General features: G+C 74.7%; 47 protein-coding genes. 15 read left to right on the top strand and 32 right to left on the bottom strand.

Features of this window, described 5'->3' with window-relative positions; translation table 11 throughout:
* Positions 1-313: 313 nt before the first annotated feature.
* The 11 genes from tyrS to C5507_RS18370 form a co-directional block, all read right to left on the bottom strand.
* Positions 314-1,606 (bottom strand): tyrosine--tRNA ligase, encoded by a 1,293-nt coding sequence (gene tyrS / locus C5507_RS18420; protein WP_104529959.1) that lies wholly within the window; start codon positions 1,604-1,606, stop codon positions 314-316.
* The gene (locus C5507_RS18415; protein WP_242611011.1) at positions 1,603-2,229 is read right to left on the bottom strand and encodes a DNA-3-methyladenine glycosylase; all 627 of its coding nucleotides are present in this window, start codon (positions 2,227-2,229) and stop codon (positions 1,603-1,605) included. Before C5507_RS18415 ends, tyrS begins: the two co-directional genes overlap by 4 nt.
* Positions 2,230-2,267: 38 nt before the next feature.
* A complete protein-coding gene (gene argH / locus C5507_RS18410; protein WP_104529957.1) occupies positions 2,268-3,707 on the bottom strand; it encodes an argininosuccinate lyase in 1,440 nt (479 codons plus the stop codon).
* On the bottom strand, positions 3,704-4,243 hold the full coding sequence (locus tag C5507_RS18405; protein WP_104529956.1) for an arginine repressor: 540 nt from the start codon (positions 4,241-4,243) through the stop codon (positions 3,704-3,706). The genes argH and C5507_RS18405 overlap by 4 nt, the downstream gene beginning before the upstream one ends.
* A 46-nt stretch (positions 4,244-4,289) precedes the next feature.
* Complete coding sequence (gene argF / locus C5507_RS18400) at positions 4,290-5,237, bottom strand: ornithine carbamoyltransferase (RefSeq protein WP_104529955.1); 948 nt, start codon at positions 5,235-5,237, stop codon at positions 4,290-4,292.
* Positions 5,234-6,424, bottom strand: a complete 1,191-nt coding sequence (locus C5507_RS18395; RefSeq protein WP_104529954.1) for an acetylornithine transaminase — start codon at positions 6,422-6,424, stop codon at positions 5,234-5,236. Before C5507_RS18395 ends, argF begins: the two co-directional genes overlap by 4 nt.
* Entirely contained in the window at positions 6,421-7,422 is a 1,002-nt protein-coding gene (gene argB, locus C5507_RS18390; protein WP_207225690.1) for an acetylglutamate kinase, read from the bottom strand. The genes C5507_RS18395 and argB overlap by 4 nt, the downstream gene beginning before the upstream one ends.
* Complete coding sequence (gene argJ, locus C5507_RS18385) at positions 7,419-8,570, bottom strand: bifunctional glutamate N-acetyltransferase/amino-acid acetyltransferase ArgJ (protein ID WP_104529953.1); 1,152 nt, start codon at positions 8,568-8,570, stop codon at positions 7,419-7,421. The genes argB and argJ overlap by 4 nt, the downstream gene beginning before the upstream one ends.
* A complete protein-coding gene (gene argC, locus C5507_RS18380; RefSeq protein ID WP_242611010.1) occupies positions 8,567-9,607 on the bottom strand; it encodes an N-acetyl-gamma-glutamyl-phosphate reductase in 1,041 nt (346 codons plus the stop codon). The genes argJ and argC overlap by 4 nt, the downstream gene beginning before the upstream one ends.
* A 49-nt stretch (positions 9,608-9,656) precedes the next feature.
* Positions 9,657-11,336, bottom strand: coding sequence for a SpoIIE family protein phosphatase (locus C5507_RS18375; protein WP_130504187.1), 1,680 nt, complete (start codon positions 11,334-11,336; stop codon positions 9,657-9,659).
* Between the two features lie 182 nt (positions 11,337-11,518).
* Positions 11,519-12,310 carry an alpha/beta hydrolase gene (locus C5507_RS18370; protein ID WP_104529950.1) on the bottom strand — a complete coding sequence of 264 codons (792 nt, stop codon included), beginning with the start codon at positions 12,308-12,310 and terminating at the stop codon, positions 11,519-11,521.
* A gap of 63 nt (positions 12,311-12,373) precedes the next feature.
* On the opposite strand from C5507_RS18370, the gene C5507_RS18365 reads away from it, so the two are divergent.
* A complete protein-coding gene (locus C5507_RS18365) occupies positions 12,374-13,627 on the top strand; it encodes a kynureninase (protein ID WP_104529949.1) in 1,254 nt (417 codons plus the stop codon).
* A 132-nt stretch (positions 13,628-13,759) separates the two neighbouring features.
* On the top strand, positions 13,760-14,095 hold the full coding sequence (locus C5507_RS18360; RefSeq protein ID WP_104529948.1) for an STAS domain-containing protein: 336 nt from the start codon (positions 13,760-13,762) through the stop codon (positions 14,093-14,095).
* A gap of 16 nt (positions 14,096-14,111) precedes the next feature.
* On the opposite strand, the gene C5507_RS18355 is transcribed toward C5507_RS18360, so the two are convergent.
* The 4 genes from C5507_RS18355 to pheS all read right to left on the bottom strand — a co-directional run bounded on the left by C5507_RS18355 (position 14,112) and on the right by pheS (position 18,959).
* On the bottom strand, positions 14,112-14,465 hold the full coding sequence (locus C5507_RS18355) for a hypothetical protein (protein ID WP_104529947.1): 354 nt from the start codon (positions 14,463-14,465) through the stop codon (positions 14,112-14,114).
* Positions 14,466-14,505: 40 nt separating this feature from the next.
* Positions 14,506-15,291 carry an SDR family NAD(P)-dependent oxidoreductase gene (locus tag C5507_RS18350; protein WP_249027835.1) on the bottom strand — a complete coding sequence of 262 codons (786 nt, stop codon included), beginning with the start codon at positions 15,289-15,291 and terminating at the stop codon, positions 14,506-14,508.
* Positions 15,292-15,373: 82 nt separating this feature from the next.
* Positions 15,374-17,836: a phenylalanine--tRNA ligase subunit beta gene (gene pheT, locus C5507_RS18345; protein WP_104529946.1), complete on the bottom strand. Its 2,463-nt coding sequence runs from the start codon at positions 17,834-17,836 to the stop codon at positions 15,374-15,376.
* 55 nt (positions 17,837-17,891) lie between these two features.
* Positions 17,892-18,959, bottom strand: a complete 1,068-nt coding sequence (gene pheS / locus C5507_RS18340; protein ID WP_104529945.1) for a phenylalanine--tRNA ligase subunit alpha — start codon at positions 18,957-18,959, stop codon at positions 17,892-17,894.
* 276 nt (positions 18,960-19,235) lie between these two features.
* Between pheS and C5507_RS18335 the strand changes: the two genes are divergently transcribed.
* Positions 19,236-21,470 carry an EAL domain-containing protein gene (locus C5507_RS18335; protein ID WP_104529966.1) on the top strand — a complete coding sequence of 745 codons (2,235 nt, stop codon included), beginning with the start codon at positions 19,236-19,238 and terminating at the stop codon, positions 21,468-21,470.
* Positions 21,471-21,473: 3 nt separating this feature from the next.
* On the opposite strand, the gene C5507_RS18330 is transcribed toward C5507_RS18335, so the two are convergent.
* Together C5507_RS18330 and C5507_RS18325 are read right to left on the bottom strand one after the other, a co-directional pair.
* Positions 21,474-21,782 (bottom strand): DUF4873 domain-containing protein, encoded by a 309-nt coding sequence (locus tag C5507_RS18330; protein WP_104529944.1) that lies wholly within the window; start codon positions 21,780-21,782, stop codon positions 21,474-21,476.
* Between the two features lie 14 nt (positions 21,783-21,796).
* A complete protein-coding gene (locus C5507_RS18325; RefSeq protein ID WP_158657643.1) occupies positions 21,797-22,471 on the bottom strand; it encodes a TetR/AcrR family transcriptional regulator in 675 nt (224 codons plus the stop codon).
* Positions 22,472-22,532: 61 nt separating this feature from the next.
* Between C5507_RS18325 and C5507_RS18320 the strand changes: the two genes are divergently transcribed.
* Positions 22,533-23,459, top strand: a complete 927-nt coding sequence (locus tag C5507_RS18320; protein ID WP_104529942.1) for an AurF N-oxygenase family protein — start codon at positions 22,533-22,535, stop codon at positions 23,457-23,459.
* 68 nt (positions 23,460-23,527) lie between these two features.
* On the opposite strand, the gene C5507_RS18315 is transcribed toward C5507_RS18320, so the two are convergent.
* The 5 genes from C5507_RS18315 to C5507_RS18295 all read right to left on the bottom strand — a co-directional run bounded on the left by C5507_RS18315 (position 23,528) and on the right by C5507_RS18295 (position 26,699).
* A complete protein-coding gene (locus C5507_RS18315) occupies positions 23,528-24,322 on the bottom strand; it encodes a TrmH family RNA methyltransferase (protein WP_104529941.1) in 795 nt (264 codons plus the stop codon).
* Between the two features lie 145 nt (positions 24,323-24,467).
* Positions 24,468-24,857 carry a 50S ribosomal protein L20 gene (gene rplT / locus C5507_RS18310; RefSeq protein WP_104529940.1) on the bottom strand — a complete coding sequence of 130 codons (390 nt, stop codon included), beginning with the start codon at positions 24,855-24,857 and terminating at the stop codon, positions 24,468-24,470.
* 35 nt (positions 24,858-24,892) lie between these two features.
* Positions 24,893-25,087: a 50S ribosomal protein L35 gene (gene rpmI, locus C5507_RS18305; RefSeq protein WP_104525481.1), complete on the bottom strand. Its 195-nt coding sequence runs from the start codon at positions 25,085-25,087 to the stop codon at positions 24,893-24,895.
* A gap of 92 nt (positions 25,088-25,179) precedes the next feature.
* Positions 25,180-25,857, bottom strand: a complete 678-nt coding sequence (infC, locus tag C5507_RS18300; protein WP_242611008.1) for a translation initiation factor IF-3 — start codon at positions 25,855-25,857, stop codon at positions 25,180-25,182.
* Between the two features lie 353 nt (positions 25,858-26,210).
* Positions 26,211-26,699 (bottom strand): PH domain-containing protein, encoded by a 489-nt coding sequence (locus tag C5507_RS18295; protein ID WP_242611007.1) that lies wholly within the window; start codon positions 26,697-26,699, stop codon positions 26,211-26,213.
* A 52-nt stretch (positions 26,700-26,751) separates the two neighbouring features.
* On the opposite strand from C5507_RS18295, the gene C5507_RS18290 reads away from it, so the two are divergent.
* From C5507_RS18290 to C5507_RS18270, 5 genes are all read left to right on the top strand, one after another.
* Positions 26,752-27,807: an MBL fold metallo-hydrolase gene (locus tag C5507_RS18290; protein ID WP_104529939.1), complete on the top strand. Its 1,056-nt coding sequence runs from the start codon at positions 26,752-26,754 to the stop codon at positions 27,805-27,807.
* Positions 27,786-28,382: a uridine kinase family protein gene (locus C5507_RS18285; protein WP_104529938.1), complete on the top strand. Its 597-nt coding sequence runs from the start codon at positions 27,786-27,788 to the stop codon at positions 28,380-28,382. The genes C5507_RS18290 and C5507_RS18285 overlap by 22 nt, the downstream gene beginning before the upstream one ends.
* 110 nt (positions 28,383-28,492) lie before the next feature.
* A complete protein-coding gene (locus tag C5507_RS18280; protein WP_104529937.1) occupies positions 28,493-29,233 on the top strand; it encodes a GAF and ANTAR domain-containing protein in 741 nt (246 codons plus the stop codon).
* Positions 29,230-30,663: a PP2C family protein-serine/threonine phosphatase gene (locus C5507_RS18275; protein WP_207225689.1), complete on the top strand. Its 1,434-nt coding sequence runs from the start codon at positions 29,230-29,232 to the stop codon at positions 30,661-30,663. The genes C5507_RS18280 and C5507_RS18275 overlap by 4 nt, the downstream gene beginning before the upstream one ends.
* Positions 30,664-30,756: 93 nt before the next feature.
* On the top strand, positions 30,757-31,881 hold the full coding sequence (locus C5507_RS18270; protein WP_207225688.1) for a uroporphyrinogen-III synthase: 1,125 nt from the start codon (positions 30,757-30,759) through the stop codon (positions 31,879-31,881).
* 218 nt (positions 31,882-32,099) lie between these two features.
* Here C5507_RS18270 and C5507_RS18260 read toward each other — a convergent pair whose 3' ends face one another.
* A complete protein-coding gene (locus C5507_RS18260) occupies positions 32,100-33,497 on the bottom strand; it encodes a nitrate/nitrite transporter (RefSeq protein ID WP_104529936.1) in 1,398 nt (465 codons plus the stop codon).
* A gap of 146 nt (positions 33,498-33,643) precedes the next feature.
* Between C5507_RS18260 and C5507_RS18255 the strand changes: the two genes are divergently transcribed.
* A complete protein-coding gene (locus tag C5507_RS18255) occupies positions 33,644-34,462 on the top strand; it encodes a hypothetical protein (RefSeq protein WP_104529935.1) in 819 nt (272 codons plus the stop codon).
* Here the strand turns inward: C5507_RS18255 and C5507_RS18250 are convergent.
* Together C5507_RS18250 and C5507_RS18245 are read right to left on the bottom strand one after the other, a co-directional pair.
* Positions 34,448-35,116, bottom strand: a complete 669-nt coding sequence (locus tag C5507_RS18250; protein WP_104529934.1) for a class I SAM-dependent methyltransferase — start codon at positions 35,114-35,116, stop codon at positions 34,448-34,450. The genes C5507_RS18255 and C5507_RS18250 overlap by 15 nt on opposite strands.
* The gene (locus C5507_RS18245) at positions 35,113-36,060 is read right to left on the bottom strand and encodes an NAD(P)/FAD-dependent oxidoreductase (protein WP_104529961.1); all 948 of its coding nucleotides are present in this window, start codon (positions 36,058-36,060) and stop codon (positions 35,113-35,115) included. Before C5507_RS18245 ends, C5507_RS18250 begins: the two co-directional genes overlap by 4 nt.
* Positions 36,061-36,126: 66 nt before the next feature.
* Here C5507_RS18245 and C5507_RS18240 point away from each other — a divergent pair, with 66 nt between their 5' ends.
* Positions 36,127-36,702, top strand: coding sequence for a helix-turn-helix domain-containing protein (locus tag C5507_RS18240; RefSeq protein ID WP_104529933.1), 576 nt, complete (start codon positions 36,127-36,129; stop codon positions 36,700-36,702).
* A 47-nt stretch (positions 36,703-36,749) separates the two neighbouring features.
* Here the strand turns inward: C5507_RS18240 and C5507_RS18235 are convergent, their stop codons facing one another.
* The 3 genes from C5507_RS18235 to C5507_RS18225 are packed head-to-tail and all read right to left on the bottom strand — an operon-like array spanning position 36,750 to position 42,204.
* Complete coding sequence (locus tag C5507_RS18235) at positions 36,750-37,076, bottom strand: Rieske (2Fe-2S) protein (protein ID WP_104529932.1); 327 nt, start codon at positions 37,074-37,076, stop codon at positions 36,750-36,752.
* A complete protein-coding gene (nirB, locus tag C5507_RS18230; protein ID WP_104529931.1) occupies positions 37,073-39,598 on the bottom strand; it encodes a nitrite reductase large subunit NirB in 2,526 nt (841 codons plus the stop codon). Before nirB ends, C5507_RS18235 begins: the two co-directional genes overlap by 4 nt.
* Positions 39,598-42,204, bottom strand: a complete 2,607-nt coding sequence (locus C5507_RS18225; protein WP_104529930.1) for a molybdopterin oxidoreductase family protein — start codon at positions 42,202-42,204, stop codon at positions 39,598-39,600. Before C5507_RS18225 ends, nirB begins: the two co-directional genes overlap by 1 nt.
* Before the next feature lie 125 nt (positions 42,205-42,329).
* Here C5507_RS18225 and C5507_RS18220 point away from each other — a divergent pair, with 125 nt between their 5' ends.
* From C5507_RS18220 to C5507_RS18205, 4 genes are all read left to right on the top strand, one after another.
* A complete protein-coding gene (locus C5507_RS18220) occupies positions 42,330-42,983 on the top strand; it encodes a GNAT family N-acetyltransferase (RefSeq protein ID WP_242611364.1) in 654 nt (217 codons plus the stop codon).
* A 24-nt stretch (positions 42,984-43,007) separates the two neighbouring features.
* A complete protein-coding gene (locus tag C5507_RS18215; protein WP_104529928.1) occupies positions 43,008-43,904 on the top strand; it encodes an alpha/beta hydrolase fold domain-containing protein in 897 nt (298 codons plus the stop codon).
* Positions 43,905-43,977: 73 nt separating this feature from the next.
* Positions 43,978-44,253: a DUF1905 domain-containing protein gene (locus C5507_RS18210; protein ID WP_104529927.1), complete on the top strand. Its 276-nt coding sequence runs from the start codon at positions 43,978-43,980 to the stop codon at positions 44,251-44,253.
* 46 nt (positions 44,254-44,299) lie between these two features.
* A complete protein-coding gene (locus C5507_RS18205) occupies positions 44,300-44,596 on the top strand; it encodes a DUF1905 domain-containing protein (protein ID WP_104529926.1) in 297 nt (98 codons plus the stop codon).
* Positions 44,597-44,599: 3 nt separating this feature from the next.
* Here the strand turns inward: C5507_RS18205 and arfB are convergent, their stop codons facing one another.
* From arfB to yidD, 4 genes are all read right to left on the bottom strand, one after another.
* A complete protein-coding gene (gene arfB, locus C5507_RS18200) occupies positions 44,600-45,040 on the bottom strand; it encodes an alternative ribosome rescue aminoacyl-tRNA hydrolase ArfB (RefSeq protein ID WP_104529925.1) in 441 nt (146 codons plus the stop codon).
* A 5-nt stretch (positions 45,041-45,045) separates the two neighbouring features.
* On the bottom strand, positions 45,046-46,083 hold the full coding sequence (locus C5507_RS18195) for an aminoglycoside phosphotransferase family protein (protein ID WP_104529924.1): 1,038 nt from the start codon (positions 46,081-46,083) through the stop codon (positions 45,046-45,048).
* Positions 46,084-46,126: 43 nt separating this feature from the next.
* Positions 46,127-46,630, bottom strand: coding sequence for a hypothetical protein (locus C5507_RS18190; protein WP_104529923.1), 504 nt, complete (start codon positions 46,628-46,630; stop codon positions 46,127-46,129).
* 101 nt (positions 46,631-46,731) lie between these two features.
* Complete coding sequence (yidD, locus tag C5507_RS23210) at positions 46,732-47,229, bottom strand: membrane protein insertion efficiency factor YidD (protein WP_242611006.1); 498 nt, start codon at positions 47,227-47,229, stop codon at positions 46,732-46,734.
* Positions 47,230-47,423 lie beyond the last annotated feature (194 nt).

Genomic DNA, 47,423 nt, shown 5'->3' with positions numbered 1-47,423 from the left:
GCGATATCAATCAACCAAAGGAATCCCTGCCACGACTGCACGAGCCGCGGCACGGGGTATTACTTGGCACTGACTTTCGGCACGCTGTTGAGTTCTCAAGGAGCGGACGCGCAGAAACTCGACCCTTCCGGGCTCCGTCCCTGGCTGGATGTCCAACTCTACGCCGGTTTCCAGATGCCCGTCCAGCGGGGTCTGGTCCGGCGGCCCTTCCGGGCCGCGCGGCGCAAAGAGAAAGTTACACGGAGGTGTCGGCCGGGTCAAACCCGGGGGTCGGTGACGCCCGACACGCCCTCCGGGGCCGGGGTCGGAGGCCTCAGGAGCCCCTGCGGACCCCGGCGATGGAGCGCCGTCCACGGCGCAGGACGAGCCAGCCGCCGGGCAGCCAGGCGTCCTCCCCGGGGACCAGGTCGGCGTCCGTGACCCGCTCGTTGTTGAGGTAGGCGCCGCCCTCCTTCACCGTGCGCCGCGCGTCCGACAGCGAACCCACCAGGCCGGTCTGCTGCAGCAGCTGCGCCACCGTGGGGACGTCGCCGTCGACGGTGATGCTGCCGGCCTCCTGGAGCGCGGAGCCGAGGGTGCCGGCGTCCAGCGTCGCGAGGTCCTCCCGACCGAACAGCGCCCGGCCGGCCGCCTCGGCCTGGCGGAGCTGGTCGGGACCGTGCACGAGCAGGGTGAGCTCCTCGGCGAGCGCCCGCTGGGCGGTCCGCGCCGCCGGGCGCTCGAGGCTCTCCGTGATCAGGGCCGCCAGCTCCTCGGCCGGGCGCTCGGAGTACAGCGGCAGCCAGGCCCGGGCGTCGGCGTCGTCGGCGTTGAGCCAGAACTGGAAGAAGGCGTACGGCGAGGTGAGTTCCGGGTCCAGCCAGACGGCGCCGCCCTCGGTCTTGCCGAACTTGGTCCCGTCGGACTTGGTCACCAGCGGAGTGGAGAGGGCGTGCACCTTCGCCCCCGACGTCCGCCGGACGAGGTCGATGCCGGCGGTCAGGTTGCCCCACTGGTCCGAGCCGCCGGTCTGCAGCGTCACGCCGTGCCGGCGGTGCAGCTCGCGGAAGTCGTTGGCCTGCAGGATCTGGTAGCTGAACTCGGTGTAGCTGATCCCGGCCTCGGAGTTCAGCCGGGCCGACACCGCCTCCTTGGCCAGCATCTGGCTGACGCGGAAGTGCTTGCCGATGTCGCGGAGGAAGTCGATGGCCGAGAGGGGCCCGGTCCAGTCGAGGTTGTCGACGTAGATCGGCCCCTTCAGACCGTCTGCCTCCGCGGGCAGCTCGAGCAGCGGCGCCACCTGCTTGCGGATGCTCGCCACCCAGCCGGCCACGACCTCGGGGTCGTTCAGCTGCCGCTCGGCCGTCGGCCGCGGGTCGCCGATCAGACCCGTCGCGCCGCCGACGAGGACGACGGGCTGGTGGCCGGCGCGCTGCAGGGCCCGCATGACCATGTACTGCACGAGGTGCCCGACGTGCAGGCTCGGCGCGGTGGGGTCCACCCCGCAGTAGAAGGCGACCGGCCCCTCGGCGAGGTGGGCCCGCAGCGCGGCCTCGTCGGTGCTCTGGGCGATCAGCCCGCGCCGGTGCAGCTCGTCGATGACTCCGGAGGCGGAAGACGTGGTCACGGGAGTCCATCCTGCCCGGGCCGCTTGCGACGGGGCTTGCCACCCGCCCGGAAGCCGCTCACCGACGGGGCGTCGGACTCCCAGAACCGCCACGGCAGCTCCGTCGCCACGCTGATCCCCACCCGGGGCCCGGCCGAGACGGCCGAGGGTGGCGTCCCCCGGTGGAGCCGCACGGACGACGACGGGTGCAGCAGGTCGGTGCCGAGGTCGGCGCGCCCGATGCCCAGCGCCTGGGTGAGTCGTGCGGGGCCGCCGGCCAGGTCGCGCGGCGTGCGCGCGGCCGGGCGGCGGGCACGGGCGAGCTCCTCCCCCACGACGACCTCCCCGGCCCGCATCAGGACCGCCTCGCCGTGGCCGTCCGGCCCCACGACGACGTTGGCGCACCAGTGCACGCCGTAGGAGAAGTACACGTAGAGACGCCCGGGCGGGCCGAACATGATGGCCGCCCGGGGCGTGGGGCCCCGGTGCGAGTGGGCCGCGGGGTCGATTCCGGAACCGGAGTACGCCTCGACCTCGGTCAGGCGCAGCGCCACCGTGCCCTCCGGGCGGTCGGCCACCACCCAGCAGCCGAGCAACGACCGCGCCACGACGTCGACCGGCCCGAGCAGGTCCCGCTCGGACACGAGGGGACCCGGCTCGGGCCGGGGAGGAACCGACATGCTCAGAGCGCCGGCGCCACCGGCGACGACGTGGCCCAGTCGGCGTGCTCGGTGGCCAGTGCCTTGAGCCCGTCCATCTGCTCGGCCACCCGCGCCGGCGCCGTCCCCCCGCGGGTGCTGCGGGCCGCCAGCGCGCCGCTGACCGACAGCACCGACCGCACGTCCGGCGTCAGGCGCTCGTCGATGCCGGCGAGCTGGTCGTCGTCGAGCTGGTCGAGCTCGAGCCCGGCCTCCTCGCAGAAGGCGACCATCGCACCGCTGATCTCGTGCGCCGACCGGAACGGCACGCCCTGGCGAACCAGCCACTCGGCCACGTCGGTGGCCAGCGCGAAGCCCTGGGGAGCGGCGGCCTCGAGCACCTCCGGGCGCAGCGTCAGGGTGGCCATCATCCCGGTGACCGCGGGCAGCAGCAGGAGCAGCTGCTCCATGGAGTCGAAGACCGGCTCCTTGTCCTCCTGCAGGTCGCGGTCGTAGGCCAGCGGCAGGCCCTTGAGCATCGTGAGGATGCCGGTCAGATTGCCCACGAACCGGCCCGACTTGCCACGGGCCAGCTCGGCGATGTCGGGATTCTTCTTCTGCGGCATGATCGACGAACCGGTGGCCCAGGCGTCGTCCAGGCGCGCCCAGCCGAACTCGGTCGACGTCCAGAGCACGACCTCCTCCCCCAGCCGGGACAGGTGGACGCCGAGGAGAGCGGCGACGAAGCAGAACTCCGCGGCGAAGTCGCGGTCGCTGACACCGTCGATCGAGTTCTCGCACGACCGGTCGAACCCGAGCTCGGCGGCGACCGCGTCGGGGTCCAGCGGCAGCGAGGAGCCGGCCAGCGCGCCGGAGCCGTAGGGGCTGACGGCGGCCCGCGCGTCCCAGTCGCGCAACCGGTCGACGTCGCGGGCGATCGAGTGGGCGTGCGCCAGGAGCTGGTGGGCGATGAGCACCGGCTGGGCGTGCTGCAGGTGGGTCATGCCCGGCGCGGCCACGTCCTGGTAGCGCTCGGCCAGACCGAGCAGCGCGAACTCCAGGGAGGAGAGCTCGCCGACCAGCGTGCGCACGTGGTGGCGCAGGTAGAGCCGGAGGTCGGTGGCGATCTGGTCGTTGCGGCTGCGGCCGGCGCGCAGCTTCCCGCCGAGCCCGCCGAGCTTCTCGGTGAGGCCGCGCTCGAGCGCCTCGTGCACGTCCTCGTCGCTCTCGATCGGCAGGAACGTGCCGGCCTCGACCTCCGTGGAGAGCTCGCGCAGCGCGCCGAGCATCTGCTCCAGCTCGTCGTCGGCCAGCAGCCCGGCGCGGTGCAGCACGCGGGCGTGGGCGCGGGACCCGGCCAGGTCGAAGGGCGCGAGCTGCCAGTCGAAGTGGGTGGACTTCGACAGGGCGGCCATCGCCGGCGACGGACCGCCGCCGAAGCGGCCACCCCAGAGGCGGGTCTGCGATCCAGGTGCGGTGCTCACGTGCCGGGGTCCTCTTCCAGGTCGGCGCTCAGTTCGGGGTAGACGGCGGGGGTGCGCTGCGCGAGCGACCGCAACCGGTCGGCCAGCGCCGCACCGCCGTCGGGCTGTCGCGAGACGACCAGCAGAGTGTCGTCCCCCGCGATCGTGCCCAGGACGTCGGGGAGGCCGACCTTGTCCAGCGCCGAGGCCAGGAACTGGGCCGCGCCCGGCGGGGTGCGCAGCACCGCGAGGTTGGCGCTGCCCTCGGCGCTGGTGAGCAGGTCGGCCAGCAGGCGGGTGAGCCGCGCGGGGGCGGTCTGCGCCGGGCGGAGCGGGGCGTTCTCCGGCGGCAGCACGTAGGACGCCGGCGCGCCGTCGGAGCCGCGCATCTTCACCGCGCCGAGCTCCTCGAGGTCCCGGGACAGCGTCGCCTGGGTGACCTCGATGCCGGACCCGGCCAGCAGCGCGGCCAGCTGGGTCTGGGAGGTGACCGGCTGGGCCTCGATGAGCTCCCGGACCCGCGCCTGGCGGGCCGAGCGGGTCAGCGCGGAGGTCACGATCCCTCCCGGGGTCGTCGGAGCCGGCACGTGCGGCCGGTGGCGGTCACGCGTTCTTCTCCAGCAGCCAGATGAGCACTGCCTTCTGGGCGTGCAGGCGGTTCTCCGCCTCGTCCCACACGACGCTCTGCGGCCCGTCGATGACCCCGGCGGCGATCTCCTTGCCGCGGTAGGCGGGCAGGCAGTGCAGGACGACGGCGTCGTCGGCGGCCCGGCCCAGCACCCCCTCGTCGAGCGCGTACGGCAGGAACGGCGCCACGCGGGCGTCGTACTCGTCCTCCTGGCCCATCGACACCCAGGTGTCGGTGACCAGGACGTCCGCGCCGTCGGCGGCCGCGTCGGCGTCGGCGGTCCAGCCGACCGAGCCACCGGTCTCCGCGGCGATCGCCGCGGCCCGCTCGAGCACCGCGGGGTCGGGCTGGAAGGTCTCCGGCGAGCCGATCCGCACGTGCATGCCGGCGGTCGCGCCCCCCAGCAGGTAGGAGTGGGCCATGTTGTTGGCGCCGTCGCCGAGGTAGGTCATCGAGCGGCCGGCCAGCGAGCCCTTGTGCTCGATCACCGTCTGCAGGTCCGCGAGGATCTGGCAGGGGTGGTACTCGTCGGTGAGCGCGTTGATGACCGGGACGCGGCTGACCGCGGCCATGGCGTCGATGCGCTCCTGCCCGAAGGTTCGCCAGACGATCGCGGCGACCTGGCGGTCCAGGACCCGGGTGGTGTCCTCGACCGACTCGCCTCGGCCCAGCTGGCTGGTGCCGGCGTCGACGACCAGCGGGTAGCCGCCGAGCTCGGCCACGCCCACCGAGAAGGACACCCGGGTACGAGTCGAGGGCTTGTCGAACAGGACGGCGACGCCGAGCGGGGCGCCGTTCGCCGCGCGCAGCGGGGTGGGCGCCTCCGCGGTGTGCCGGCTCGCCTTGAGCGAGGCGGCCAGCGCCAGCACCTCGGCCTGCTCGGCCGGGCTGAGGTCGTCGTCCTTGAGGAAGTGCCGGGTCACGAGCCGTTCTCCAGTGCGGTGTCGAGGGCCGCAGGCAGGGCCGCGACGAACGCGTCGACCTGGGCGTCGGTGAGGACGAGGGGCGGGGCGAGCCGCAGCACGCCGGGTGCGACCGCGTTGGTGAGGAAACCGGCGGTCCGCAGCTGGGTCTCCACCTCCGCGGCGACGTCGGCGGTGAGGACGACGCCGAGCAGCGCACCCCTCCCCCGGACGCCGCGGATGCCGGCGTGGCCGAGCGCCTCGATGCCGGTGGTGAACCGGTGCTCGAGCTCCTTGGCGCGCTCCAGCAGGCCCTCGTCGCGGATGGTGTCCAGCACCGCGAGCGCGGCGGCCGCGGCGATCGGGTTGCCACCGAAGGTGGAGCCGTGCGAGCCGGCGGTCAGCAGGTCGGCGGCGTCGCCGAAGGCCAGCATGGCGCCGATGGGCAGCCCGCCACCGAGCGCCTTGGCCAGGGTGACGACGTCGGGGTGCAGCCCGTCGGCGTGGTGGGCGAACCAGTGGCCGGTGCGGCCGATGCCGGTCTGCACCTCGTCGACGGCGAACAACGCGCCGGCGGCGGAGGCGGCGTTCGCGGCGGCGGGCAGGTAGCCGGCCGGGGCGGGCAGCACGCCGCCCTCGCCCAGCATCGGCTCCAGCAGCACCATCGCGGTGCTCTCCCCCACCGCGCCGGTCAGCGCCTCGACGTCGCCGTAGGGCACGTAGGAGACCCCGCCGGGCAGCGGGGCGAACGCGGCCGCCTTGGCGGGCTGGCCGGTGAGCGCCAGCGCGCCCATGGTGCGCCCGTGGAAGGCGCCCTCGGCGGTGATCACCTGCGGGCGGCCGGTGAGCCGGCTCAGCTTGAACGCGGCCTCGTTGGCCTCGGCGCCGGAGTTGCAGAAGAAGACCCGCCCGGGCCGGCCCGCGAGGTCGAGCAGCCGCTCGGCCAGCGTGATGCCCGGCTCGTGCATGGCCAGGTTGGAGACGTGCCCCAGCGTGGCCGCCTGGGTGGTGATCGCCTCGAGGACCTTCGGGTGCGCGTGGCCGAGGATCGTCGTCGCGATGCCGCCGAGCAGGTCGACGTACTCGCGGCCGTCGACGTCGGTGACGGTGGCACCGGCACCGGAGGCGAGGGCGACCGGCGGCGCCTTGTAGTTGTTCATCATCACGGCCGACCAGCGGCGGGCCAGCTCCTCCGTGTGCGTCGTCATGCCGTGCCCTCCTTCTGGTCCTTCGCCGGGACGACCATCGTCCCGGTGCCCTCGGTGGTGAACGTCTCCAGCAGCAGGGCGTGGGGCGTCCGGCCGTCGACGACGGTCGCCCGCTTCACCCCGCCCTCGACCGCCCGCAGGCAGGCGGCCATCTTCGGGATCATCCCGGCGTCGAGCGTGGGCAGGATCGCGGCCAGCTCGGTCGCGTCGATCTGCTGCACCAGGGAGTCGCGGTCGGGCCAGTCGGCGTAGAGGCCCTCGACGTCGGTGAGGACGACCATCTTCACCGCACCGAGCGCGGCGGCCAGCGCGGCAGCGGCGGTGTCGGCGTTCACGTTGTGCACGACCCCGTTCGCGTCCGGCGCGACGCTGGCGACGACCGGGATGTGCCCGGCCTCCAGCAGCGCGGTGACCGGCGTGGTGTCGACCGCCACCACGTCGCCGACCAGCCCGACGTCCACCGGCTCGCCGTCCACCACGGCGGTGGTCCGCTGCGCGGTGAACAGCCCGCCGTCCTCGCCCGACAGGTGCACCGCCATCGGGCCGTGCTGGTTGATCAGGCCGACGATGTCAGGGCCGATCTGGCCGGTGAGCACCATGCGGACGACGTCGATCGTCTCGGGAGTGGTCACCCGCAGGCCGCCGCGGAACTCGCTGCCGATGCCGAGCTTCGCGAGCATGGCGCTGATCTGCGGCCCACCGCCGTGCACGACGACGGGCAGGATGCCGCAGGTCCGCAGGAAGACCATGTCCTCGGCGAAGGCGCGGCGGCACTCGTCGTCGACCATGGCATGACCGCCGTACTTGATGACGACGACGTTGCCGTGGAACTCCTTGAGCCACGGCAGCGCCCCGGTGAGGACGGCGACCTTGGCGGCGTCGCCCTCGGGGTCGTTCTTCCGCATGACCCGCCGGGTGCCGACCGTGCGCGGCAGCCGCGGCGGCGGGGCGGGCTCGTCGATCCGCACGTCGGGCGGGGTGGGGTCCTGCTGGCTCATGTCGAGTACGCCGAGTTCTCGTGCACGTAGGCGATGGACAGGTCGTTGGTCCAGATCGTGGCCTGCTCGGTGCCGGCCCGGAGGTCGACGTCGATGGTGATCGCCCGGCCGCTGAGGTCCACGCCCTCGCGCGGGTCACCGATCGCGCCGCCGCGGCACACGGTCACGCCGTTGATCGTGACGTCGACCTGGTCGGCCTCGAACGCGGCGTCGGTCGTGCCGATGGCCGCGAGCACCCGGCCCCAGTTGGGGTCGTTGCCGAACAGCGCCGTCTTGAGCAGGTTGTTGCGGGCGCAGGCGCGACCGGCGGTGAGGGCGTCGGTGACCGTGGCCGCGTTGCGGACGGTGATCGCGATGTCCTTCGTGGAGCCCTCCGCGTCGGCGAGCAGCTGCATGGCCAGGTCGGTCGCGGCCGCGGTGAGGGCCTCGGTCAGCTCCTCCTCGGACGGGGTGACGCCGGAGGCCCCGTTGGCCAGCACGACGACCGTGTCGTTGGTGGAGAGGCACCCGTCGGAGTCGACCCGCTCGAAGCTGACGGCGGTGGCCGTCCGCAGCGCCCGCTGCAGGACCCCGGGGTCGGCGGTCGCGTCGGTGGTGAGGACCACGAGCATCGTGGCCAGGCTGGGGGCAAGCATGCCCGCGCCCTTGGCCATGCCTCCGACGGTCCAGCCCTGGCGCTGCTGCGCCGTCGTCTTCGGCACCGAGTCGGTGGTCATGATCGCGCGTGCGGCGTCGGCGCCGCCGTCCGCGCTCAGGGCCGCCGCCGCGGCGGTGACACCGGCCGTGAGCTTGTCCATGGGCAGCCGGACGCCGATCAGGCCGGTGCTCGCGACGGCGACGTCGATCGCGCCGATGTCCAACTGGGCCGCGGCGTGCTCGGCGGTGGCGTGGGTGTCCTGGAAGCCCTCCGGGCCGGTGCAGGCGTTGGCCCCGCCGGAGTTGAGGACCACCGCGCGCGCCCGCTGCCCGGCCAGCACCTGGCGGCTCCACTGCACGGGCGCGGCCGGGAAGCGGTTGGTGGTGAAGACGGCGGCCGCGGCGTCGTCCGGCCCGGTGTTGAGGACGACGGCGACGTCGGGGTCGCCGGAGGACTTGAGGCCGGCCGCGACGCCGGCCGCGGAGAACCCCTGCGGGGCGGTGACGGTCACGGTGCTACTCCTACGAGCGGGAGACCGGTGGTCTCGGGCAGTCCGAGGGCGAGGTTGGCGCACTGGACCGCCGCTCCCCCGGTGCCCTTGGTGAGGTTGTCGACGGCGGCGACGACGACCAGCCGGTGGGCGTCGGCGTCGACGGCGACCTGGAGGGCGACGGTGTTGGCGCCCAGCACCTGCGCGGTGGTGGGCCACTGGCCCTCGGGCAGCAGGTGCACGAACGGCTCGTCGGCGTAAGCGTCGGCGTAGGCGGCGCGGGCCGCCTCGGCGTCGATGCCGGGCTTCAGGGGTGCCGAGCAGGTGGCCAGGATGCCGCGGCTCATCGGCACCAGGGTCGGGGTGAAGCTGACGCCGACCGGTCCCCCGGCGGCCTGCGACAGCCCCTGGATCATCTCGGGGGTGTGCCGGTGCACCCCGCCGACGCCGTAGGCGCTGGCGGAGCCCATGACCTCGCTGCCGAGCAGGTGCGCCTTGGGCGACTTGCCCGCGCCGGAGGTACCGCTGGCGGCGACGACCACGACGTCGGGCTCGACGAGGCCGGCGGCCAGCGCCGGGGCCATCGCGAGGGTGACCGAGGTCGGGTAGCAGCCGGGGACGGCGATCCGCGTGGCGCCGACCAGCTTCTCCCGCTGGCCGGGCAGCTCGGGCAGGCCGTAGGGCCAGGTGCCGGCGTGCACGCTCCCGTACCAGCGGGCCCACGCGGCCGGGTCGTTCAGCCGGTGGTCGGCGCCGCAGTCGATGACCAGGGTCTCGGCCGGCAGCTGGTCGGCGATGGCCGCGGACTCCCCGTGCGGGAGGGCCAGGACGACGACGTCGTACCCGGCGAGGCTCGCCGCGTCGCTGGCCTGCACGGTCAGGTCGGCGAAGGGCAGCAGGTGGGGCTGCAGCTCACCCAGGCGTCGACCGGCGCTCGAGTTGGCATGCACCCCGGCCAGCCGGAGCTGCGGGTGCCCGGCCAGCAGCCGGCACACCTCACCCCCGGCGTACCCGGTGGCGCCGGTGACCCCGACCGTCCACGTCTGCCCTGTGCTCACGCTGCATGACCATACACGATCATGCATGAACGTTCACTCCGGTTCCGGGCTATCCGACGACGCGCGCCACCAGCAGGACGACGTCGTCCTCCCCCTCCGCGCCGAGCCGGGCGACCAGCCGGTCGCAGAGCTCCTCGACGGGCAGGCCGTGCAGCTCCTCGGCCGCCCGTCGGAGCGCGGCGATCCCGTCGTCCAGCAGCCTGTTGCGCCGTTCGACCAGCCCGTCCGTGTAGAGCACCAGGGTGGAGCCCGGTGGCATGCCGACCTCGTGGTCGGTGCGTCGTCCTTCCACGTGCGCGCCGAGCAGCACGTCGGCGGGACCGTCGGCCAGCAGCTCACAGCTACCGTCGGCATGCAGCAGCAGCGGCGGTGGATGCCCGGCGTTGGACCACCGCAGGCGCAGCGCGCTCCGGTCCGGTTCCTCGGGGACGGGGTGGACCTGGCAGAGGACCGCGGTGGCCAAGGTCGTCATCCGGAGCCGATCCAGGGCGCCGTCCAGTGCGGACAGGATCCCCGCCGGTGAGGCCTGCACCGTCTGCGCGACACCACGCAGCACATTGCGGACCTGGGCCATGGCGGCAGCCGCTGTGCTGTCGTGCCCGGCCACGTCCCCGACCACCAGGTTCGTGCTCCCGTCGGCCGTGGAGAACGCGTCGTACCAGTCACCGCCGACCTCCGCGTCCCGTGCGGCCGGCTGGTAGCGGGCCGCGATCTGCACCCGCCCGGACTGCGGCAGCGCGGTGAGCAGGCTGCGCTGCAACGTCTCGGACAGCCGGCGGATGTGCCGCACGGCCTCCCGCTCCGCCCCCTGCGCGGCCAGCCGGTCCAGCGCCAGCGCCGTCAGCGCCGCCAGGGCCGACATCAGCACCTTGTCCGCTTCCCGCCACGACTTGCGGTCCTGGAATGCGACGGCCAGCGCGCCGATGGCCGTGCCGTGCGTGGTCAGCGGGACGGCGGCGGTCGCCTCGGTGCGGGCCCTGACGTACACCTCGAGGGCCCCGGGGAACTGCCGCAACCCCTCGGCACGGTCGGCCAGGAACAGGGACTCCCCGGTCGCGGCGACGTGGACGATCGGCAGTGGGGCGTCGGCCGGCAGGGTGGCGACGTCGGCGCGCAGGTCCTCCTCGAAGAAGGTGGTGCCCAGGATGCGCACGGAGGCGCGGTCCGGCTCCGTGAGGCACAGCGCCGCGCCCTGAGCGCCGAGCACGGATGCACCTCGTCCGCTCACCACCGAGAGCACGTCCAGCTCCGACCGCGCGTCCGCGAGGGCCCGGGCCACCGCGACGAGGGCTCGGAGCCGTTCGGCGTCCACCGCGGCGGCGCGATCCGCGGTGACGTCGCGGAAGTACCAGGCCCATCCGATGTAGTCGCCCTGCGGTCCGCGCAACGCGGTCCCGTAGCGGTCCAGGACACGGCCGTCGAGCAGGAGCAGCTCGTCACGTGCGGACCCGGCGGCCTGGGCGTAGAGCTCGTGGACCCGGGGCAGGAAGGAGTCGGGATCCACGAGCTTGTCGAGCACGGAGGCGAGCGCCGCGTCGTCGTCACCGGAGGCGACGATCTCCGGGGGGATGGGCCAGATCTCCTGGAACTTGCGGTTCGAGGCGATCATGACGCCGTCGGCCGAGACGACGACCATCCCGTCCAGACCGCCCTCGACGGCGGCGCGCAGCAGCGCCAGGTCCCGGAGCTGCTCCTCGACCACCGGCCGCCCCGGAGAACCCTCGCCCATCGCACCCACGCCCCCACCGGCGCGGAGACGCACCTGCCGTCAGAACTTCCTGAGAAGGTACGGGAGCGCCGTGCCGCCGCGAGCGCGTGCTGCACCGCGTCCCCCCAGCGGGCCGCGGGCGCCGGTGAGGCCGGCGACGTCCGCCCCGTGGTCACGACCCATGACCGGCCATGCCGACGAGCTCACCGCCGGTCAGCGCCCACCCCCAGTTCATCGAGCGAGGTCAGCACGGCGGCCCACGCGCCGGTGCGCGGATCGATCACGGCGAAGTGCCCGCCCGGCACCGCCACCAGCCGTCCGTGTGGGTGCCGGACCAGGTAGGCCTCGCTGACCTCGATCGGGACGATGCCGTCCGCCGTCCCGTGCACGATCCGCACGGCACCGGTGGGTGCGGGCAGCCGGGCCGGATCCAGGTCGGGACGGGCGGCGGCGTCCCGGCCGAGGAACGCGCCGACCGCGCCGTCGCCCAGCCCGAGCTGCTCGGCCACGCCGAGGTCCGCCACCGGTGCGAGCCCCAGGATGCCGAGCGGTGCGTCCGGCCCCAGGGTCGTCGCGGCGAGCAGCGCGAGGTGGCCCCCGGCGGAGTGCCCGGCGAGCACGACCCGCCGGTCGGGCAGGGGGTCCAGCTCCGGCGCGACGGCGACCGCCCGGACGGCTGCCTGCACGTCCTCCACGGTGAGGTCCGGCCGGCCGGGCACCCGGCGGTACTCCGGCGCGACCGTCGCCCAGCCGGCCTCGGCCAGCGCGGCGGTCATCGGCCGGACGTTCATCCGGTCGATCTGCGGGCGCCAGAACCCGCCGTGCAGCACCACCACGACCGGCCGGCCGGGCCGGGGCGCCCGGGGGAACCGGACGTCGGCCACGTGGTCGGGATCCGGCCCGTAGCTGAGCACGACGTCGGGCGGGGGTGCCGGGAGCGTGAGGACCGACCGGTCCTCGACCTCCGCGGCCGGTCGGTTCCCGGCGTCGCTCATGCGGTAGTACTACCGCACCGGCCGGCCGCGACGCCGCGCCCGTCGCCGACCTCGAGGGAACCCATGTCCCGGCCTGCCGTGCTCGACCTCCTGCCCGCCCCGGTCGTGGAGCGGGCGGCCGAGCTGGACCGGCGCGACCCGCTGGCGGCCGTCCGCGAGGAGTTCGTCCTGCCCGACGGCGTCGTCGCCTACCTGGACGGCAACTCGCTCGGCCGGCCGCTGAAGGTCACCCGTGACCGGCTCGCCCGGTTCGTGGACGAGGAGTGGGGCGAGCGGCTCATCCGCGCCTGGGACGAGCGCTGGATGGACCGCCCGACGGCCGTGGGTGACGCGATCGGCCGCGTGGTGCTCGGGGCGGCGCCGGGCCAGACGGTGGTCGGCGACTCCACCACGGTGATGCTCTACAAGCTGGTCCGGGCCGCGGTGGACGCCCGCCCCGACCGGACCGAGATCGTCGCCGACACCGAGAACTTCCCCACCGACCGTTTCATCCTGACCGCGGTCGCCGCCGAGACCGGCCGCACGATCCGCTGGATCTCACCGGACCCGGCGACCGGGGTGCAGCCGGAGGAGGTGGCGGCGCTGCTCGGCGACCGGACGGCGCTGGTGCTGCTCAGCCACGTGGCCTACAGGTCGGCGTACGTCGCCGACCTGCCGGCCTTCACAACGGCGGCGCACCGGGCCGGCGCGCTGGTGCTCTGGGACCTCAGCCACTCCGCGGGGGCGGTGGACGTGCAGCTGGACGCCGCGGACGTCGACCTCGCCGTCGGCTGCGGGTACAAGTTCCTGAACGGCGGTCCGGGCGCACAGGCGTTCGGCTACGTGGCGCGGCGGCTGCACGAGGAGCTGGTGCAGCCGATCACCGGCTGGATGGGGCACGCCGAGCCGTTCGCGATGGGCCCGGACCACGTGCCCGCGGCCGGGATCCGCCGGTTCCTCAGCGGCACGCCGCCGATCGTCGGCATGCTGCCCGTCGAGGACATGCTGGCGTTGATCGAGCGGGTGGGCATGCCGGCGGTCCGCGCCAAGTCCGTCCTGCTCACCGAGTTCGCCGTCGCCGTGGCCGACGAGGTGCTCGCCCCCTGCGGCGTGGGAGTCGCCTCACCCCGCGACCCCGAGCGCCGGGGTGCGCACGTGACCCTCGAGCACGACGCGATGCGGTCGGTCGTCGAGCAGCTGTGGACGCGCGGGGTGATCCCCGACTTCCGGCCCGCCCGTGGTCTGCGCATCGGCCTGTCCCCCCTCAGCACCTCGTTCACCGAGCTGGCGACGGCGCTGGCGCACGTCCGGCAGCTGCTGGACCGGCCGGGGAGCTGACGGCCCCACCGGCGGCGCTCCCGCTGTCGGCCGTTCCCAGGTCCTGTCCAGTCACGGGACGCGAAACTGTCAGCACCCAGAGGCAGAGTCCCTGCTGTCCGGTGAACGTCGCCGGGCAGGGAGGAATCCACCGTGCAGATCTTCGATGCGAGCGCCGTCGCCCAGCCGCTGGGCGACATCGAGCTGGTGGACGAGGCGGCCGGCCCGGTGCTCCGGCTGCGGGGTGAGGTGGACAGCGCCGTCGTCGCGATCTGGGACGCCACGGAGCGCAGCACCGGTCGCGCACCGGTGGCGGTGGACCTCTCCGGGACGACGTTCCTCGACGCCCGCGGTCTGCGGCTCGTCGTCCGCGAGACCGAGTCGGCCAGGCGGTCGGGCCACCTGCCGGAGCTGCGGCGCCCCTCCGCGTCGATCCGCCGGCTGGTGGACCTCGCCGGCGCCGGACCGCTGTTCGCGACGGTCGCCTGACCCGCTCGACCGCTTCTCAGGCGCCTGCCGGCCGGGGGGTGTTGCGCCTGCGGTCGGTCCAGGAGACCGCTGCCGCCCCGAGCAGCAGGAGCGACGACGGGAGGAAGAGCAGCCCCAGGCCCAGGCCGGTGAGGAGGGACCACACCAGCGACAGCAGCCCGAGGGCTGCGACGACCGTGGTGGCCAGGAGCGACCGCCCGGCCCGCTCGGCCCACAGCGCACCGACCGCGCACAGCGCGGGCACGCCGAACAGGGCTAGCACGAACGAGCCGCTGTCCTGCCACACCTCGAGGCCGTACCGGGCCGTGCCGACGACGACGAGCAGCAGCGCGAGCAGGACGAGTGCCTGACTCCCCCGCCACGCCGCCATGCCACCGGACTGTGGCACCCGGCCCGTCGAGGGGCAATGGTCAGCCGAGCGGGTCGGCGCCCCCGTAGGGCCGCAGCCGCAGCTGCCGGGCGGCGTCCTGCGGGCTGGTCGAGCGCAGGACGTCGAGGTCGTCCTTGCCGGCGCGGACGAAGCGGCCCGACCACTGGTCGAGCTCACCGGCGGCGATCGCCGCGACGATCTCCACGACCCGCTCCGGCGGCGTCCAGTCCGTGAAGCCCTGCCACATGTGCATCGAGCGGGTCATCGGGGTGTCCACGACACCGGGCGCGACGTCGAAGGCGCGCACGTCGGAGCCCTCCAACGCGGCGGCCAGCGACTCGGTGAGCCGCATCAGCCCGGTCTTGGCCACCGAGTAGGCCGAGTAGTCCGGCTCGCCCCTGGTGCCCATGCCGCTGGCGATGTTGACCACCCGGCCCCGGTTGCGCAGCACCATCCACGGCACCAGCGCCCGGATGGTGAGCTGCGCGCCCCGGATGTGGCTGGACACGACCTCCCACCACTGGTCGGCGTCGGCCTCCCAGACGGGCGCCTCGAACTCGTCGATGAGCCCGGCGTTGTTGACCAGCAGGTCGACCTGGCCCAGCTCGGCCACCACCTGGGCGGTGGCCGCCTCCACCGACGCGCGGTCGGTGACGTCGGCGGCCACGGCCAGCGTGCGGGCGCCGGTGGCGTCGGCCACCTCGGCCATCGCCGTCCGCAACCGGTCCTCGGTCCGGGCGAGGCCGGCCACGGCCATGCCGCGGGCGGCCAGCCCCTCGACCAGGTGCCGGCCGATGCCGGTGGAGGCCCCGGTCACCAGCGCCACCGCCCCCGACAGTGCGGCCCCGTGCCGGGGCCCGCCCTGAGCCTGCGAAGGATGGGGAGGACGGGGAGGACGGGGTCCTTCGTCAGGCACGGAGCCTCGCCCCGGTCCGCAGGGTGGCCATGGCCACCGCGGCCTCCCGGACGACCGCCGCCTCCTCACCGGTCAGCGTCCGGTCCGGCGCGCGCAGCGTGAGCGCGTAGGCCAGCGACCGGGAGCCCTCGGGCACCGGTACGCCGGTGTAGACGTCGAACAGCCGCAGCGACTCCAGCAGCTCGCCCGCCCCGGCGCGCAGCGCGTCGGCGACGTCGGCGGCCGGCACCTCGTCCGCGACGACCAGGGCGAGGTCGATGAGCACCGGCGGGAACGTGGAGATCGACAGGGCCTGCGGCACGGTCGGCGCGGGCAGCGCGTCGGCGTCCAGCTCCATCACCGAGGTGCGCGGCGGCAGGCCGAGGGTCTCGCAGACCTTCGGGTGCAGCTCACCGGCGTGGCCGATCACCCGGTCGCCGACCAACAGCTCGGCACACCGGCCGGGGTGCCACGGCGCCCGGTCCCCGGCCCGCACGGCCAGCTCCGCACCGGCGGCCTCGGCCACCACGCGTGCGGCCTGCACCGCGTCGGCCCACTCCGCCGGACGGCCGGGCCCCCACCAGCCGCGCGGCTCGCGCTGACCGGTGAGCGCCACGGCGACGTGCCACGGCTGCGCCGGCACCGCGCCCAGCAGGGCGGCCAGCGTCGCGTCGTCGGGACGGCGGTCGACCCCCGGCAGCGGGGCGGCGGTGCGCTCCCCGCCGGGGAAGACCGCGCCGTGCTCGAACAGGGCGACATCGCGCTGCCCCCGCGCCAGGTTGCGGGCCAGGGACGCCAGCAGGCCGGGCAGCAGCGTCGTCCGCAACGCCGGGGCCTCCTCCGACAGCGGGTTGCGCACTGTGGTCACCCGGCGCCGCTCGTCGTCGTCGGGCAGGCCGAGCGCGTCGAGCTGGGCGGTGCCGAGGAACGGGAAGGCCGGGGCCTCGACGTAGCCGTCGTCGGCCAGGGCGCGGCCGATGCTGCGCCGCCGGCGCTGCCGCTCGGTGAGCCCGCGGCCGGGCGGGGCGGTCGGCAGGATCGAGGGGATCTCGTCGAAGCCGCGGAACCGCACCACCTCCTCGACCAGGTCGGCCGGCTCGCGGAGGTCGCCGCGCCAGGACGGCGGGGTGACGCGCAGGGCGGCGCCCTCGCCGGCCACCTCGGCGCCGACGGCGGCCAGCACCTCGACCACGTGCTCGCGGGTGTACCCGACGCCGGCGATCCGGCCGGGCAGTGCGGCGTCCAGGGCGATGGCCGGGCGGGGCGCGCGGGTGTCGACGTCGACCGGCGCGCCGGCCACCGCGGCGCCGCCGTGCTCGACCAGCAGCGCGGCGGCGCGGGCCAGCGCCACGACGGTGACCTCGGCGTCGGTGCCGCGCTCGAAGCGCTTGCCGGCCTCGCTGGGCAGCCGGTGCCGGCGGACCCCGCGGGAGATCCCGGTCTGCTCCCAGTGCGCGGCCTCCAGCAGCACCGCGGTGGTCGCGTCGCCGATCTCGGTGGACGCGCCACCCATGACGCCGGCCATGCCGATGGGGCCCGACCCGTCGGTGATCAGCAGGTCGTCGGCGGTGAGCGCGCGGTCGACGCCGTCGAGCGTGGTGAGCCGCTCCCCCGCCGTCGCCCGACGGACCGTGATGGACCCGCGGACGGTGTCCCGGTCGAAGGCGTGCATCGGCTGGCCGAGCTCGAGCATCACGTAGTTCGTGACGTCGACGGCCAGCGAGATGCTGCGCACGCCGCACTGGGCCAGGCGCCGGCGCAGCGCCCACGGGCTGGGCGCGGCGGGGTCGAGTCCTTCCAGCGCCAGCATCGTGAACCGGTCGCAGCGATCGGGGTCGGCGACGGTGACGTCCCACGCCGGGGCGCCGGACCAGTCCGGCAGCGGCAGGTCGGCCGGGTCGCGCCAGGAGACGCCCAGGACGCCCGCGAGGTCGCGGGCGATGCCGCGCATCGACATGGCGTAGCCGCGGTCCGGGGTCACCTCGAGGTCGAAGACGACGTCGTCCAGGCCCAGCACGTCGGCGGCCGGGGTGCCCGGCTCGAAACCCTCCCGGCCCAGCACGAGGATGCCGGCGTGGTCCTCGCCGATGCCGAGCTCGCGAACCGAGCAGATCATCCCGTCGGAGACGCGGTCGTAGGTCTTCCGGGCGGCGATCGCGAAGTCCCCGGGGAGGACCGCGCCGGGGAGGGCGGCGACCACGAGGTCTCCGACGGCGAAGTTGCGGGCGCCGCAGACGATGCCGCGCGGGGCGTCCTCCCCCACCTCCACCTGGCAGTAGCGGATCGGCTTCTTGAAGCCGGTCAGCTCCTCGATCTCCAGCACCCGGGCGACCACGAGCGGGCCGGTCGTCACCGGCGGGCGGACGACGTCCTCGACCTCGAAGCCCAGCCGGACGAAGGCGTCGTCGAGCTGCTCGACGGTGATGCCCGCCGGGAGGTCGACGAGCTCGGACAGCCAGCTGACGGGGACCTTCACTGCTGGACTCCTTCGGCGGGCACGGGGGTGACCTCGGGCATCGGACCCCAACCGTTCACTGCTCGACTCCGAAAGCGGTGGTGAACCGGATGTCGGCCTCGGCGATGTCGTGCATGTCCGAGACCGCGGAGCGGAACTGCAGCGCCCGCTCGATGCCCATGCCGAAGGCGAAGCCGGAGTAGACGTCGGGGTCGATGCCGCAGGCGCGCAGCACCCGCGGGTTCACCATTCCGCAGCCGCCCCACTCGACCCACTGCGGCCCGTCGCGGTGCTCGGGGAACCAGACGTCGAACTCCGCCGACGGCTCGGTGAAGGGGAAGAAGTGCGGCCGCCACCGGGTGCGGGCGTCCGGGCCCAACAGCTGGCGGGCCAGGTGGTCGAGCGTGCCGCGCAGGTGGGCCATGGTCAGGCCCTCGTCGACGGCCAGGCCCTCGACCTGGTGGAAGACCGGCAGGTGCGTCGCGTCCAGCTCGTCGGTGCGGTAGACCCGGCCGGGCGCCACGACGTAGATCGGGGGCTGCCGGTCGAGCATGGTGCGCGCCTGCACCGGGCTGGTGTGCGTGCGCAGCACCAGGCCCGAGTCCTCCGGCGCGACGAAGAAGGTGTCCATCATCGACCGCGACGGGTGGTCGGGGCCGATGTTGAGCGCGTCGAAGTTCAGCCACTCGGCCTCCACCTCCGGGCCCTCGGCCACCTCGTAGCCCATGCCGACGAAGATGTCGGCGATCCGGTCGGTGAGGGTGGTCAGCGGGTGGCGGGCGCCGCGCGGGGTGCGGTCCCACGGCAGCGTGACGTCGACCCGCTCCTCGGCCAGCACCCGGGCGTCGCGCTCGGCCTCCAGCTCGGCCAGCCGGGTGGCGTAGGAGGCCTTGAGGTCGCCCAGCACGCTGTTGAGCCGCTTGCCGGCGTCGGAGCGCGCCGCGGGCGGCAGGGCGCCCAGCTCGCGACGGGCCAGCAGCAGGGGCGCCCGGTCCCCGAGGTGGTCGGGGCGCACGGCGGCGAGCTGCTCCAGGTCGGCGGCGTTCGCGAAGGCCGCGACGCCCTCGGCGAGCGCGGAGCTCAGCGCCTCCTGGGAGAGTGCGGCGACCTGCTTCGGGTCGTACGGATCGTTGGCGCCAGACACGGGAGGCCATTCTGCCCGCCTCCTTGTCCCGACCGCGCCGGGGTTCCGCCGGGAGGGCGCACGCGGGTCGCGGCACCGGCCGTCCTGGCTCACCGTTCCGGGTCCTGGCTCACCGTCGAACGTGAGCCAGGACCCGGGATGACCAGCTGACCTGATCACGAGCGTGCGCGGGCCGGGGCGGCGGCCGCCGGCTCGCGACCTCCTCCTTTCGAGCGGTAGCCGCCCGCTCCACTGAGGTCGCGCCCGCAGCCGGCCGATCCCCGTGTCGTGGACCCCGTGCGCCCTCAGACCGATCCCGCCCTCGCCCAGGCCCTGCGCCCCGGCGGGGTGCGCAGCGTGTTCCAGCCCATCGTGGAGCTCGACACCGGCCGCGTCGTCGCCCACGAGGCGCTGGCCCGGGGCCCGCAGGGCAGCTCCCTGGAGCGCCCCGACCTGCTCTTCGCCGCCGCCCGCGAGGCCGGGCTCCTGGCCGAGCTGGACGAGGCCTGCCGCATCGCCGCGTTCGAGGGCGCCACCCGGCACGGCGTGCTCGCCCCCCTGGCGCTGTTCGTGAACGTCGAGCCCGAGGTCCTCGACACCGCGCCGCTGGACGAGCTGCTGGCCATCGCCGAGGCGGCGCCCGGCACCCTGCGGGTGGTCCTGGAGATCACCGAGCGCGCGCTGGCGGCCCGCCCCGCGGAGCTGCTACGCACGGTCGCGCGGGTGCGCGAGCTCGGCTGGGGCATCGCCCTGGACGACGTCGGCGCCGACCCGATGTCCCTGGCGTTCATGCCGCTGCTGCGCCCGGACGTGGTCAAGCTCGACCTCCGCCTGGTGCAGGAGCGGCCCGGTCCGGCCATCGCGCAGATCATGAACGCGGTCAACGCCTACGCCCAGGCCACCGGCGCCGCCGTGCTGGCCGAGGGCATCGAGGACGACCGGCACCTGGCCATGGCGAAGGCCCTGGGCGCCACCCTCGGGCAGGGCTGGCTCTTCGGCCGCCCGTCCGCGGTCCCCGGCACCGACCGGCCGGCCGGCGCGCTGCCACCGCCGACCCCCGAGTCAGGTGACGGCTCCTCGCAGGACTCGCCGTTCGGGTGCCTGCCCACCGGCACGCCGTTGCGCCGAGCCCCGAAGAGCCTGCTGATCGAGCTGAGCAAGCAGCTGGAGCGGGAGGCGATGCGCCTGGGCGAGACCTGCGTGGTGGCGGCGACCTTCCAGGAGGCGCGGCACTTCACGCCCTCGACCATCCAGCGCTACCGCGACCTGGTCGAGCGCACCGGCTTCGTCTGCGCGCTCGGCGAGGGGCTGCCGGTGGAGCCGCTCCCCGGGCTGCGCGGCGCCCACCTCTCCCCCGCCGACCCGGTGCGCGGCGAGTGGGACGTCGTCGTCCTCGCCCCGCACTTCAGCGTGGCCCTGCTGGCGAGGGACCTGGGCACCACCGGACCGGACCTGGAGCGGGAGTTCGAGTACGCGCTGACCTACGACCGCGACGTCGCGGTGCTGGCGGCCCGGAGCCTCATCGGGCGGGTCGCCCCCGGCGCGGGACCGGCCGCGACGCCGTGCCTCGCCCGGCCGGCGTCCGACCAGCCCGCGACGCCGCACGCCGCCGAGCTGCTCGGCGACAACGTGCTCGTCCGCCGCGCGCTCGAGGCCACCCCCAGCGGGGTGTGCCTGGTCGACGTCCGGCTGCCCGACCAGCCCCTGGTCTACGTCAACCCCGCCTTCGAGCGCCTCGCCGGTCTGGACCGGGAGGAGCTGCTCGGCCGCAACTGCCGCTTCCTGCAGGGCCCCGACACCGACCCTGGCGCCCTGGCCCGCATCCGCGACGCCGTCGCCGCCGGCGAGGAGTGCCGCGTCGTCCTGCTCAACCACCGGGGCGCCGAGCGCTACCCCTGGTACAACGAGCTGCACCTGGCGCCGGTGACCGACGAATCGGGCACGGTCGTGCAGTACATCGGCGTGCAGGTGGACGTCACCGAGCGCGTCGAGGCGGAGCGGGCCCTCCAGCAGGAGCGGGACCGCGCGCAGACCTACCTGCAGCGCATCCAGGAGCTGGCGGTCACCGACCCGCTCACCGGACTGCCCACCCGCGCGTACCTGCAGGAGCAGATCGAGACGTCGCTGTGGAACGCCCGGGCGGGCGGCCACTCGGTGGCGCTCGTGGTGCTCGCGGTCGACGACGTCGCCACCGTGGAGGCGCAGCACGGGCCGGCCGCCGCCGAGGACCTGATGGCCGCCGCGGCCGAGCGGCTGCGGGCCCGCCTGCGGCACGGCGACCTGGTCGCGCGCTGGACTCGGGACTCCTTCGTGGTCGTCCTGCCCGGGCTGACCCCCGCGGCCGCCGGGCCCGAGGCCCAGCGGGTGCGCGACGGCCTGGTGGAGGCGGTGCGCGGGCCGGTGGTCGTGGACGGCTGCCCGGTGGTGGTCGGCGCCTCGGCCGGCATCAGCTGCTTCCCGGCCGACGCCGACGACGTGGCCGGGCTGCTGGCCGCCGCCGATCGCGCCGCGGGGCGGCTGCCGGCCCGCTGACCGTCAGCGGGTGGGCACGCCGCCGGTCTCGTCCAGGAGCTCGACCGGGAACGGCGGGCGCCCGACCCCGGTGACACGGGTGTTGCCCCACGGGTCGCGCTCGGTGGCCGCGGCCTCCGACGTGCCGTGCGGGGTGACGATCCGCAGCCGGGTGCGCGGTGCGGCCTCGAGGGCGACCCGGCCGGACCACACCACCGAGCCCGCGAGCGGGTCGAAGCGCGCGCCCAGGGCGACGCGGACGGGACGGGTGACGCCGTCGACCGTGACGTCGGCCTGCCCCTCGTAGCCCTCGGGCTCCTCGTGCTCGCTCATGGCTCTCCCCTCGGTCAGCTCCGCGGTGGGAGCAAGGTGCCCAGGCCGCCGTCGGCCAGGGCGGTGAGCTGGTCGACCAGGTCGGCGGCGGGCACGGTGCGGGCGACCGACCACCAGTGCGCGGCGAGCTGCACCATGCCGACGACGCCGTAGGCCCACGTCATGGCGCCCTCTGCGGGGCGGCCGGCCTGCGTCAGGCGCTCGGCGATCAGCCCACCGAGCGCCGTGGCGACGGCGTGCTCGGTGGCCGCCACCAGGTCGGCCCGGCCCGCGCGGCCGGTCTGGGCGTAGGCGAACCGGTAGAGCGCCGGCTCGTCCTCGATCAGCGCCACGAACGCGGCGACGACCGCGCGCAGGCGCTCGCGGTCGTCGCGCCGGTCCACGGCGAGCTCGCCGAGCAGCCGCGGCAGCAGGATGGCCCGCGAGATCCGCTCCAGGACGGCGTCGATCAGCTCGTCCTTGTCGCTGAAGTACCGGTAGATGACCGTCTTGGACACCCCGGCGCTGCGGCCGACGTCGTCGACGGAGAAGTCCGGACCGACCTCCCGGACGGCGGCCACGGCTGCGTCGACGAGGTCCTCGCGGCGGGCACGGCGGTGCTCGGTCCAGCGGGCCCGGCGTCCGTCGGGGGCGGCCTTCGGCGCGTCGGGCGTGCCGGACACGCCCGGGGCACCGGCCACCTGTTGCATGTGTTTCACGGTAACAGCTACCTTCCGTTCAGCCGTCCACGACGTCCTGGGGAGCCCGCCGATGACCACCATCCTTCCGTCCGGCACGAACCGCGCGACGAACAAGGCACCGGTCGACCGACAGGCGCTGTCCACGCGCCTGCTCGGCTCCGCCGCCAAGAAGTCCTACGACCCGGTCGTGGACATCGACTGGAGCGCCCCCGTACCCGAGGACCTCTACGGTCTGTCACCGGAGTGGTCCACGCTGTACGGCACGCCGCTGTGGGACCGGCTGGACCACTCGGAGCGGGTCACGCTGACCATCCACGAGTACTGCTCGATCTCCGGCATCGGCATCTGGTTCGAGCACCTGCTCATGCAGCTCGTGCTGCGCGACATCTACGGCGACGACCCGGCGCAGCCGCACGTGCAGTGGGCGCTCACCGAGATCGCCGACGAGTGCCGGCACTCGGTGATGTTCGCGCGGACCGCGCAGACCTTCGGGGCGCCGTCCTACGGCCCGCCGCCGGCGCTGCTGAAGCTGGGCAAGGCGTACGCCGCCCGCGCCGACGGCCCGGCCGCCTACGCGGCGATCCTGGTGGCCGAGGAGATCCTGGACATCTTCCAGCGCGACCTGATGAAGGACGAGCGGGTCCAGCCCCTCACGCGGGCCACCAGCCAGATCCACGTCGTCGAGGAGGCGCGGCACATGCGCTTCGCCCGCGAGGAGGTCGCCCGGCGCACGCCCGAGCTGTCGTCCTGGCAGCTCCGCAAGCACCGGACCCTGGTGGCCGCCTGCGCCGCGATCGTGGCGGAGAACCTGGTGCAGCCGCAGGTGTACGCCGCTGTGGGACTCGACCCCGAGGAGGCGCGGGCGGCAGCACGGGGCAACGAGCACTACAACGCGAGGCTCCGGGACGCCTCGGCCGGCCTCGTGTCGTTCCTGCGCGACGTCGGCCTGATCGCCGGCCAGTCCGAGCGGCTCTGGAAGCGCGCCGGGTTGCTGTAGGCGCGAGGGCGGCCCCGTCGCAGGGGCCCGCCACGAGCGTGCGAGTGGTGGGGGGCGACGGGGTCCTTCTACTGGGCGAGCTGGGTGGTGTAGAGGCAGATGGCGGCGGCGGCCGCGAGGTTGAGGCTCTCGGCGCGGCCGCGCATCGGGATCCGCACCCGCGCGTCGGCCAGGGCGGCGAGCTCCGCCGGCACGCCGCGCGCCTCGTTGCCGAACAGCCACAGGACAGGTCCGGCGAGCCGCCCGTCGGCCACGAGCGCGGGGAGCTCCACCTCGCCCCCGCCGTCGGCCGCCAGCACGGTGACGCCGGCCGCCCGCAGCGCCGGCAGGAGCGTCTCCAGCGGAGCACCGCGGACGACGTCGACGTGGAAGAGGCTGCCGGCGCTGGACCGCACGGCCTTGCCCCCGTACGGGTCGGCCGAGCCGGCGCCGAACACCACGGCGCCGGCGCCGCAGGCGTCGGCGGTGCGCAGCACGGTCCCGGCGTTGCCCGGGTCCGCGAGCTCGGCCAGGGCGACCGACAGCCGCGGCGGCGGCGTCGTCGTCAGGGACTCGGCGGATACGTCGCGCAGCTCGCAGACGGCGACCAGCCCCTGCGGGGTGACGGTCTCCGACAGGCCGGCGGCCGCCTTGTCGGTCACCCACCGGATCGGCACCGTGGTGCCGGCCAGCAGGTCGCGGTGCGCGGCCGCGGCGACCTCGGTCGCGAAGACCTCCCGGACGCCGTCCGGCCGGGCGAGCGCCTCGGCCACGGCCTGACGTCCCTCGGCGAGGAACAGCCCCGCGGCGTCGCGCCCGTTGCGACGGGTGAGCTTGCGGGCGGCGGCCACCCGGCCGGACCGCTCGGTCAGCAGCTCGGCCATGCGGTTCCCCTTCTCGGCGAGATCGGCGGTGTGGCCGCGCTCGGCAGCCCGGTGCGCCGGGATCGGCCCGACAGACGCCGACGCCGCCGGTGCCGGCCCGTGAGGACCGTCACCGACGGCGTCGGGCGGTGGTGCAGGTCCAGGCTCAGGCGGCCTGGGCGCCGGTCGCCTCGGGGTTCGCGGCGAGCGCGGCCCGGGCGGACTCCACGAGCGCGGCGAAGGCAGCCGGCTCGTTCACGGCGAGCTCGGCCAGGACACGGCGGTCCAGCTCGATGCCGGCCAGCTTGAGGCCCTGCATGAACCGGTTGTAGGTCATGTCGTTGAGGCGAGCCGCCGCGTTGATGCGGGTGATCCACAGCTTGCGGAAGTCACCCTTGCGCGCCTTGCGGTCGCGGTAGCTGTAGGTCGCGGAGTGGAGGATCTGCTCCTTGGCCTTGCGGTACAGACGCGAACGCTGTCCCCGGTAGCCGCTGGCGGCCTCGAGGGTCGTCCGGCGCTTCTTCTGGGCGTTGACCGCCCGCTTCACGCGTGCCACGTGAGAGCTCCTGTCTTCTCGTCAGTAAAGGGCGGTCAGAGACCGAGCAGCTTCTTCATCCGCGGCGCGTCGGCCTTGGACAGGACGCCGATCCCGCTCACGCGGCGCTTGCGACCCGAGGACTTGACCTCGAACTTGTGCTGGTTGTTGGTGTGCTCGCGGACGAGCTTCCCGGAACCCGTCACGCGCACGCGCTTCGCCGTGCCCTTGTGGGTCTTCTGCTTCGGCATGTCCCTCGTCCTGTTCGTCTGTCGTCAGTCTTCGGCCCCCCTTCAGGGGCCCACCGCGAGCTCGCGAGCGGTGGGGGGAAGGGGGTCCTCTTTCAGGCGGTGGGCGCCTGCTCCTCGGCCTGCTCGCCCTTGGCCGGTCGGGCCTTGGCCGCCTGTGCCTGCTGCTGCAGCGCCTGTGCGTTCTTGTGCGGGGCGATCACCATGACCATGTTCCGGCCGTCCTGCTTCGGGTTGGACTCGACGACGCCCAGCTCGCTGACGTCGCCGGCCAGCCGCTGGAGGAGGCGGTAGCCCATCTCCGGGCGCGACTGCTCGCGGCCGCGGAACATCACGGTGATCTTGACCTTGTCGCCGCCCCGGAGGAAGCGCTCGACGTGGCCCTTCTTGGTCTCGTAGTCGTGCGGGTCGATCTTGAGGCGCAGCCGCATCTCCTTGATGACGGTGAGCGCCTGGTTGCGCCGCGACTCACGCGCCTTCTGGGCGGCCTCGTACTTGAACTTGCCGTAATCCATGAGCTTGCACACCGGCGGCCGGGCCATGGGAGCGACCTCGACGAGGTCGAGCTCGGAGTCCTGGGCCAGTCGCAGTGCTTCGCCGATCGACACGATGCCGACCTGCTCGCCCTCGGGACCGACCAGGCGGACCTCGGGGACGCGGATGCGGTCGTTGATGCGGGGCTCGGTGATGGCCTCTCCTCTGCTGCAGCATGGGAGGAGTCGCTGGCCCACCCGGGCGCCGACGGGCAGAAGGCCCCGTGAGCAGCTGCTCACGGGGCCCACTCGCCGGTGGCCCACGACCCGTCAGGGTGCGTGCGCACGCGAGGACCGACCGGTGGCCGATCTTCGCGATCCGGGACCTGGGCGCCCCGGAGGGCGTCAGGTGGGAGCGGGCTCCTCTTGGATAGCGGCCCGGGGCGGGGCCGCTGGTGGTTCGCGCGCCTCGATGTAGCGGGGAGGCACGCCCACTCTACAGCGTCGTGGGGCCGGCGGCGCATTCCCCCTCGGCGACGTGCTGGAACGGCCCCGTCCAGAGGCTCGCCCAGAGCGTGGTGAGGTGATGGAACGGCCACCCTTCAGGGCCCCGCGCCGAGCGTGCGAGGCGTGGGGGGAAGGGTGGTCCTTCTTCAGTCGTCGTAGAGCAGCGGAGGCCGGACCGGGTCGTTCGCCCGGGCCGCCGCACGCAACGACCGCAGCCCCTCGACCGCGCGCACCGCGTGCTCCTTGTCGTAGGACTGCAGGCCGAGCAGCGAGACCTCGTCGCCGTTCTCCAGCAGCAGGGAGCCCCAGGCCGACTTGCGGTCGAACCGCACGGCCCGCACCGCCGACCACGGGATGTGGTGCTGGACGACCAGGTTGAGCACCCGCACACCCTCGGCGTCGGCGTCCACGCGGAACCGCCCGAAGAACAGCAGGCCGGCACCGAGGACGAGGCCGAGCCCGGCGATGGCGACCTGGTCCACGACGCCGTAGTTGACGACGGTGTTCTCCGTCGAGGGCAGCGACAGGGCCACCAGGCCCATCACGACGACGACGACCACGGCCAGGACAGCGAGCAGCTGCCGCATCCGCCGGGGGACGGCGGACACCTGGGAAGGGACCTCGGGACCGGACACGCGGCCATTCTCCCAGCCGGGCCCCCGGAGCCGGCTGGCAGAGTGCGCGGGCGTGGAGATCACCGGCACCGCCCAGCACGCGGCCTGGGAGGCGCGCACCCTCCCCCCGGTGGAGCAGCTGCGGCCCGACCTCTGGTCGATCCCGGTCCCCATCCCGCACAACCCGCTGCGCTACGTCAGCACCTACGCGTTCGCCCTCGACGGCGGCGGTCTCGGGCTCCTCGACACCGGCTGGGAGAGCGACGACGGCTGGCGGGCGCTCACCGAGGGGCTGGCCTCCATCGGAGGCGGGGTCGGCGACCTCCGCGGGGTGCTGGTCACCCATCTGCACTTCGACCACCTCGGGCTGGCCGCGCGCGTGCGGGAGGCGAGCGGCGCGTGGGTGGCCATGCACCCTGCGGACGTCGACATCGTGCGCCGCCTCACCACCACCGGGGCGCGGTCCGCCGTCGACGGCGAGGTGGACTTCCTGGTGGGCCTCGGCGCACCCCGCGAGGAGGCGCTGAGCGACGTCGGCGGCGCGGAGAACCTGGCCGGCTTCCACCGCATGGCCGTGGCCGACCGGCTGCTGGAGGACGGCGCCCGCGCGGACTTCCCGGGATGGGACCTGCGGGCCGTGCACACGCCGGGCCACACCCCCGGGCACCTCTGCTTCGCCGAGCGGCGCACCGGCCTCTTCTTCTCCGGCGACCACGTGCTGCCGCGGATCAGCCCCAACATCTCCAGCGGCCCGGGCTCGGGCCCCACCGGCGACCCGCTGGGCGACTTCCTCTCCTCCCTGCAGGCGGTGCGCGACGTGGCGGCCACCGAGGTGCTGCCCGCCCACGAGTGGCGTTTCCGGGGGCTGACCGACCGCGTCGACTCGCTCACCGCCCACCACGAGCACCGGCTCACCGAGCTCCTGGACGCCATCCGCGCCCACCCGAACTCGACGCCCTGGGACCTCGCCTCGCACCTCACCTGGTCCCGGCCGTGGGAGCAGTACGCCCGGCGGATGCGGATCTTCGCCGTGACCGAGACCGACGCCCACGTGCGGCTGCTGGCCCGGCGCGGGCTCGTCGTCGGCAGCGACGGGCCGGTGCCCACGTGGACCCTCGCCGCCCGCTGACCGTCGGCGGGCTCGCCGACGAGCTGCTGGCCGCTCCCCCGCTCCTCGGCGGCACGCGGCTGGTCTGCGTCGACGGGCCCGCCGGGTCGGGGAAGACGACGCTCGCCGGCCGGCTGGCCGCGGCGCTCGGCGGGACCGCCGAGGTGGTGCACATGGACGACGTCTACGCCGGCTGGACGCTCACCGGGGCGATCGCCCGGCTGGGCGCCGGCGTGCTGCGGCCGCTCACCGCCGGACGTCCCGGCGCCTACCACCGCTACGACTGGACCACGGGCCGCTTCGCCCCGGAGCCGGTGCCGGTTCGGCCGGCTCCCGTCCTGCTGGTGGAGGGCTGCGGCAGCTCCCCCCGCCGGTGGGACCCGTGGACGACGCGGCGCGTGTGGGTCGAGGCACCCGACGCGCTGCGGGTGGCCCGCGGCCTGGCGCGCGACGGCGCGAGCATGGCCGTGCACTGGCACCGGTGGCTGGCCACGGAGGCCGCCGAGTTCGCCCGCGAGGACACCCGCGGGCGGGCGGACCTGCGGATCGACGGCACGGCGGCCGTCTCCTGGGACGGTCTGGGCCTGCTCGACTGAGCGGGTCCCACCGCGGTCGACCAGGTTTGGGGCACCGCTTTTCTGCGCACCCGAGGACCACCTCGAGTCGAACAGCCGGCCGCGCGGGTGCTGCAGGCGGAGGGCGACTCGTGAACACGATCCGACCGGCTGGTCCGGGCATCCCGCTGTCCCGGGAACTCGCCGGGGTCTTCGCGCGGATGTCCGGCCTGCTGCTGTCCGAGGAGACGGTCGAGACCTCGCTGACCCTGCTCAGCTCCCTGGCGCACGAGACGGTGCCGGGGTCCTGCGGCGCGGGGGTCTCCGTCATCGAGGGCGGCCGGCGGACCTCCGCCGGTTCCACCGACGACCGGGTGCGCGATGCCGACGGCCTGCAGTACGAGCTCGACGAGGGTCCCTGCCTGGCGGCGACGGCCCAGCGCGAGCTCGTCGTCGTCGACGATCTCCGGGCGGAACGGCGCTGGCCGCGCTGGACCGCGGCGGTCGCCCCGCTCGGGCTGCACGCCGCGCTCAGCGCGCCGCTGGTCGCCGGCGACACCACCGTCGGGGCGATCAAGGTGTACGCCGACCATCCGGGCGCCTTCGACACCCGCAGCAGGGAGCTGCTGGTCATGTTCTCCGCCCAGGCGGCGCTCCTGGTCGCGAACGTGCAGTCCGCCGAGCGGGCCATGCGGCTCTCCGAGGCGATGCGGCAGGCGGTCCGCGACCGGGACCTGGTCGGGATCGCCAAGGGGGTGCTGATCGGTCGCCACGGGATCGACGAGGAGGCCGCCCTGCGCATGCTGGTGGCCAGGAGCCAGCACGACGGGATCCTGCTCGCGGGTGCCGCCCGAGCGGTGGTCGACTCCGCCGTCCGCCGGCGCCGGCCGTGACCGAGGGGCTCCAGCGATCGGCCGTGACGGCCGGGTTCTCCCGCGCCGAGCTCACCCTCGAGCAGCTGTGGGTGCGCTACTTCGCCCTCGGCGGCACCGCCGACCTGACCGACCTCGATGCCTACCTGCACGGCCTGTCGACGCTGCCGGACGCCCAGTGCGACCTGCTCGCCCACGCCGTCAACGAGCGGCTGGACGAACTCTTCACCCGGCACCGGGTGCCCTACACCCGGGCCATCCGGCAGAACCGGCCCGCGACCGGGACCCTCGCCGCCCTCGCCACCCTCCTCGAGGCGGTCGGGGACGCCCCGCCCGAGCGGCTCCCCGCCCTCGTCGCCGAGGCGGGGCGGCTCATGGACGTCGACGTGTCGATCCACCGGATCGACCACGAGCAGCGCTGCCTCGTCCGGCTGGGGTCCTCGGGGGCGTCGGGCAGACGCCGGCTGGGGGTCGACAGCACGATCGCCGGCCGGGCGTTCCGGACCCAGCAGGTGGTCGCCTCCGACCGGGAGGGCCACCCGTGCCTGTGGGTCCCGGTGCTCGACGGTGCTGACCGGGTCGGTGTGCTGGAGGTCCGGGTGCAGCACCGGGCCGCGCTGCACGATCCCGCGCTGCGCGAGCAGTGCTGGTCGCTGGCCTCCCTGCTGGGGCACCTGCTGGTCTCCATGGAGGCCTACGGGGACGGCCTGGAGAGCCCGCGCCGCTCGCGCGCCATGTCACCGTCGGCCGAGCTCCTGTGGCAGCAGCTCCCCCCGCTCACCGCCGCGACGGACTCCTTCGTCCTCGCCGGCCGGCTGGAGCCGAGCTACGACATCGGCGGTGACGTCTTCGACTACGCGCTGTCGCAGCAGACGGTGTCGCTCGGAATCTTCGACGCGGTGGGGCACGGCACACCGGCCGCGCTCATCGCCGCGGCGACGCTCGCCGCGTACCGGAGTGCCCGGCGGGACGGCCGCAGCGTGTTCGACCAGGCCCGGGCCATCGACGACGTGGTGTCGGAGAACTTCCCCCGGAGCCAGTTCGTCACCGGCCTGGTCGCCGAGGTCGACATCCCCTCGGGCCGGCTGCGCTACGTCAACGCCGGCCACCCGTCCCCGCTGCTCTTCCGCGACGGCCGGCTGGTCAAGGAGCTGGGCGGCGGCCGGCGGGTGCCGTTCGGGTTGGACACCGCGGGGCTGACGGTCGGCGAGGAGGTGCTGCAGCCCGGCGACTGGCTGGCCCTGTACACCGACGGCATCACCGAGGCGCGGGACGCGTCCGGCGCGTGGTTCGGGGAGGCGAGGCTCACCGAGTTCCTCCGCCGGGCGATCGCCGGCGGGCACCCACCCGCGGAGACGGTGCGCCGGCTCACCAGCGCCGTGCTCGAGCACCAGGGCGGGCTCCTGCAGGACGATGCGTCGGTCCTGCTCGCGCGGTGGAAGCAGCCGTGACCCGCCTCACCCGGTGCACCCCGCGGCCCGTGCCGGACACATCCTCGTAACGGCGGGGCCTCACCATGGTGGCACCGGACCGAGGGGGAAGACGTGACCGTGACCGAGCAGGACCAGGCGGCCCCGGCGGAGCTGCCGCTGGCCGGCTACACGGTGGCCGTCACCGCCGCCCGCCGCAAGGAGGAGCTCGGCGCGCTCCTGGACCGGCGCGGGGCCCGGGTGGTCTACGCCCCCGCGATCCGCATCGTGCCGCTGTCCGACGACACGGAGCTCGTGGCCGCCACCCGGCGGGTGCTGGCGGCGCCGGTCGATCTGGTGGTGGCCACGACCGGGGTCGGCTTCCGCGGCTGGCTGGAGGCCGCCGACGCCTGGGACCTGCCGCTGGTCGAGCACCTCACCGGGGCCCGGGTGCTGGCGCGCGGCCCCAAGGCCCGCGGCGCCATCCGCGGCGGCGGCCTGGTGGACGCGTGGTCCCCGGAGTCCGAGTCGTCCGCCGAGGTGCTCGAGCACCTGCTCTCGGGGGCGGAGGGACCGCTGGAGGGACGGCGGATCGCCGTCCAGCTGCACGGCGATCCGCAGCCGGAGCTCGTCTCGGGGCTGCGGGAGGCCGGCGCCGACGTGCTGACCGTCCCGGTCTACCGCTGGGTGCTGCCCGAGGACGTCGGCCCGCTGCAACGCCTCGTCGCGGCGATCATCGGCGGCGGGATCGACGCGGTCACCTTCACCAGCGCCCCCGCCGCGGCGAGCCTGCTGCAGGTGGCCGAGGAGATGGGCCACCGGGACGCCGTGGTCGCCGCCCTGCGCGGGCGGGTGCTCGCCGTCGCCGTCGGCACGGTCACCGCCGGCCCGCTGGCGGCCGCCGGGATCCCGAGCGTGCACCCCGAGCGCTCCCGGCTGGGCGCGCTGGCCCGCGAGGTGGTCGCCCGGCTCCCCGAGCGGGACCCGGTGCTCACCGTCGGCCCGCACACGCTGCAGGTCCGCGGGCACGCCGCCGTCGTCGACGGCCGGCTGGTGGAGCTGGCGCCCGGGGCGCTCGCGGTGCTGCGGGAGCTGGCCCGCCGGCCAGGGCACGTCGTCGCCCGTCCCGACCTGGTGGCCGGCCTGCCCGGCGGCGGGGACGAGCACGCGGTCGAGATGGCGGTGACCCGACTGCGGGCGGCGCTCGGCGCCCCGCTCGTCGAGACCGTCGTCAAGCGCGGGTACCGGCTGAGGGTCTGACCGGGCTCAGCGGAGGTCGAGGCGCATGAGCACCGCGGGAAGCCGCCCGCCACCGACGTCGTGTCCGCCGCCTTGGTGAAGCCGGCCCGCTCGCACAGGGACCGGGTGCCGACGTAGGCCATCGACATCGGGATCGATGATCAGGGGACCTGATCGTTCCGGTCCTCCCTCGCGGTCGACGGTGAGGGAGGACCCGGAACGGTGAGGGCGGACGTCGTTCAGATGCGGCCGAGGGGGCGGCCCGGGCGCAGGTAGACCGCCCAGGTGACCGCCACGCAGACGACGTAGAAGGCGATGAACACCAGGTAGGCGGAGTCGCCGGTACCGGTGGTCATGAAGGACTGCCGGAACGCCAGGTTCACCAGCACCCCGCCGAAGGCACCGACGGCGCCGGCGATGCCGATGAGCGCACCGGACATGCGCAGGGCGTGCCGCTCGGCCGCCTCGGGGTCCCCGCGGTCGGCCACCTGCTGGAGCGCCTGGGACCGGAAGATCGCCGGGATCATCTTGTAGGTCGACCCGTTGCCCACCCCGCTGAGCACGAAGAGCAGGACGAAGCCGACGACGAACAACGGCAGCGACCGCACCTGGCTGGCCGTCCAGACGACACCGGCCCCCAGCGCCATGGCGACGAAGGTCCAGCAGGTGATGCGCGCGCCACCGAACCGGTCGGCCAGCGAGCCGCCGAGCGGCCGGATCAGCGAGCCCAGCAGCGGCCCCAGCCAGGTGAGCGACGCGGCGGCCAGCGGGGTGGCGAAGGAGTCGGTGAACTGGTTCTGCAGCACCTGCCCGAAGGCGAACCCGAAGCCGATGAACGAGCCGAACGTGCCGATGTAGAGGAACGACATGATCCAGGTGTGCGGCTCGCGGGTCGCCTCGCGCATGGCCCGCGGCTGGTTGCGCGCCGTCGTCAGGTTGTCCATGAGCAGGGCCGCGCCGACGGCGGCGACGACGATCAGCGGCACGTAGACCCACAGGACCAGCCGCGGGTTGCCCGCCCCAGCGGTGGCCAGCACCAGCAGACCGACGAGCTGGATGACCGGCACCCCCAGGTTGCCGCCGCCGGCGTTCAGGCCGAGCGCCCAACCCTTGAGCCGGTCGGGGTAGAACGCGTTGATGTTGGCCATGGAGCTGGCGAAGTTGCCGCCGCCGACACCGGCCAGGCAGGAGACGACCAGGAGGGTCGTGAACGAGACGCCGGGCTCGAGCACGGCCGCCGTCGCGATCGTCGGCACCAGCAGCAGCCCCGCGCTGACGATCGTCCAGTTCCGGCCGCCGAACTTCGCGACGGCGAAGGTGTACGGGAGGCGCACGAAGGCGCCCAGGGCCGTGGGCAGCGTGGTGAGCAGGAACTTCCCGGCCGGATCGATGCCGTACACCGCCTCGGGCAGGAACAGCACCAGCACCGACCACAGGCTCCAGATCGAGAATCCGACGTGCTCGGAGAAGACGGAGAAGAACAGGTTGCGGCGGGCCACGCGGCGGCCGGTGGACTTCCAGAACTGCGGGTCCTCCGGTCGCCAGTCGTCGATCCATCCACCCGCCCGGACCGGGGCGGGGGGCGCGACCGGGGCGGCCGGGCTGCTGGTGGAGGACGGGCGGGGAGGAGCAGTCATGCGAGGACGGTGACGCCCCGGCGTTTCCCCGGCGTCGCCCCGCGGGACACCCCGTGTTCCGTTTCGCTCACCGCGGCTGCCCCGCTGTGGTGAGGCCGCGGCCGACCGGCTCGCACCACCGCCCCGGTAGCGGCGAAGATCGCCGGGTGACCGCCGCCGAGGAGCCCGTCGAGCAGACCGCCGTCGAGACGCCGCCCGCCGGGCGGGCCGTGATCGAGGCCGGCACGCCGGTGGCCGGCTCGATGAGCCGCGCCGCGGCGGCGGTGGTCTTCGAGCCGGCGACCGCCCGGGTGCAGGTGGACGAGCAGTTCGCCGCCGTGCTGCGCGCGGCCGCGGACGACGCCGCGGGGGTCGTCGTCGGACGGGAGCGGGTCCGCGCCGGCGCCGTGCTCGCGTTCGCCGTCGAGCACGCGGCCACGGTGCACCGCGCCGGCCGGCCGGTGCGCACCGACCGGTACTTCACCCCGCGGCCGGGCAGCCGGTCGGTCGCCGAGGAGCTGACCGAGGCCGTCGCCGCCGCCGCCCGGCGCGCCACCGACGAACGACGGGTCCGGCACCTGGGCTACCTGCTCGCCGAGGTCACCGTCTCGGCCGATCTGGACGCCGACCTGGTCACCCGGGCGCTGCGGCTGTCCGGGTGGCTGAGCTGGCGGCAGCTGGCCCTGCTCGCCGCGGTGGGACGCCGGGACCGGGTGCCCCTGCCGATGACCCCGCTGGAGGATGAGCCGCGCGCCTGGACCGCCTGGGGTGCCCGGGAGGACCTGGCCGACCTGCAGCGGGCCGGGCTGCTCGACCCGCCCCCCGCCCAGCCGCGCCCGGGTGGCGCTGCGCTCCCCCGGCTGCGTCCCGCCGACCTCCGGCTGACCCGCTCCGGGGTGCTGGTGCACCGCGTGCTGGTGCTGGAGGTGCTGCGGGACGAGGCCGTCGCCGCCGCGCTCGCCGACCTGGGCCTACCGCGTTCCTGACCGCCGCGCGACCAGCACGGTGTCCGGCACCGGGTTGCCGGTGCGCTCGGCCGCTGCGTGGTCGCGGTCGCGCGTCTCGGTGACGACGTCGCGCCACTCCCCCGGTTCCAGCACCGCGGCGACGTCGTCGGCGGTGTAGAGCGCACCGGCCTCGTGGGCGTGCGCGTGGCCGTGACCCCACCCGTCGCCGTGCTGGTGACCGACCACGAGCAGGGTGCCGCCCGGCGCGACGGCCGCCGCCAGCCCCCGGAACATGCGCGATCGGTCGGTCCAGGTCGCGTGCAGGTAGTGCGCCGTCACGAGGTCGTAGGAGCCCTCCGGCGGCGTCCAGACGTCGAGGTCCTCGTGCACCCAGTCGATCCGGTCGGCGAGCTCCAGCTCGGCGGCTTTGACCGCACCCCGCTCCAGGGCGACGGGCGAGAAGTCCACGGCGGTGACCCGCCACCCGCGGGAGGCCAGCCAGAGCGCGTCACCGCCCTCCCCGGCTCCGGCGTCCAGCGCGCGGCCGGGCGGCAGATCGGTGGCCTCGACGACGAGCTGCCGGTTCGGCCGGCCGGTCCACACCGCGGGGGCCGACCGGTAGAGCTCGTCGTAGGACTCCCGGGTGACGGCGGGCTGCTGCGCCGTCCCGTGCTCGTGCTCGTGCTGGCTCATGCCGCCACGCTCCGCTCCTGCGCCACCGCGTGCGCGGTCTCCTCCTCGATGAGGTCCGCGTTCAGCATCGCGCCCGCCTTGAGCCCCTGGGCCGCCGCGACGATCACCTGGGCGCTCATGTCGCCGACGTTGCCCGCCACCCAGACGCCCGGGACGTCGGTGCGCCCGGTCGGATCGGCCTGAAGGAAACTGCCCACGACGACGCCGTTCATCTCCATCGGCACCGGCACCGCGCCCAGGCCGGCGACCAGGTCGGCGTTGGCGGTGAACCGGGGGGTGACGACCACCGCGTCGCGGGCCACCAGCTCGCCGGAGGCCAGCCGCACGTCGGCGCCCCCCTCCAGGCCGGTCACCTGGTCCCGCACGACGCGGACGCCGCGGGCCGCCAGCTGCTCGATCTCCTCGTCGGTCGGCTCGACGCCGGTGTGCACGAAGAGGACGACGTCGTCGGTCCACTGCCGCCACATCGTCGCCGCGTGCACGCCCATCGCACCGGTGCTCACGATGCCGACGGCGCTGTCGCGCGCCTCCCAGCCGTGGCAGTACGGGCAGTGCAGCACCGTGCTCCCCCACCGCGCGGCGACACCCGGGACGTCCGGGAGCTCGTCGGTGAGCCCGGTGGCCAGCAGCAGCCGGCGCGCCCGCGCGGCCGCCCCGCCGTCCAGCTCGACCCGGAACCCGTCGTCCTCCCGGTGCACCGCGGCCACCCGGCCGGTGACCACCGTGCCGCCGTAGCCCTCGACCTCACCGCGCCCGATCGCCAGGAGCTCGGCCGGGGGCGTGCCCTCCCGGCCCAGGTAGTTGTGCACGTGCCCGGCCGGGGCGTTGCGGGGCTGCCCCGCGTCCACCACCAGCACGCTCCGCCGCGCGCGGGCCAGGGTCAGTGCCCCGCTCAGCCCCGCCGCGCCGCCTCCGATGACCACCACGTCGTACCGCTCGTCCATGCCGACCACTGTCGGCCCGGAGCGCGACTATGGCAAGCATGCTTGCCGATATGGCAAACTCCCTCCATGACCGACGACGACGTCCTGCAGAACGTCGGCCCACGGCTGCGAGCGCTGCGCACCGAGCGCGGGGCGACCCTCACCGACGTCGCGGAGACGACCGGCATCTCGGTCAGCACGCTGTCCCGGCTGGAGTCCGGCGGGCGCCGTCCCACCCTGGAGCTGCTGCTGCCGCTGGCGCGCAGCTACGGCGTCGCCATCGACGACCTGGTGGACACCCCGGCACCGGCCGATCCCCGGGTGCACGGCCGCCCGATCACGCGGGACGACGGCATGACGATGGTGCCGCTGACCCGGCAGGCCGGAGGGCTGCAGTCCTACAAGATGGTCCTCCCGCCGCGGTGGCGGGTGGACGACACCGAGCAGAAGACGCACGAGGGCTACGAGTGGCTGTACGTGCTGTCCGGCCGGATCCGGCTGCTGCTGGGCGCCCGTGACTTCGTCCTCGGGCAGGGCGAGGTCGTCGAGTTCGACACCCGGGTGCCGCATGCCTTCTCCAACCCGTTCCCCGAGCCGGCCGAGGGGCTGGTCCTCTTCGGCCCGCAGGGCGAGCGCATGCACGTCCGCGCTCGCCCCGCCTGAGACCGAAAGTGCACTAACTGCCCGGCGGAAAGTGCACTAACCGCCGGTCAGAGGGTGACGACGAGCGCGCCGTCCGCCTCGTGGACGGCGAAGACCCTGATGGGGGCGGTACCGCTGGTCGAGGAACCGTCGGCCCACCGGTAGGCGTACTGGTGCAGCGGGCAGACCAGCACGTCGACGTCGGTCTGCCCGTCGGCCAGCGGACCGCCGGCGTGCGGGCAGGCCGCCTGGGTCGCGTGCAGGGAGCCGTCGCGCAGCCGGAACACGGCCACCTGCTCCCCGCCGGCGACGAAGGTGCGCCCCTCCCCCGGCGGGACGTCCTCGACCCGTCCCACGACGTGCGCAGTGGTGGTCCGCTCCTCGGTGAGGCTCATCGGACCGGCACCTTCGGCAGCGCGACCAGCGGCAGGGCCGGCCGGAACTGACCGGGGGTCGCGGGTTCGGCGGCGTCCTGGCCCCACGGATCCCGGTAGGCGTCGATCGCCCGCTGGATCCCGGCGTCGAGATCGGCGCAGAGGCCCTCGGCGTCCTCGAGGAGCACCCTCTTGATCTTGTCCAGGCCGACCCGCGGCACGAAGTCGTAGGTGCGCTCCAGCCAGTTGGCGTTCTCCCGGTAGTACTGCAGGAACCGGCCGGTCAGGGTCATCACCGCCTGCGGGGAGTCGACGGTGGCCAGCAGGTCACCCTTGCGCACCGTGGCGCCGGCCGCCCCGCCCACGTAGACCTCCCACCGGCCGCTGCCGACGGCCACGACGCCCACGTCCTTCACGTAGGCCTCGGCGCAGTTCCGGGGGCAGCCGACCACGGCCATCTTGATCTTCGCGGGGCTCTCGATGCCCTGGAACCGGGTCTCCAGGTCGATCCCCAGCTGCGTGGAGTCGTCGAGGCCGAACCGGCAGAAGTCCGAGCCGACGCAGGTCTTCACCGTGCGCATGCTCTTGCCGTAGGCGTAGCCGCTGGGCATGCCCAGGTCCGACCACATGGCCGGCAGGTCCTCCTTGCGGACGCCGAGCAGGTCGATCCGCTGGCCGCCGGTCACCTTGACCATCGGCACCTCGTACTTCTCGGCGACCTCGGCGATGCGGCGCAGCTGCGCCGGCGTCGTCACCCCGCCCTTCATCTGCGGGACGACGGAGAACGTGCCGTCGCGCTGGATGTTGCCGTGGACGCGGTCGTTGATGAACTCGGCGTCCTTCTCCGGGATGTGGTCGTGGCCCCAGACCATCTTGAGCAGCGAGGTCAGGCCCATCTTCGACCTCGCGTCGTCCTTGCCGTTCGGTGCCAGCGTCGCGAAGACCGCCGACACGCTGCGCAGGTCGTGCTCGCGGATGGCGCGGATCAGCTCGGGCTTGGGCATCGGGACGCCCGGCACGTAGTACGAGGCGGCCGGGTCCTCGGCGAGCTCGCCGTCGGCCGCCCACTCGACGATCTGCTTCACCAGGGACGTGCAGGAGCCACAACCCTTGCCGGCGCGCGTGCGGTCCATGACCTCACCGACGCTGCCGCAGCCGCCGCCGACGGCGCCGCAGATGTCGCCCTTGGAGACGCCGTTGCAGTTGCAGACCTGCGAGTCGGCGGGCATCTCGGCGACCCCCACCTCCGCCGCGCCGTCGGAGAGGTCGACCAGCAGCCGGATCCGCTCCTCGGGCAGCGGCGCGCCGCGGTCGAAGGCCTGGGTGAGGAAGGCGACCTTGCGGGTGTCGCCGAGCAGGGTGGCGCCGACCAGCCTGTCGTCGCGGATGACCACCGAGAGGTGCACGCCGCGCTTCGGTTCGGAGATGACCAGGAACTCGTCGTCGTCCCGCTCGGGGGTGCTGACGCCCATGACGGCGACGTCGACGCCGGCGACCTTGAGCTTCGTCGCCGTCCGGCTGCCGGTGTAGTCCGCGGCCGGGTCGGTGCCGGTGAGCACGTCGGCGAGGACCTTCGCGTGCTCCCAGGCCGGCGCGACCAACCCGTAGACCTCGCCGCGGTGCTGGGCGCACTCGCCGATGGCGTAGACGTCGGGGTCGTCGGTGCGCAGCTGGTCGTCGACGACGATCGCCCGCTGCACCTCGAGGCCGGACCGGACGGCGACGTCGGTGTGCGGCCGGACGCCGGCGGCGACGACGAGCAGGTCGCAGTCCAGCCGCCGGCCGTCCTTCAGCACGACGCCCTCGACGGAGTCCGCGCCGAGCACCTCGGTGGCCAGGACGTCGAGGTGCACGGTGATGCCGAGGGACTCCACGCTCCGCTTGAGGATCGCGCCGGCCTCGGCGTCGAGCTGGGCGTTCATCAGCCACGGCATCGCGTGCACGAGCTCGACCTGCAGCCCGTGGCCCTGCAGCGCACGGGCCGCCTCCAGCCCGAGCAGCCCGCCGCCCATCACCACGGCGCGGGTGCACCGGCTGGTCGCCTCGAGCATCGCCCGGGTCTCGTCGATGGTGCGGAAGCCGTACACGCCGGACAGCAGCGAGCCATCGTCCCGGCGGACCCCGGCCATCGGCGGGACGAAGGAGTAGCTGCCCGTGGCGAGCACCAGGTGGTCGTAGCCGGTCACGCTGCCGTCGGCGGCGTGCACCTGCTTGGCGGCGGTGTCGATCCGCTCGACCCGGACGCCGGCCCGCAGGTCGATGCCGTTGTCGGTGTACCAGTCGTGGGGGTTGAGCACGATCTCGTCCTCGGACGACTCACCGGCCAGGACCGGCGACAGCATGATCCGGTTGTAGTTGCCGTGCGGCTCGTCGCCGAAGACGGTGATGCGGAACTGGTCGCCGCCGCCCCGCTCGAGCACCTCCTCCACGAAGCGGGCACCGGCCATGCCGTTGCCCACCACGACCAGCCGGCCGCGGGGGTCGAGGTCGTCGTCCAGGTGGAGCGCGGTGGCGCCGGCCGGGCGGGCCCCGAGGACCCGCATCAGACCTCCACCAGACCCAGGTCCACGACGATCTCGCCGGTGACGCCCTCCGGGGCAGCGGCGTGCAGCTCCACGACCGAACCGCCGACCAGGTCCTCGACCACCCGCAGCGGCACGTGCGTGTCGGCCTTCGCCCCGATCGGGAACCAGCGCATCGGTTCGCCGTCGCGGACCAGGAGCACGTAGACCAGCTCGCCGGTGGAGTTGCCGCCACGGAAGTACAGCGCCTGCGCGCTGCAGCCGGCCGGCACCGTGTAGCGCAGCGCCGGGTCGATGGGGCCCGGCTTGGCCAGCCCCTCCCCGGTGAGCGGGAAGACGCCTTGCAGGAAGCGGGGTGTGCTCTTCACGGGAGTTCTCCTGGTGAGCGGGTCGGTCGGGGTCGAGCGGGACGGTGGATGGGCTCGCGGGGCGACGGCGACCCGGTGGGCGGCCGGTCGCGGCTGGGCGGCGGCGGGGGGCGGGGGGATGCGTTCCTCGGGTCCGCTCACCCGCCGGACGGCGACGGCGCAGACCTTGAAGGCCGGCATCCCCGAGACCGGGTCCAGGGCGCCGGCGTCGGTGAGCGCGTTGGCGCTGGCCCCGCCGCCCCAGTGGAACGGCACGAACACCACGTCGGGGCGGATGGTGTCGGTGACGGAGGCGTGGAAGCGGGCGCGGCCCCGGCGGGTGGTCAGCTCGACGACGTCGTCCTGGGCGATGCCGAGCGCGCGGGCGAGGTCGGGGTGCAGCTCGGCCCGCGGTGTGGGGGCGACCAGCTGGAGGCTGCGCGTGCGCCGGGTCTGGGTGCCCGACTGGTACTGGGCCAGGACCCGGCCGGTGGTGAGCACGTAGGGGTGCTCGGCGTCGGGCCGCTCGTGCGCGTCGACGTGCTCGACGCGGACGAACCTCGCCCGGCCGTCGGGGGTGGCGAACCGCTCGCTGAACAGCCGCGGCGTGCCGGGGTGGTCGTCGGCCGGGCACGGCCAGAAGACGCCCCGCTCCTCCTCGATGCGCCGGTAGCTGATGCCGGAGTAGTCGGCCGCTCCCCCGGCGCTGGCCCGGCGGAGCTCCTCGAACACCGTCTCGGGGTCGCCGCTGAAGTGCCGGCCGGCGCCCAGCCGCCCGGCCAGCGTGGCCAGCAGCTGCAGGTCGTCGGGCACGCCGTCCGGCGGGTCGAGCGCCTTGCGGCGGCGGATCACCCGGCCCTCGAGGTTGGTCATCGTGCCGTCCTCCTCAGCCCACATGGCGCTGGGCAGGACGACGTCGGCGAGCTCGGCGGTCTCGGAGAGGAAGAAGTCGCTGACGGCGAGGAAGTCCAGGTCGCGCAGCCGGCTGATGACCCGGCGGGCGTCCGGCGCGCTGACCGCGACGTTGGAGGCGAGGACCAGCAGCGTCCGCACGCCGCCGTCGGTGCCGAGCGCGTCGAGCAGCTCGAAGGCGCTCCTCCCCGGCATCGGCAGGTCGTCGGGGTCGACCCCCCAGACGGCGGCGACGTGCGCGCGGGCCGCGGCGTCGGCGAGGCTGCGGTAGCCCGGCAGCTGGTCGGCCTTCTGCCCGTGCTCGCGCCCGCCCTGACCGTTGCCCTGGCCGGTGACGGTGCCCCAGCCGCTCCCCCGCCGGCCGGGCAGCCCGAGCGCGAGCGCCAGGTTGATCCAGGCCTGGGCGGTGTCGGTGCCCGAGCGGTGCTGCTCGGCGCCGCGGGCGGTGAGGATCATCGCCTTGTCCGCGCGGGCGAGCGCGAAGACGGTGCGCCGCTGGTCGGGGACGGGCACGCCGGTCAGCCGTTCGACCCGGTCCGGCCAGTACGCGGCCACGCCGGCGCGCACCTCGGCGAAGCCGGTGGTCCGCGCGGCGACGTAGTCCGTGTCGACCAGGCCCTCGGCGATGGCGATGTGCAGCAGCCCGTTGGCCAGCGCCAGGTCGGTGCCGGGCAGGGGCTGCAGGTGCAGCGACGCGTTGCGGGCGGTCGCCGTGCGCCGGGGGTCGACGACGACGTGCTGGGCTCCGCGCTCCCGGCCGGCGTCGAACCACTGCATGGCCGGCGGCATCGTGTCGGCCGGGTTGCTGCCCACCAGCACCACGACGTCGGCCTCGGCGATGTCGCTCAGCGGGAACGGCAGCCCCCGGTCCAGCCCGAACGCGCGGTTGGCCGCCCCCGCCGCCGACGACATGCAGAACCGGCCGTTGTAGTCGATGGCGGAGGTGCGCAGCGCGACGCGGGCGAACTTGCCGAACTGGTAGGCCTGCTCGTTGGTCAGCGAGCCGCCGCCGAAGCAGCCCACGGCGTCGTTACCGGAGGTGGCCTGGGTGCGCCGGATGGCCCCGACGAGCCGGTCCAGCGCCTCGTCCCAGGTCGACTCCACCAGCGGGCTGGTGCGGTCCCCGGCGACGGCCCGGACCAGCGGGCGGGTGAGCCGCTCGGGGTGGTCGAGCAGCTCGGCCGACGACCAGCCCTTGGAGCACAGCCCGCCGCGGTTGGTCGGGAAGTCCAGCGGCACGAGGGTCGCGGGGCGGTCGCCCGCGGTGACGGCCATCCCGCACTGCAGCGAGCAGTACGGGCAGTGGGTGTCCGTCGTCCGGGTCGCCCGGACACCGGGGACGGCGGCGGGCGGGACGGGAGCGGACACGGGACCGAGCGTCTGCCGACGGCGTTTCCCGGTGACGGCCCCGGCGTCAACGCTGGGTTCCGTTCACCTCACGGCGGCCGGCGCGCGGGTGTGCGGGGCGGCCGTGGTCGAATGCCGGGGTGACCATGGGACCGATCGTCCGGCGGATCGACGACCCGGACGAGCCCGGGCCCGACGTCCGGCTCGCCGAGCAGCGCGACGTCCCGGCCATCGCCGCGACGTTGACCGTCGCCCTCGCCGACTCCCGGTGGACCCGCTGGGCGCTGCCCGACGACGGCCGCATGCAGCGGCTGACCCGCCTGAACGAGCTCGACGCGGCGCACCGCGGGGTGGCCACGCAGACCGCCTGGATCACCGAGGACGTCGACGCCGTCGCCGTGTGGGAGCCACCGGCCGGGGCCGAGGGCACCCGCCCCCTGCCCGACGACGTCCGCTCCGCGATCGCCCGGGAGCTGCCCTACCTGGGCGCCGGCCGTGCGCGGGTCGTGGCCGAGACCGAGGCGCTGGTGACCGCGGCGCTGCCGGACGGGCCGCACTGGCGGCTGCGGCACCTGGGGGTGCGGCCGTCCGCCCGCCGGCGGGGCCTGGCAGCCGCGGTGCTCGCTCCGGTGCTGGTGCGCTGCGACGCCGAGAAGACCCAGGCCGCCGTCGCCGTGACGAGCTGGGCCAACGTCCGCTTCTTCCGCGGGTTCGGCTTCCAGCCCACCGAGACCACCCGGACCACCGACGACGAACTACCGCTGTGGGTGCTCGTGCGCGAGCCGCTCGCGCTGAGCTGATCACCCTCCCCTCGAGAGGACCTCGTGCCCAGTTCCGCCAGCCGTCTGCTGCCCCCGCTGTTCCGCCTGCTCGGCTTCCGGCGGGAGTTCGACCACCCGGAGGCCTTGCTCGAGGGCGTGCGGGAGCGGCTGCTGCGGCCGGTCCCGTACGGGCCCCCGCGCGGGTTGCGGTCGGTGCGGATCGAGCGGGACGTGGAGCACGGGACCGGCTGGCCGGTCTACCGGGTGCTACCCCGGAACCGGACGCCGACCGGCGCGGCGGTCTACGTCCACGGCGGCGCCTGGGTCAACCAGATCCACCCGCTGCACTGGCGGCTGGTCGCCGGCCTCGCCGCCCGCAGCGGCGCCGCGATCACCGTGCCGATCTACCCGCTCGCGCCGATCGGGACGGCGGCGGTGGTGGTGCCCGCCGTCGCCGACCTGGTCGGCGGGCTGGTCCTCCGCCACGGCGCCGGGCAGGTCACCGTGCTGGGCGACTCGGCCGGCGGGCAGATCGCGCTGTCCGCGGCGCTGCTGCTGCGCGACCGGGGTGTGCCGCCGCACCGCACCGTGCTGATCTCCCCCGCGCTGGACCTCACCCTGGCCAACCCCGGCATCGACCTCGTCGAGCCGACCGATCCCTGGCTGGCCCGCCCCGGCACGCACGCGGCCATCGACCTGTGGCGGGGCGACCTGCCGAGGACCGACCCGGTGGTCAGCCCGCTGTTCGGGGACCTGGCCGGGCTCGGCCCGCTGACGGTGTTCAGCGGCACCCGCGACATCACCAGCCCGGACACCCGGCTGCTGGTCGAGCGTGCGCGTGCGGCCGGTGTGCACGTCGACCACCACGAGGAGGAGGGGCTGGTCCACGTGCACGCGCTCCTGCCGGTACCGGAAGGCCGGCGGGCGCGACGGCTGATCGTCGACGTCCTCACCGGCTGAGGCACCGGTTGGGCGCGGCGGCCGTGCGACGCCGCTGCGATGAGTTCTCGGCGCGCGCCCGGTCGGAGGATGCATGAGCAGCCCCCTGGACCTCACCTTCACCGCACCCATCGAGAAGGACGGCGCCTTCCCGACGTATCTCGTCGTCCCCGGTTCCGCCGTCGTGCTCGGCACCCGACGGGCGGTGAAGGTCACCGGCACCGCGGACGGGCACGAGTTCGCGGCCACCCTGATGCCCTCGGGCACCGGACCGCACTGGCTGCCGCTGCGCGCGGCCATCTGCTCGGCGATCGGCAAGCACCGCGCCGGTGAGCAGGTGACCGTCCACCTGCGGCAGCGGCTGGGCTAGCCCCCGGAGCTCACCACGCCGGTCACCACCGGAGAGGACCCCGATCATGAACACCAACGCGCACGACGCCGGTCGCCTCGACCGCGCATTCACCGCCGTCCTGCAGCAGAGCGGCGCCAAGGGCGGCTGGACCTATGTCGTCATGCCGGGCTCCGCCGAGTACTTCGGCACCCGGGGCCTGGTCAAGGTCGCCGGGACCATCGACGACGAGCCCTTCACCACCTCCTTCATGGCGCTGGGCGACGGCACCCACAAGCTGCCCGTCGCCGCAGGCATCCGCCGGGCGATCGGCAAGGGCGCCGGCGACACCGTCGCGGTCCGCCTGACCGAACGGCTTGCCTGAGCCCTAGTCCCAGGAGCCGCGCTGCTTCTTGAGCTGGCCGCGCTGCTTCTTGGCCTGGATCCGGCGCTCCTGGGACCCCCTGGTCGGCTTCGTGCGCCGCCGGGCGGGTGCCGGGGGCGCCAGCGCCGCGCGCAGCACGGCGGCCATCCGCTCGCGCGCGGCCTGCCGGTTGCGCAGCTGCTGCCGGTGCTCGCTGGCGGCGAGGGTGAGGACGCCGTCGACCATCCGGTTCCCGAGCCGACCTGCCAGCCGGGCGCGCTGCGGGTCGCTCAGCCCGGGGATCTCGAGCGGGCGGACGGACAGCTCGACCCGCGAGTCCGCCGTGTTGACCCCCTGGCCGCCCGGACCCGAGGACCGGGAGAAGCGCCAGGAGAGGAGCCCCGCGGGGACCACCAGGGAACCGGTGACCGGCAGGTCACCGGAGGCGTCGTCGATCGCGGGCACGACGGTCAGTCTCCCGGATGCCGGTCCGGCTCCGCCGACAGCGGGCCGGGCGCCAGCTGCTCGGCCGTCCAGCCGGGCACCGCGTCGGCCCACTCCGCGCGCTCGTCGGCGTGCACGCCGTGCAGGATGCGCCGCCACGTCAGCGCGCGCTGCAGCGGGCCGACCCGCAGCGCCAGGACGCACAGCTCGCGGAGCTCGCCGGGCGTGCCGAAGCTGCGCCACTCGTCCAGGTAGGCGTCGCGGAGCCGCACGAGCACCGGGTCGCCGTGCGGCACACCCAGTCCGTGGGCGACCATCCGCAGCGCGACCAGGAGGACGAGGAACGGGTGCCCGACCGAGGCGTCGCCCCAGTCGAAGAACCGGTGCCGGCCCGCGGCGACGAAGACGTTCGCGTCGTGCAGGTCGTCGTGCTGCAGGCTGCCCGGCACCGGGCCCCCGGCCAGGTGCCCGCAGGCGTCGGCGTAGTTCCCGAGGCGGGCCCGCAACTGCCCGCGGACCTCCGCGGTGAGCCCACCGGGCTGCCCGACGAGCTGCGCCTCGTCGTCGGCGAGCAGCTCGGCGACCAGCGCGGGCAGCCGCTCGGGCCGGTGGTCGGGGACCCCGAGCGCGACCATGGCGTCGGCGTGCGGTGCCACCGCGATCTGCAGCCGCGCGTGGTCGCGCACCATCACCTCCCAGGCGGCCGGACCGCCGGTCCCGGCGGCGCGGAGGGTCGGCCCGCCGTCCGGCAGGAGCACGAGCCGGCGCTCGCGGTCGACCGCCAGCGGAACGACCACCCGGTCGGGCACCCAGCGGCCGAGCGCCTCCGCCAGCGGCGGCTCCTGCGCCGAGCCGGGTCCGACGGACTTCAGCCAGGCGAGGCCACCGCGCACCGGCAGCCGGAAGACCGTCGACCAGGCACGGACGTGCGGCTGCTCCGGCCCGCCGGCGAGCGGCCGGCCGACCCGCTCCAGGTGGGTGGTGGCCCAGGACAGGGCAGCATCCCGCCACCGCTGGTCCTGCCAGGTGGCCGCGCCGCTCGTCCCTGGTCCGTCGACGAGCACCGGACGACGGTAGTGCCGGGCACCGCAGGTGCTCAGCCCCCGGCTACGCGGGCTGCACCTCCACGGCCGTCACGTACGTGTCGCCGTCCCACTCCTCGTAGGCCTCGTCGCCGAGCTCCAGGTCGAACTCGGACCCGACCTCCGCCGGGTCGAAGTCGTCCTGCGGGGTCGCGGCGACGGTGACCTGGCCGCCCGCCGTCAGGTCCTCGACGGGCTGCTCGGACACCACGAGCAGCGGCGTCACGTCCTCTCCGCCCGGCGCGGTGAGGGTGAAGGTGGAGGGGCCGAGGACCTCCCCCACGTCGCCGCGGAGGGTGACCTCCTGGCCGTGGTAGGCCTCGATGTCCTCGGCGAACTGCTCGTCGTAGACGCCCGTGTAGGGGTCGGCGAGGTCCTCGCTGCCGCGCACGTCGGCGACCTCCTCCTCGAGCTCGGGATCCGTCGCCGTCTCGTCGTCCCCGCAGCCGGCCAGGACGACCGTCCCGGCGGTCGCGACCGCCATCGCGATCGCGATCGCTCGGGGGGTGCGTCGGGCAAGGGTGCGCATGGCGGTTCTCCTCGGGTCGGGAAGGCGGCGCCGCGGCTCGGCGGCGGACGCGGGGAGGGTTACCCGCGAGCCGGGCGTGGTCACTCGCCATCTCTCATCCGTCATGGGAACGCAACGCCGACCGGATCGGCTCCCCCGGCGGCGCCCGGGCGGCAGCGGAGGAGCCGCCGCACGGTGAGCCACGTGCCGCGCCTCGCGCCGTGCGTCTCCAGCGCCTCGATCGCGTAGGCCGAGCAGGTGGGCGTGAACCGGCAGCACGGCCGGCGCTTCGGGCTGATCTCCCGCTGGTAGTACCGGACCGCCGCCACCAGCCGGGCCGCGGCGCCGCTCCCCCGCTGTGCTGCCCGGACGGCCGGCAGCGACCGCGGCGCCACGAGCAGCAGCTCCATGCCGCACCCGATCGCGTTGGCCAGGCAGCACCCGGTGTTCAGGAAGAGCAGGTCCCGGAAGCAGGAGTCTTCGCGACGGCCGTGGCCGTACCCCCGCGGTGGCCCGTACCCGCGGCCGTAGTGGCCGGCGTAGTGGCCGCGGTACCCGCCGTAGCCCCGGCGCGAACGTCGCCGCCTGGGACCCCAGCCACTGCTCCAGATGAAGACCATGGCTGGCAGGTACCGCGGTTGCCCGAGGTCCATGCGCGGCCCAGTTGCCCCCGGTCGACCGCGATGATGATCAGGAGACAGTGAGGATGTGGGTGAGCCCCGCAGCGACCGTTCCTGACCCTTCAGGAGACTGACTTCGGGTCTTTATCCGGATCTGTCGGTTCGGTTGCTGCGGGGCTCGCTGCACTCACCAG

The sequence above is a fragment of the Blastococcus saxobsidens genome (genome assembly GCF_002938435.1).
GTDB classification, from domain to species: domain Bacteria; phylum Actinomycetota; class Actinomycetes; order Mycobacteriales; family Geodermatophilaceae; genus Blastococcus; species Blastococcus saxobsidens.
Note: the sequence above shows the minus strand (reverse complement) of the source record. Positions and strands in the feature narration are given on the sequence as shown.

Bases quoted from the DNA above. Each gene is read 5' to 3' on its own strand.
- argB (WP_207225690.1), bottom strand. From the start codon at position 7,422: ATGAGCCAGCAGGACCCCACCCCGCCCGACGTGCGGATCGACGAGCCC.
- C5507_RS18370 (WP_104529950.1), bottom strand. From the start codon at position 12,310: ATGAGCGACGCCGGGAACCGACCGGCCGCGGAGGTCGAGGACCGGTCG.
- nirB (WP_104529931.1), bottom strand. From the start codon at position 39,598: ATGCGGGTCCTCGGGGCCCGCCCGGCCGGCGCCACCGCGCTCCACCTG.
- C5507_RS18190 (WP_104529923.1), bottom strand. From the start codon at position 46,630: ATGCGCACCCTTGCCCGACGCACCCCCCGAGCGATCGCGATCGCGATG.
- C5507_RS18260 (WP_104529936.1), bottom strand. From the start codon at position 33,497: ATGACTGCTCCTCCCCGCCCGTCCTCCACCAGCAGCCCGGCCGCCCCG.
- C5507_RS18240 (WP_104529933.1), top strand. From the start codon at position 36,127: ATGACCGACGACGACGTCCTGCAGAACGTCGGCCCACGGCTGCGAGCG.
- C5507_RS18325 (WP_158657643.1), bottom strand. From the start codon at position 22,471: ATGCAACAGGTGGCCGGTGCCCCGGGCGTGTCCGGCACGCCCGACGCG.
- C5507_RS18220 (WP_242611364.1), top strand. From the start codon at position 42,330: ATGGGACCGATCGTCCGGCGGATCGACGACCCGGACGAGCCCGGGCCC.
- C5507_RS18315 (WP_104529941.1), bottom strand. From the start codon at position 24,322: ATGGCCGAGCTGCTGACCGAGCGGTCCGGCCGGGTGGCCGCCGCCCGC.
- C5507_RS18365 (WP_104529949.1), top strand. From the start codon at position 12,374: ATGTCCCGGCCTGCCGTGCTCGACCTCCTGCCCGCCCCGGTCGTGGAG.
- C5507_RS18250 (WP_104529934.1), bottom strand. From the start codon at position 35,116: ATGAGCCAGCACGAGCACGAGCACGGGACGGCGCAGCAGCCCGCCGTC.
- yidD (WP_242611006.1), bottom strand. From the start codon at position 47,229: ATGGTCTTCATCTGGAGCAGTGGCTGGGGTCCCAGGCGGCGACGTTCG.
- C5507_RS18320 (WP_104529942.1), top strand. From the start codon at position 22,533: ATGACCACCATCCTTCCGTCCGGCACGAACCGCGCGACGAACAAGGCA.
- C5507_RS18245 (WP_104529961.1), bottom strand. From the start codon at position 36,060: ATGGACGAGCGGTACGACGTGGTGGTCATCGGAGGCGGCGCGGCGGGG.
- C5507_RS18210 (WP_104529927.1), top strand. From the start codon at position 43,978: ATGAGCAGCCCCCTGGACCTCACCTTCACCGCACCCATCGAGAAGGAC.
- C5507_RS18235 (WP_104529932.1), bottom strand. From the start codon at position 37,076: ATGAGCCTCACCGAGGAGCGGACCACCACTGCGCACGTCGTGGGACGG.
- C5507_RS18355 (WP_104529947.1), bottom strand. From the start codon at position 14,465: ATGGCGGCGTGGCGGGGGAGTCAGGCACTCGTCCTGCTCGCGCTGCTG.
- C5507_RS18375 (WP_130504187.1), bottom strand. From the start codon at position 11,336: ATGGGCGAGGGTTCTCCGGGGCGGCCGGTGGTCGAGGAGCAGCTCCGG.
- C5507_RS18330 (WP_104529944.1), bottom strand. From the start codon at position 21,782: ATGAGCGAGCACGAGGAGCCCGAGGGCTACGAGGGGCAGGCCGACGTC.
- C5507_RS18395 (WP_104529954.1), bottom strand. From the start codon at position 6,424: ATGACGACGCACACGGAGGAGCTGGCCCGCCGCTGGTCGGCCGTGATG.
- C5507_RS18205 (WP_104529926.1), top strand. From the start codon at position 44,300: ATGAACACCAACGCGCACGACGCCGGTCGCCTCGACCGCGCATTCACC.
- rpmI (WP_104525481.1), bottom strand. From the start codon at position 25,087: ATGCCGAAGCAGAAGACCCACAAGGGCACGGCGAAGCGCGTGCGCGTG.